Source organism: Streptomyces sp. NPDC102441, assembly GCF_044765585.1.
GTDB lineage: Bacteria > Actinomycetota > Actinomycetes > Streptomycetales > Streptomycetaceae > Streptomyces.
Window position 1 is genome coordinate 302,206 of the sequence record NZ_JBIWKH010000007.1, and the last position, 54,592, is coordinate 356,797.

Below are 54,592 nucleotides of genomic sequence, written 5' to 3' on the forward strand. Positions count from 1 at the left end.
GGGGCCGGCGCCGCGGTGCCGCCGGGGGCTGGGGTCGCGTTTTCTCGGGGGGGGGGCGCGGCGCGGGGCGGTGGGTAACCGGGGGGGGGGCGGGGGGGCCCCCCCCCCCCTTCGTTACCGTGGCGCGTCCGTACGCCGGTCCCCCGCGGGTCCGGCACGGTTCGGCGACCGGCCTCAACTCCCCGGGCTCGCGGCGGGGTCCGGCGGCCTGCTGATCGCGGACACGGGGCCTGTGACCGGGCGGGGGCACGGCGCCGGTTGCGGGCCGCATAATGGAGGACATACATCGGATGTCTTGTGTGCGAGGAGGCCCCCTATGGCCGTCACCGATGAAGCGATCGAGAAGATCAAGGGAATGATCGTCTCAGGTGCCCTGGCCCCGGGAGACCGGCTTCCCAAGGAGAGCGAACTCGCGGCCGAGCTGGGCCTGTCACGCAACTCGCTGCGCGAGGCGGTGCGCGCGCTGTCGCTGATCCGGATCCTCGACGTCCGTCAGGGCGACGGCACCTACGTCACCAGCCTGGACCCGCAGCTGCTCCTGGAGGCGCTCAGTTTCGTGGTGGACTTCCACCGCGACGACACGGTGCTGGAGTTCTTCGCGGTACGCCGGATCCTGGAGCCGGCCGCCACGGGGATGGCGGCCCTGCGCATCACGGAGGAGCAGCTGGACGCCCTTGACGCCCAACTGGACGCCCTGGGCCCCGAGCCCTCGGTGGAGGAGCTGGTCGCAGGCGATCTGGAGTTCCACCGGGGCATCGTCCAGACGTGCGGCAATTCCGTGCTGTGCTCCCTGCTGGACGGCCTGTCGGGCCCGACCACCCGGGCCAGGGTGTGGCGCGGGCTGACCCAGGAGGACGCGGTCGGCCGCACCCTGCGTGAGCACCGGGCGATTCTGGCCGCGCTGCGGGACCGGGACGCGGAGGCGGCCCGGTCCTGGGCCACGGTGCATGTGGCTAGCGTGGAACAGTGGCTGCGGTCGACGCTGTAGACGTATCGGCCCGGGGGCCGCACCCCCGGGCCTCGGCGCTCAGTCCTGCTTCTCCCCGCTCGCGAAGCGGGAGATGACCAGGGCGACGATGATGATCGCGCCGTTGAGGAACTGGTTCCAGAGGGCCGGGACGCCGCCCAGGGTCATCACGTTGACCACCAGCTGAAGCGTCAGTACGCCGGTCAGCGCACCGAACAGGGTGCCGCGGCCGCCCTTGAGGCTGATGCCGCCGATGACCGCCGCGGCGAACACCTGGAAGATCCAGCCGTTGCCCTGCGTCGCGGCGACCGCACCGTAGTGGCCGGTGTAGAGGATGCCCGCGAAGGCCGCCAGCAGACTGCCGATGGCGAGCACGGTCCAGGTGACCCGGTCGACCCTGATTCCGGCGGCGCGGGCCGCTTCCGGGTTGCCGCCGATCGCGTACAGCGAGCGTCCGTGCCGCAGCCAGGCCAGGGCCGCGCCGCCGACCGCGAAGAGCACCAGGCAGATCCAGACCGCGGCGGGCGCACCGAGCCACGAGGTCTTGCCGAGGTAGCGGAAGGACTCCGGGACGTCGGTGATGGACTTGCCCTCGGTGATGCCGATGTGAAGTCCGCGCAGCATGGTCAGCATGCCCAGCGTGGCGATGAAGCCGTTGACCCGCAGTCTCAGCATCAGGAAGCCGTTGATCGCCCCGATGGCGAGGCCGACCAGCAGACAGAGCGGGATCGCCGTCCACGTCGGGAGCGCCCCGAGACCGGCGAAGCGGCCGCCCTCGGAGGGCAGGACCAGCCACATGGCGACGACGGGCGCGATGCCGATCGTCGACTCCAGCGACAGGTCCATCCGCCCGCAGATCAGAATCAGCGCCTGGCCCAGGACCAGCAGGCTGAGCTCGGAGGACTGCTGGACGACGCTGATCAGGTTGTCCGAGGTGAGGAAGACCGGCGAGACGATGAAGCCGATCACCATCAGCACCAGGATCACCGGTACCAGCGAGAAGTCGCTCCACCGGATCAGCTTGAGCCGGCTCAGCGGGCTCTCGTCGCCCTTCGCTGTCCCGTTGAGGTCGTCGGCCGTGGACGGCCGTATCGTGCCGGTCATTCCCTCTCCCCCACACCTTCCATGGCGGCGACGAGTTCCCCGTCGGTCCACCCGCTTGCGAACGTGGCGACCACGCGCCCGTGGAACAGGGCGAGCACCCGGTCGCAGACCCGCAGATCGTCCAGCTCGTCCGAGACGACGACTGCGGCACTGCCCTCTTCGGCGACCTTCCTGACGACCCCGAGGAGCGAGTCCTTGGACTTGACGTCCACCCCCGCGGTCGGCCGGACCGCCACCAGCACGCTGGGTCTGCGGGCCAGTGCGCGGGCGACGACCACCTTCTGCTGGTTGCCGCCGGAGAGCCCGGAGACGGGCTGTTCGGGCCCCTGGGTCTTGATGTCCAGCGACTCGATCATGGACCGGGCGAACTCCCGCGTACGGGAGGGCAGTACGGTCCCCCAGGGGCCGAGCTGATCGGTGACCGTGAGGGTCGCGTTCTCGGCGACGCTGCGTTGCACGACCAGGCCCTGATCGTGCCGGTCCTCGGGGATGTAGCCGATCCCGGCGGCCAGGGCGTGCGGCACGCTTCCCGAACGCACGGCCTCGCCGTGCACCCGGACCGTGCCGCCGTCTGCCTTGCGCATGCCGGCCAGGACCTCGCCCAGTGCGGTGTTGCCACTGGCCGCGGAGCCGGCCAGGCCGAGCACCTCGCCGGGGCGCACCTGGAGATCCAGCGGTTCGAACCGGCCCTCCAGGGTGAGCCCCTCGGTGCGCAGGACAGGCTCCACCGATGCGTCGGGTGACGTGGCGGTGCCGGCGGCGTGCCAGGCGACGGCGCCTGCGGACTTCTCGCCCGTCATCGCCGCCACCAGCTCCGTCTTCGCCACATCGGCCACCGGGGCGGTGAGGACGTGGCAGGCGTCGCGGTAGACGGTGACCGCGGTGCAGAGCTCGTACACCTCCTGCAGATGGTGGGAGATGAAGAGGAAAGCCACTCCCTGGCTCCGCAGTTCCCGGAGCTTGTCGAAGAGCCGTCCGATGCCCCGGGCGTCGAGCTGGGCGGTCGGCTCGTCGAGGATGATCAGCCGTGCACCGAAGGACAGCGCGCGGGCGATCTCGACGAACTGCCGCTGCTCGACGGCGAGGTCGCGCGCCCGGGTGTTCGGGTCGACCTGAACGCCGTAGTCGGCGAGTAGCTGCTCAGCGCGCCTGCGCAGCCGCCCCCAGCTGATCCAGCGGGCTTTGTCGTCGAACCGGTTGAGGAAGAGGTTCTCCGCGACGGTCAGATCGGGGACGATCATGGACTTCTGGTAGACGCAGGCGACCTTCGACTGCCAGGCCGTGGTGTCCCCGAAGGCGGGCGCGGGCTCCCCGCCGAACGTGACCGTGCCCGCGTCCGCCCTGTGGAGTCCGGTGAGGACACTGACCAGGGTCGACTTGCCCGCGCCGTTGCGGCCGACGAGGGCATGCGACTCACCCGGCTGCACGGTGAGCTTCACCCCGTCCAGAGCGACGGTCGGTCCGAAGCGTTTGACAACGCCTTCCGCCTGTACGGCAGGTGGAGGTGCCTGGTCCATGGCTACTTCTTCTTCTCCAGCTGATTGGCCCACAGTTTCGGGTCGTCGACGTTGTCCTTGGTCACCAGCGGCGCGGGGAGCTGGTCCTCCAGGCCGTTCGGAATCTTGATGACGGTGGAGTCGTGGTCGGTCGGACCCTCCTCGAAGGTCTTCCCGTCCAGCGCCGCCCGGGCGTAGTACAGCGCGTACTTCGCGTACAGGTCGGCGGGCTGGGAGATCGTCGCGTCGATCTTCCCGGCCTTGATGGCGTCGAACTCCTCCGGGATGCCGTCGTTGGAGATGATGGTGATGTGGCCCGGCGAACCGGCGGGCTTCAGCAGCTTCTTCTGCTCCAGGAGCGCGAGGGTCGGCTGCAGGAAGACGCCGCCCGCCTGCATGTAGATGCCGTTGATGTCGGGGTGCGCGGCCAGTGTCGACTGGAGCTTCGCGGAGGCGACGTCGCCCTTCCAGTCGGTGGCGAGCTCGAACACCTCGATGTCCGGGAAGTCCTTGTCCATGCAGGCCTTGAAGGCCTCGGACCGGTCACGGCCGTTGATCGAGGAGAGGTCGCCCTGGAACTCGACGACCTTGCCCTTGCCCTTCAGCTGCTCGCCGAGGTACTTGCAGGCGTTGGTCCCGTACGCCTTGTTGTCGGCCCGCACCACCATGTAGACGTCGCCCTTGTCGGGGCGGGTGTCGACGCTGACGACCGGGATCTTCTTCTCGTTCAGACTGCTGAGCGACTCGGCTATCGCACCGGTGTCCTGCGGGGCCATCACCACGGCCTCGGCACCCTGGTCGCTGAAGGTCTGGACGTTGGCGACCAGCTTGCCGATGTCGTTCTGCGAGTTGGTCAGGGGCAGCGCCTCCACCTCGCCGCCCTTGACCCCCTTCTCGACGTAGTTCTGGTAGGAGTTCCAGAAGTCGCTGTCGCTGCGCGGCAGGTCGATGCCGACCTTCCCGCCGCCCGCGCCGTCGTCCGCACCCTCGCGGTTGCAGCCCGCGAGGGCGGTGACGGCCAGCAGTACGGTGCAGGCCGCCGCACTCGTCGTACGCACTCTCATTGGTGTCCCGTTCCTTTGTGGAGTACCGGCTCGGAGATCCGTTGGCATGTGCTGGGTTGCGGGTGGTACGACGGGCAGGGCCCACAGGCCCCAGGGCCGTCCCCTTGCGGTCAGCTGTCGGCGGGGCGCAGGCGCAGGCCCTGCATTCCGCCGTCGACGGCCAGTGCGGTGCCCGTCACGGAGGCTGCGGCGGGACTGGCGAGATAGCCGATCGCGGCCGCCACCTCGTCGGCGGAGACCAGCCTGCCCAGCGGCTGGCGGGCGTCGAGGGCGGCGCGTTCGGCGGTCGGGTCCTCGGCCTGGCCGAGCAGCCGGCCGATCCAGGGGGTGTCGGCGGTGCCGGGATTGACGCAGTTGACCCTGATCCCCTCGCGGACGTGGTCGGCGGCCATAGCGAGGGTGAGGGAGAGCACGGCGCCCTTGCTCGCGCTGTAGAGCGCGCGCTGCGGCAGCCCGGCGGTCGCGGCGATGGAGCAGGTCTGGGTGATCGACACGGCGCCCGGCCGCACGGCGGCGGCGCGGCGCAGATGCGGCAGCGCGTGGCGGGCGGTGCGGACCATGCCCAGCACGTTGATGTCCAGTACGCGGGTCCATTCCGCGTCGGCGTTGTCCTCGACGGTGCCGATCGAGCCGATCCCCGCGTTGGACACCAGGGTGTGCAGGCCGCCCAGCTCCGCGGCGGCGCGTTCGACGGCGTTCCGCACGGCGTCGTCGTCGGTGACATCGGCCTCGAGAGCGAGTGCCCCCTCAGGGGCGCCCTTGGGATCGAGGTCGAGTACGGCGACGCGCGCCCCCCGGGCGAGCAGCAGGGTCGCCACGGCGGCCCCGATACCGGATGCGCCGCCCGTCACCAGGGCGGACAGTCCCTCGAAATCCTGCGTACCGGTCATCGGTCGGTCTCCTCGGGTGTGCGGGGGGCCTGCCAGACGAGGCCCTGGGGGTAGCGGTGTGCGGCGATCGAGGCGGGGAGCATCCGGGCCGAGAAGCCCGGTCCCCGGGGGGTGACATAGCGGCCGTTCTCCACGACGGCCGGGTCGGCGAAGTGCTCGTGGAGATGGTCGACGTATTCGATGACACGGTCCTCCCAGCTGCCGGAGACCGCGACGTAGTCGAACATGGAGAGGTGCTGGACCAGTTCGCACAGCCCGACGCCGCCGGCGTGCGGGCAGACCGGGACGCCGAACTTGGCGGCGAGCAGCAGGACCGCGAGGTTCTCGTTGACCCCGGCGACGCGTGCGGCGTCGATCTGGACGAAGTCGACCGCGCCGGCCTGGAGCAGCTGCTTGAACACGACCCGGTTGGCGATGTGTTCGCCGGTGGCGACCTTGACGGGCTGCCCGGCACGGATGGCGGCGTGACCGAGCACGTCGTCGGGGCTGGTCGGCTCCTCGATCCAGTACGGGTCGTACGGGGCGAGCGCGTTCATCCACTCCACGGCGTCGGCGACGTCCCAGCGCTGGTTGGCGTCGACGGCGATCCGGATGCCGGGGCCCACGGCCTGGCGGGCGAGCGTGAGTCTGCGGATGTCGTCGTCCATATCACCGCCGACCTTCAGCTTGATCTGGGTGAACCCGTCCGCGACGGCCTCCTTGGCCAGGCGCACGAGCTTCTCGTCGTCGTATCCCAGCCAGCCCGGCGACGTGGTGTACGCCGGATAGCCCTCGGCCAGCAGCCTCCCGGCGCGCTCGGCGCGGCCCGGCTCGGCGGCGCGGAGGATGCCGAGCGCCTCCTGCGGGGTGAGGGCGTCGCTGAGGTAGCGGAAGTCGACGAGGGAGACGAGCTCCTCCGGGGTCATCCCCGCGAGGAACTGCCAGACGGGCTTCCCCGCCAGTTTCGCCGCGAGGTCCCAGGCCGCGTTGACGACGGCTCCGGCCGCCATGTGCATCACGCCCTTCTCCGGGCCGAGCCAGCGCAGCTGGGAGTCGTGCGTGAGCCCGTGGTACAGGGCGGCGAGGTCCGCGGCGGTGCGCGGGGCGGGGCGTCCCACGACGTAGGACCGGAGCGCCTCGATGGCCGCGGCCATGACATCGTTGCCCCGGCCGATGGTGAAGCAGAAGCCGTGCCCCTCCACGCCCGCCCCGTCCGTACGCAGGACGACATAGGCGGCGGAGTAGTCGGGGTCGGGGTTCATGGCGTCCGAGCCGTCCAGCTGTTCCGAGGTGGGAAACCGGATGTCGTCGACCTCGAAATCCATGACGGTCAGACTCATGTGCGCCCCCAGGGGAATAACATCGGATCTTTGCATGGTCATCCGATGTATAACCTCCCGAAGGCCCCGCGGTCCAGGGTCCGTACCAAGTTTGATCAATTTTCATTGGCACAGCTCGGATGAATCAAGAGTTTGCACGCTTCAGCTCCGCGTGCAAACGGCTGCGGCAGAACAGGGCGGAAGCCGTAAGGTTGGTCCGTACACAAGGGAACTTCGGAAGGAGGCCTGGGTGATCGAGCTCGAGGGGGTACCCGAGCTGATCGACCCGGTCATGGTGGCCGCGTTCGAGGGCTGGAACGACGCCGGTGACGCCGCCTCCACAGCGGTCGAGCATCTGGACCGGGAGTGGAAGGGCGAGGTCTTCGCGGCGCTCGACGCCGAGGACTACTACGACTTCCAGGTCAACCGGCCCACGGTGTGGCTGGACGGTGGGACACGCAAGATCACCTGGCCCACCACACGGCTCTCCGTGGTCCGGGTCGGCGGCGAGAAGCCCCGTGATCTGGTGCTGGTCCGTGGCATCGAACCCTCCATGCGCTGGCGTTCGTACTGCAACGAGATCCTGGGCTTCGCCCATGAGCTGGGCGTCGAGATGGTGGTCATCCTGGGGGCGCTGCTCGGCGACACCCCGCACACCAGGCCGGTGCCCGTCAGCGGGGTCACCTCGGATCCGGACCTGGCGAGGACCATGGATCTGGAGGAGACACGGTACGAGGGGCCGACCGGCATCGTGGGCATCCTCCAGGAGGCCTGCACGCATGCGGGAGTGCCCGCGGTGAGCCTGTGGGCGGCGGTTCCGCACTATGTGTCGCAGCCGCCGAACCCGAAAGCGACCCTGGCTCTCCTGAACCGTCTCGAGGATCTGCTCGGGATGCGGATCCCGTTGGGCGAACTGCCCGAGGACGCCCGTGCCTGGCAGCTCGGGGTCGATCAGCTGGCCGCCGAGGACAGCGAGGTCGCGGAGTACGTGCAGACGCTGGAGGAGGCGCGGGACACCGCCGAGCTCCCCGAGGCGTCCGGCGAGGCCATCGCCCGCGAGTTCGAGCGGTATCTGCGTCGCAGGGACATCGGCGGTCCCGGCCAGGCACCGGGCGGCCGTGCCACCGAGAGCGGGGACGCCTCCTACCTGCGGGACACCTCCAGCGGTCGTACGCGGCCGCCGAAGCCGCAGCGCCCGGAGCTCCCGGAGAAGGGCAAGGGCGGGCCGAAGGACGCCGACGGGGGCGACGCACCGGAGGACCCGCCGCCGGCCGGGCCGGACGAGGACTCCTCGGACGGCTGACCACGCCTCCCGAAAGGGAACGGCCCCGGACCTCGTCGATCTCTCGCGAAGTCCGGGGCCGTTCGGCGGTCAGTGGGCAGAGGTCAGAGCGCGACACCCAGCAGGGCGTCGACCGTGCGCGAGACGAGCCCGGGCGCGCCCTCGTCCGTGCCGCCGTCCGAGCTCTGTGCGGCGGCCCAGCGGTCCACGGCGGCGAGTGCGGCCGGGGCGTCCAGGTCGTCGGCCAGGGCCTCCCGCACCTCCTCGACCAGGGCGTCGCCGGAGAGTCCGTCGGGCCGGGAGACGGCCGCACGCCACCGGGCGAGACGCTCGACGGCATCGGCGAGCACCTGGTCGGTCCACTCCCAGTCGGAGCGGTAGTGGTGCGCGAGGAGGGCGAGCCTGATCGCCGCGGGGTCCACGTCGTCCCGGCGCAGTGCCGACACGAAGACGAGGTTGCCCTTGGACTTGGACATCTTCTCGCCGTTCAGGGCGACCATGCCGGCGTGTACGTAGGCGCGGGCGAAGGGGTGTTCACCGGTCAGCGCCTGGGCGTGCGAGGCGCCCATCTCGTGGTGCGGGAAGGCGAGATCCGAGCCGCCTCCCTGCACGTCGAAGCTCATCCCGAGGTGGTCGAGCGCGATGGCGACACACTCGATGTGCCAGCCGGGCCTGCCACGCCCGAGGGAGGCGCCGTCCCAGCTCGGCTCGCCCTCGCGGGCGGCCATCCAGAGCATCGGGTCGAGGGGGTTCTTCTTGCCGGGGCGCTCCGGGTCACCGCCGCGCTCGGCGGAGAGCAGCCGCATGGTCTCGGCGTCCAGGCCCGAGACCTCGCCGAAGTGCGGGTCGCACTCGACGGAGAAGTACACGTCGCCGTCGAGTTCGTAGGCTGCGCCCGCGTCACGGAGGCGTTCCACGAGCGGGACGATGCCGGGTATCGCCTCGACCGCCCCGATGTAGTGCTTCGGGGGGAGCATGCGAAGGGCGGTCATGTCCTCCCGGAAGAGGGCCGTCTCGCGTTCCGCGAGCTCGGTCCAGTCCTCGCCGTCGCGTACGGCCCGCTCCAGCAGCGGATCATCCACGTCGGTCACGTTCTGGACGTAGTGAACCTGCCGCTTGGTGTCGAGCCACACGCGTTGAACGAGGTCGAACGCGTTGTAGGTCGCCGCATGACCCATGTGGGTCGCGTCGTACGGCGTGATGCCGCAGACGTATATGCGGGCGACGGGACCGGGGTCAAGGGTGATCCGTCCGCCGGTCGCGGTGTCGTGGATCCGAAGGTCGCGGCCCTTGCCAGGCAGGGCGGGGACCTCAGAAGCGGGCCAGGCATGCATGTCATGAGCGTAACCGGATGATGCTTCCGGATACGAACCGGATGGCAGATCGTGGCCGAAGAGGCGGTCTTGCGCGGCGGGCGGAATTCCTCTACCCGCCCCTTCCCGAACCGGCACGCCGCCCCGGGCCCGCATGGCGCGGCGGGCGGGTCGCGGGCCCGGGCCGGCCCAGCGGTGGGGGCGTCATAGGGGCGGCCACGGGATCGCCGGCCAGTCACCGCTCGGCTGTGGGTGGCGGCCGGACTTGCGGAGGCTCTCCACCCGGCCGCGCAGGGCCTCGATCTCCGCCGCGGTGATCAGTTCCCCCAACCGGGTGGCCAGCACCGCGCCCGGTTCCAGGACGGCGGACAGCCGGTCGAGCACCTCGGCTGCTTCCGCCGTCAGCGGTTCGCCCGCCCAGCCCCAGAACAGGGTGCGCAGCTTGTCGTCCGCGTTGAAGGTCACGCCGTGGTCGATGCCGTACAGCCGGCCGCCGGGTGCGGGCAGCAGGTGCCCGCCCTTGCGGTCACCGTTGTTGATCACCGCGTCCAGGACCGCGAGCCTGCGCAGCCGGGGATCGTCGGCGTGCACCAGCAGTGCCGTCCTCCCCTCCCCCACCTGGGCGAGACCGACGGCCTTCCAGCCGTCCCCCGGCTCCTCCTCCTCGACGAGCGCGAGCAGGGGCGGCAGGCCGTGGGCGGGCGCCTCGGCGCCCCCGTCGTCGGGCTCCGCCTCGATCCACAGCTGGCACATCCCCTCGCCGTACGGGCCCTCCCGCAGCACCGTCGGCGGCACGAGCCCCCAGCCGGTGGCCTCGGAGATCTCGTACGCGGCGACCTCGCGCTGGGCGAGCGTGCCGTCAGGGAAGTCCCAAAGCGGCTGCTCGCCGGCGACCGGCTTGTAGACGCAGGGGCGTTCCTCGCCCTCGTACGCGACCGTGCACCGGAGCACCGCGTTGGACGCGCCCCTGACCTGGCCGAGGACCGTGAGCTCCCCCTCGGCGAGGAGGGTGCGCAGTCCCTCCTCCGTCAGGCCCCGCGACGGTATCCGTTCTGGCGCGGGCATACGTGTCCTTCCGGATCGAGAGGGAGGCTGCACAGCGGGCAGGGCGGGCGGCCCGCGTTCACGACGTCCAGCGCGCGCTTGGCGAACGCCCGTGCCTGAGCGCCGCTCAGCCGGACGCGCAGCATCGGCGGGCCGTTCTCCTCGTCCTGCAGGAGCTTTTCCTCGGCCTCGGCGAGGTCGTCCTCGGAGTCGGCGTCCAGTTCGACGAGCGCCTGTGCCTCGACGATCATGCGCTGCTCCTCGCCGTCCCAGGCGAGTGCCATCGTGCCGACCCTGAACTCCTCCTCGACGGGGGCGTCGAGGGGCGCGCTGTCCGCGACGTCCGTGGGGGCCACGGCGGGCACCGGTGAATTGCCGCCGGTCCGCCGGACGACCTCGTCGAGGAGCTCGTCGATCCGTTCGGCCAGCGCGGCTACCTGTGTCTTCTCCAGGGCCACGCTCGTGACCCGTCCCCGCGAGGATGCCTGCAGGAAAAACGTACGGCGGCCAGGCAGCCCGACCGTACCGGCCACGAAACGGTCCGGAGGGTCGTAGAGGAACACCTGACGGGACACGTCCTGTCTCCCTTGAGAATGTGATGGCGGATGGGGGCGGCACCGGGGGCCCCGCGGGATGTCCCACAAGGCCTCTACGGCGCGTCCACCCTACTGCGCGGAGCGATCACGGTGCCCCAGCGCCGCCCCCGACGGCCGCATCCGTTGCCTTCTCCCCTGCCGCGTCGGCCCCGATGGCCTGTTCACGTGGTGCCAGGGACGCGAAGTCGCCGGTGTCGCCGAGGCGGAGGAGGAAGGGACGCAGCCCCGTGTAGCGGATCGCGGTGACGGAGCACGGGTCGGCGTGGATGCGCTGGAAGAGGTCGAGATGCATGCCGAGCGCGTCGGCGACGAGGGCCTTGATGATGTCGCCGTGCGAGCACATCACATACGTGGCGTCCTCGCCGTGTTCCGCCTCCGTACGGGCGTTCCAGTCCCGGACGGCGTCGACGGCCCGGGCCTGCATCGCCCGCATGGACTCACCGCCGGGGAAGGCGGCGCCCGAGGGGTGCTGCTGGACGACCCTCATCAGCGGTTCGTCGGAGAGTTCGGCGAGCTTGCGCCCCGACCAGTCCCCGTAGTCGCATTCACTGATCCGGTCCTCGGTGTGCAGCGGGAGGTCCGGGCGGGCGTCGAGCAGCGGCTGGAGGGTCTCGCGGCAGCGCTGCAGCGGGCTGCTGACAGCGGCCACGAGCGTGAGGGCGGACAGCCGTCCGGGGAGCGCGGCGGCCTGTTCGGCACCGCGTTCGTCGAGGGAGACCCCGGGGGTCCGGCCCGCGAGCACTCCGGAGGTGTTGGCGGTCGAGCGTCCGTGACGGACGAGGATGAGCGTGGGCATACCCGCCAGGGTAGAGGTGCGTGAACCCTGCGCGGCAGGGAAGAATGCGCGGGTGATCGTCGACTGCGGAATCTACCGGGACGGGCGCCGGACCGAGGGCCCCGCCGACTTCTCCGATGCCCTCGACGAGGCACGCGCGACCGGGGACGCCTTCGTCTGGATCGGGCTGCACGAGCCGACGGAGAAGGAGTTCGACCTCGTCAGCAGCGAGTTCGGGCTGCATCCGCTGGCGGTGGAGGACGCCCTTCGCGCCCATCAGCGGCCGAAGCTGGAGATCTACGACGACTCGCTGTTCGTCGTCATCAAGCCGGTGGTCTACGAGCAGGAGAGCGACACCGTGAGCGCCGGTGAGCTGATGCTGTTCATCGGGGATTCCTTCGTGGTGACGGTGCGGCACGGCGAGGGCGCGCCCCTCTCGGCGGTGCGGCGCCGGCTGGAGGCCGAGCCGGAGGTCCTCAGGCACGGGCCCACGTCGGTGCTCTACGCGGTCAGCGACGAGGTGGTGGACCACTACATCGAGGTCGCCGCGGAGCTCCAGGTCGACCTGGAGGAGCTGGAGGCCCAGGTCTTCGCCCCGACCGGGTCCGCGGACTCCAAGAACACGGCGGCGAGCATCTACACGTTCAAGCGGCAGGTACTCGAGTTCCGCCGGGCGACCAACCCGCTGAGCGCACCGATGGCGCGGCTGTCGAGCGCGGGCGTGCCGTTCGTCGACACCGGTTCCCAGCCGTTCTTCCGGGACGTGAACGACCATCTGACGCGGGCCGTCGAGCATGTGGAGGGGCTCGACCGGCTGCTTTCGGACATTCTGTCGGCGCATCTGGCTCAGGTCGGCGTCCGGCAGAACGACGACATGCGAAAGATCTCGGCGTGGGCCGCCATGGCCGCTGTGCCTACCATGGTGGCCGGAATCTACGGGATGAACTTCCGCCACATGCCGGAACTCGACTGGCCGTGGACGTACCCGGCGGTGATCGTGCTGATGGGCCTCGCGGTCGTCGGGCTGTACCGGCTGTTCAAGCGCCGGGGCTGGATGTAGCGCCGGGGCTCACGCGTACTCGGTCTCGGGTACGGCAGGTCCGCCCAGCGCGTCGCGCACCGCCGGCTGTTCGAGGCTCACCATGCGCCGCCAGCCCACCAGCCGCTCGTAGGCGTGCATCGCGTGGATGCCCGCGACGAGTACGGCGGACTTGGCGCGGGGCCAGCCCAGCACGGCGCCCATGTGGCCCATCACCGCCAGGCTGACATCGCGGTACACCCGGATCTCCGCCTGGGCGCACTCCCGCAGGACGGACTGGATGGTCCGGCCGTGGCCGGCCCGGGCGAAGCGGAGGAGTTCCTCGTGGCAGTACGCGAGATGGCTGTCCTCGTCCCGCGAGATCATCCTCACCGCGCGGCCCAGGACGGGGTGCCCGGCGAAGTGCTTGAGCAGGAGGCGCATCTGCTCGGAGGCCCGCTGTTCGGTGACCCTGCTGTGGGCCAGGTAGACGATGACGTCCCGTTCGGTGAGCGGTTCCTCACGGCTGAGCCGGTCGTGGGCGAGACCGATTCCCCGGCGTTCCAGCAGGAGGGTGTAGTCGGTCTCGGAGGGCACCGTCACGGGCTGGAGTCCGCGCTGCTTCAGCAGGGCGTTGAAGATCCGGCCGTGCTTGTCCTCGTCGGCACCGTGCCGGGTGACCTTGGGTGCCATCTCACGCAGTCCCGGGGGGACGAGCGCGGCGATGCGTCCGTTCTCCCAGCCCCCCTGCGTCTCCCCGCCGGCGGCGATCGAGCAGAACAGCCGGAACGACTCGTCGTTGTCGAGGATCTCCTGGAACAGGCTCTTTGCCGAGAGCATCACTGCCACCTTTCGCACCGGTGTACGCAGAGGCACAGTCAAATTCGGTACGCGTCGGTAGGCAACACGAGCGGGGCCGGGCGGGGCCGAACGGGCGCCCCGCGGCGGCCGGACCTGCCCGGGCGTCCCGGGAGGAGTACGGGGCGTAACCCGGCAGCCCCGCGGCGCGTTGTCCGTGTGACGGCCGTGGCGGGGAGGACCCCCCGAGCCCCCACCACGGCCGTAGTGCTGCGCCCGGTCTTACGCGGCGAGGCCGGAGCGCTCCAGGGCGTCGGTCCCGGCGCGCAGGGCCGCGAGCCGCTCGTCGAGCGTGAAGCCTGCCGGCGCGAGGGTCAGCGTCGTGACGCCGGCCGCCGCGTACGCCTGCATCCGGTCGGCGATCCGGTCCACCGAACCGAGCAGCGTGGTCTGGTCGATCAGCTGGTGCGGTACGGCGGCCGCCGCGCCGGACTTGTCGCCGGACAGGTACTTGTCCTGGATCTCGGCGGCTTCCTTCTCGTAGCCCATGCGCTGGGCGAGCTGGTTGTAGAAGTTCTGCTTGCGGCTGCCCATGCCGCCGACGTACAGCGCGGTGTAGGGCCGGAACATGTCGGCGAGGCCGTTGATGTCGTCGCCGACGGCGAGCGGCAGCGTGGGACAGACGTCGAAGCCGTCCATGGTCTTCCCGGCCTTCTCGCGCCCGGCCCGCAGGTGCTTCACCGCGGTCTCCTCCAGGTGGTCGGCCGAGGGGAAGATCAGCAGGGCTCCGTCGGCGATCTCGCCGGTCTGCTCCAGGTTCTTCGGGCCGATCGCGGCGATGTAGAGCGGGATGTGCTCGCGCTGCGGGTGGACGGTCAGCTTGATGGGCTTGCCCGGGCCGTCGGGCAGCGGCAGCGTCCAGTGCTCGCCCTCGTAGGACAGCCGCTCCCGGGTCATCGCCTTGCGGACGATCTCGACGTACTCGCGGGTGCGTGCCAGCGGCTTGTCGAACTTGACGCCGTACCAGCCCTCGGAGACCTGTGGCCCCGAGACGCCGAGGCCGAGGCGGAAACGGCCCCCGGAGAGCGAGTCGAGGGTGGCGGCCGTCATCGCCGTCATGGCGGGCTGCCGGGCCGGGATCTGCATGATCGCGGAGCCCACGTCGATGGACTCCGTCCGGGCCGCGACCCAGGCGAGCACGGTCGGCACATCGGAACCGTACGCCTCGGCCGCCCAGCAGACGTCGTAGCCGAGCCGGTCGGCCTCCTGGGCGACGGCGAGGTTGTCCCCGTCCATCCCCGCACCCCAGTAACCGAGATTGATGCCGAGCCGCATAGCCACACTCCCTCTACTGATCAGTAACGTTCCTCTGCCCGGGACTCTAGCGCGGAGCGCCGGAAACCGGCAGGCTCGCCCCCGGGAGCCCGGTTGTCCACAGGGCTCCACCCCGTGGGGCCTTGGCCAGTAATCTCAGCGCCCATGGAGCAGAGGCATCTCGGCCGTACCGGCCTTCGCGTGTCCAGGATCGGGCTGGGCACCCTCACATGGGGCCGGGACACCGACGAACACGACGCCGCGGACCAGCTCAAGACCTTCTGGGACGCGGGCGGCACCCTCGTCGACACCGCCGATGTCTACGGCGGCGGGGAGGCCGAATACCTGCTGGGGCGCCTTCTGGACAATCTGGTGCCTCGGCAGGACCTGGTCGTCGCGACCAAGGCGGGCAGCGTGCCCGATCCCTACCGCCGCTTCGACGGATCGCGCGGGCATCTGCTCGCCGCGCTCGACGCGTCCCTGCGGCGGCTCGGGACGGACTACGTCGATCTGTGGCAGATCCACGCCTTCGATCCCGTGACACCGCTGGACGAGACGCTGCAGGCGCTGGACCTGGCGGTGTCCTCGGGGCGAGCCCGGTATGCCGGAGTGTCCAACTTCAGCGGCTGGCAGCTGGCCAAGGCGGCCACCTGGCAGCTCGCCGCGCCCGGGCTGCGCACCCGGCTGGCGTGCACGCAGATGGAGTACTCCCTGCTCCAGCGGGGCGTCGAGCGGGAGGTGCTGCCCGCGGCGCTGGACCTCGGGGTGGGGCTGCTGCCGTCGTCCCCGCTGGGCCGGGGCGTGCTGACCGGCAAGTACCGCACGGGCACCCCGTCCGACTCACGGGGGGCCTCCGAGCAGCTGGCCCCGTTCGTCGAGCCGTATCTCGACGAGGCGGCGGGCAGGATCGTGGACGCGGTGGCCACGGCGGCCGACGGCCTCGCCACGACGCCTCTCCAGGTCGCGCTCGCCTGGGTGCGGGACCGGCCGGGGGTGGTGGCTCCCGTCGTCGGCGCGCGCAACGCGCGGCAGCTGACCGAGGCGTTGTCAGTGGAGGCGCTTAGTCTTCCTGACGAGATCTGCCAGGCGCTCGACGATGTGTCGGCGCCCGTGCACCGCTATCCCGACCAGGACTGGAGCACGCTGTGACTGCGCATCCCCGGGGAGAGACCCCGGACCCCGCGGCCGACGACCACGAGGCCGTCGAGGACTCCGTTCCCCAGGCCGCCGACACGCCCGGCACGCCCGACGAGGGCGGCGCGGAGGGGTCGGACGACAGCGCGGAGAGCACGGAGGGCACACAGGACCTGGAGCAGGCTCCCGGGGCACCAGCGGCACCCGCCCTGTCGGAGGCCGAGGCGGAGCTCGCCGCACAGCGCGAGCTGCGCGGGCGGATCGAAGAGCGCAAGGCCGGGAAGGAGGGCCCCATCCCAGCGGGTACGAAGCTGAGCGGCCCGGCCGCCGACCTGCTCGCGGCGGTGCGCGCGGTGGAGAGCGGCGAGAAGCCGGGCACCGCCTTCTTCGACTCGCCCGCGTCGGCTCCCGCGCCCCGCCGGGCGGCCCCCGCCGCCCCGGCGCCCGCCCGCCACTCACCCGCCCCGGAGCAGCCGGCCCCGCGGGCCGCGTCGCCCGAGGCCGCCGCCTCGGTCGCGGAGGTGCTCGCCGAGGGCGGAGCCCCCGAGGGCCTGGCACGCCCGGCCGCCGCGACGCTCGGCGAAGGGGCGGCGGATGCCCTCCGGGAGGACCCCTGGCAGCTGCTGTCCCTGCCCGGCGTGCGGCCCGAGCAGGCCGACGGCTTCGCGCGGGCGCTGCTGGGCACCGGAAGCGGCCCCGACGACGAGCGGCGCACGGCGGCGCTGGTGAGCTGGCTGCTGGAGCGGGCCGCGCTGCGGGGGCACACCGCGATGGACGCCGACGAGGTGCGGACGGCGCTGACCGGGTTCGGGGTGACCGATCCCGGGGAGGCGGTCCAGCAGGCCGTCGCCGAGGGCGTCGTGCTGGTCTTCCAGGACGACGACGCCGATGAGGCCGGCACCACGGAGCCGGAGGGGACGGGAGAGGCTCTGGAGGCGTCCGAGGACGCCACGGAGAGCAGGGAGCCGGTGCGGGTGCTGCTCGGCCTCGACCGGTACGCCCTGGCCGAGGAGAGCCTTGCCGACGGGCTGGCACGGCTGGTCAACTCCTGCGAGAAGAGCGCCGACTGGGCGGATGCCGCTGCCGCCGCCCCGTCCCCGTCCGCGGGCGAGCTGATCCGGGCGGCCGCGACCGCGGGGTTGGTCACCCACAGCGGCGGCGAGACCGCCCGGGCCGAGCCCGCCGCCCTGATCGCCGCCGCGCACGGCCTCGGACTGCGTGCCCTGGGCACCACCCACAGCGCGGACGGGCAGCGCAGGCTGGCGTCCGCGGTCGGTGACCCGGGGTCCGCCGTCATGCTCTCCGCGCTGCTCTCCGGCGAGGAGGGGCCGGGACGGGACGCGGACGGCGCGTTCGCCCTCGACGTGCTGGTGGTGCTGGACGCCCCGCAGATCGATGTGGAGACGGCCGCGATGCTGGTGGAGTCCCTCGCGGACGGGACGCGGCTGATCCTCAGCGGCGACCCGGGAGTGCTCGGATCGGCCGGTGCGGGCCGGGTGTTCGCCGATGTGATCGCGGCGGGCGCCTGCCCTCACGTGGTCTCGCGCACCCCCGACCCCGGACCGATCGGCGAGCTGGTCTCAGGCATCGGCGTCGGCGAGCTCGCCCAGGTCGAGGCGCCCGGCAAGGAAGTGGTGATCGTGCCCGTCCGGGACGCGGGTGAGGCCGTCCACCGCACGGTGCAGCTGGTCGCCGACTCGGTGCCGCGCGCCATCGGCGTACCCTCCTCCGACACCCAGGTGATCACGGTCGGGCACGGCGGCTCGGCGGGCACGACCGCGCTGAACGCGGCGCTCAAGCAGCGGCTCAATCCCGGGCCGGGCCGCTTCGGCGGCTTCGACCCCGGCGACCGCGTGGTCCATGTCCCGGCGCCGGGCAAGGCCCTGCCCGGCTCGGTCGTCTCGGCCGATGCCGAGGGCCTGCACCTGGACTGCGCGGGCACACCCGTCGTCGTACCGCAGGACCGGGTGGAGACCTCCGTACGCCACGGTTGGGCCCTCAGCGCCCACCAGGCGGCCGGGATGCGCTGGCCCGCGGCGGTCGTCGTCCTGCCCGGTGACGCCACGCAGGGACTCAGCCGGCCCTGGGTGTACACGGCCTTCAGCCGTGGGGAGCGGCACCTCTCCGTGGTGCACGGCGTGGACCAGGCCCTGCCGCGCGCGGTGGCCGAGGTCCCCGCCCAGGAGCGGACGACCCGCCTGCGCCCCCTGCTGGAGGCTCTGCCCACCCCGGACGCCTCTTAGAGGGTCCGCCTCTCGTCCGGATCATGCCGGCCCCGTGCGGGGCCGGCATGCGGTGCGATCAGGAGCGGCCCTGGACGACGTCGTCCAGGTCCGCGTCCAGCTCGTCCTCCTCGTCGAAGACCGAGCTGACGTCGAAGCGGCAGACCACCATCGAGGGATCCGCCTCGTCGAAGGGCGCCCCTAGCCACTCCCCCGGCTCGGGCAGCTCGTCCACGGCGGAGACCCAGAGGGTTGAGTCCCCCTCCTCCAGGCCGAACTCCTTGTGCCGGGAAGCGATTTCGTCCGCCTCGTACTCGCCGAAGACCACTCCCAGCGCGGCGTGCACACCGGCACCGGCCGTCGCCCCGGTACCGGCGTCGACGTCCTGTCCGTCCGGATCGAGGTCGGCGAGCCGCTGGGCCTGGGCGAGCAGCCGCGCGGGTTCCGCCACCGCGTAGTCGCGCCTGATCAGCACGCTGACGGCGTGCGGCTCCTCAGGGCCCGCATAGGGCGGGAGGGAGTCCTCCGCGGCAGGGATCTCGAAGGGGGTGACCTCGTCGTAGCGGTCGTAGAGCAGTTCGTCGTAGACCTCGGCCGCAGCGGCCAGTGCGTTGAACGCGTCGTAGACGGCGGGGTCGTCGTCCCCGGTACGGCGTTCGACTGCCTGGAGGTGGCGGTCGAGCGCGGTTTTGACGGCATCGGCGGCGGCGCGTACCTCGGCAGCGGTGGGCTGCGCAGCATCAGACATAGGACAGACGCTATCCGTACCAGGGGTCTGCCCGCACAATAGATGCGATGCCGGAATACGAATTTGTCGACGTGTACGTGCCGCGCGGGGTGTCCCGCAAGGAGGCGGCCCGCCTGCTGACCGACCATGCCGAGTACGGGCACTGGGAGTTGGACCGGCTGACGCTGCGCCGTGACGGCAGCCGCCGGGTGCGGCTGCGCCGCCGCATCATCCGCCAGCTCCGGCCCACCTGGTAGGACGGAGCGGGTCCCGCCGGTGCGGAACCCGCTCGTCGTGTGTCGCGATACCGCTATGCCGCGCTGCGCGAGCGTCGGTACAGGACCGTGCCCGCACCGGCGAGCAGCAGGCCCGCGCTTGCCGGGATGAGCAGGTCGAGCCCGCCCCCGCCGGTGTGCGCGAGCTGCTCGCCCGCCACCAGCTGCGTCTCGGGAGCCGGAGGGGCGTCCGGCGTGGCCGGCTTCTCCGGGGTGTGCGGCGTCTGCGGCACGACGGGAGGCGGGACCGTCCCCGTGTCGTTCTCGCAGTCGTTGCCGAAGACCGGGTTGAGCAGCCCGCCGACGGTGACGCTGTTGCCGCAGACGTTCAGGGGGATCTCCACCGGCGCCTGCACCTGGTTGCCGGAGAGGATCCCGGGGGAACCCTTCGTCTCCGCCCGGGCCGAGGTACCGGAGGCGCGGTGCCTGCCGGTCCCCGCCCCGCTGTCGCTCACCTCTTCGTGTCCGGACGCCTGGCTCCCGGATCCGTGACCGGATGAGGAACCGCCGTCCGAGGTGTACGCGTGACCGGAATCCGAAGATCCGTTTCCGCAGTCGTTTCCGCTCGTGGGGTTGAGCAGACCGCCGGCGTCCACGGAGTTTCCGCAGACGTTGACGGGTACATCGATCGGGACCTGGATCGAGTTCCCCGAGAGCACTCCCGGTGAACTCGACGCGGCGCCGGCCGCACCCGCGTCGGCGTGGGCGTAACCGCCGCCGAGCGCGAGCACTCCGCCCGCCGCTGCCATGGTGATCAGGCCTTTACGTGTGACCTGTCGCATAGGTTGTCTTCCTGACTTCTGCCTACCGAATGCCCCGGACACAGCCGTGCGGGGGCCGAATGCCCAGCGGCCCCGGGGCGCATGGCGCGCACCCCGAGGCCGACCGGACTCAAACCCTTACGGGTTGACGCGCATCGTCACGCGTTGACGCAGGTGTTGCCGAAGGCGGGGTTCAGCAGCCCGATCACGTTGATCGTGTTGCCGCACACGTTCACCGGAACGTGGACCGGGACCTGAACGACGTTGCCCGAGAGCACGCCGGGGCTGCCGATGGCGGCACCCTGGGCTCCGGCGTCGGCGGAAGCCATACCCGCACCCGCGAGCACGAGACCACCGGTAGCAGCCGCGATTGCGACGACCTTCTTGATCATTATTCCTCCTGATTGACAAGTGCGGTCCCAGCCGCGGACCGCATCACTTGTAACGAGGAGGGGGTGAGGGGGCTACGAGCACACGACCCCTTTCACCCTTTCCGGTGAGATACGCACAGGCAGGCGAATTCGGTCGTCCGACGGGCTCAGGAGTGGTCGATGAACCGGTCGAGCACCCTGGCGCCGAACTTCAGGCCGTCCACCGGCACCCGCTCGTCCACTCCATGGAACATGCCCGCGAAGTCCAGCTCCGGCGGCAGCTTCAGCGGGGCGAAGCCGAAGCAGCGGATGCCGAGGTCGTCGAAGGACTTCGCGTCGGTGCCGCCGGACAGCATGTAGGGCACGGCACGGGCGATCGGGTCCTCGGCCTTGAGCGCGAGCTGGATCGCGTCCACCAGGGATCCGTCGAAGCTCGTCTCCAGCGCCTTGTCGCCGTGCACGTCCTCACGCCTGACCCGCGGGCCGAGGATCCGGTCGAGATCGGCCAGGAACTCCTCCTCGTGACCGGGCAGAAAGCGTCCGTCCACGTGCGCGGTGGCCTGTCCGGGGATCACGTTCACCTTGTAGCCGGCGCCGAGCATGGTGGGTGCGGCGGAGTTCCGCAGGGTGGCGCCCACCATCTTGGCGATCCCGCCGAGCTTGGCGAGCGTCGCCTCCATGTCCTCCGGGTCGAGCGGGGTACCCAGAGCGTCGGACAGCTCGTCGAGGAAGGACCGCACGGTCTTGGTCACCCGGACCGGCCACTTGTGCCGGCCCAGCCGGCCGACGGCCTCGCAGAGCTCGGTGATGGCGTTGTCGTTGTTGGTCATCGAGCCGTGCCCGGCGGTGCCGTCCACGGTGAGCCGCATCCAGTGCATGCCCTTCTGCGCGGTCTCCACCAGATAGAGACGCAGGTTCTCGTTGACGGTGAAGGAGAAGCCGCCGACCTCACCGATCGCCTCGGTGACGCCGTCGAAGAACTCCCGGTGGTTGTCGACGAGGTGGCGTGCCCCGTAGGTGCCGCCCGCCTCCTCGTCGGCGAGGAAGGCCAGCACGATGTCGCGCGGGGGCTTGCGGCCGCTGCGCATGCGGTCGCGTACGACCGCGAGGGTCATCGCGTCCATGTCCTTCATGTCGACCGCGCCGCGTCCCCAGACGCAGCCGTCCGCGATCTCGCCGGAGAACGGGTCGTGCGTCCAGTCCGCCGCGTTGGCCGGGACGACGTCGGTGTGCCCGTGGATCAGCAGCGCCGGCCTGGAGGGGTCCTCGCCCTCGATCCGGGCCACGGTGGAGGCGCGGCCCTTGTGTGACTCGATGATCTTCGGCTCGAGCCCGACCTCGGCGAGCTTCTCGGCGACGTACTCGGCGGCGGCCCGTTCTCCGGGGCCGGAGTGGTCGCCGTAATTGCTGGTGTCGATCCGGATCAGGTCACGACAGAGGTCCACGACCTCATTCTCGGCGGTCTCGCCGATGCCGGCCCGGGCCGTGTTGGTCTCGCTCACGCTGCTTCCTTCCACTGTCGCGGTGGTGCTCCCCCTCATCCTCGCGCGCCGGGCCCCGCGCACCCAAGACCGTGCGCCCCTCGTCATGCGCCTTTCACATGACCGGGGCGTGATCGAGCACCCTCGAATGTTTGCTATGGTTTTCCACGTCGGAACGGGCCAGGGCCCGCGAGACAGACACCTTGTCCGGGTGGCGGAATGGCAGACGCGCTAGCTTGAGGTGCTAGTGCCCTTTATCGGGCGTGGGGGTTCAAGTCCCCCCTCGGACACCAGCAGAGAACCCCCAGGTCACCCTGGGGGTTCTCGCTTTTCCCGGCTACTCTTTGATGCGCAGGAAGGTCACGGAGTACGCCCCTCCGGAGACAAGGACCGACGCGATGAGAGGACGGGCGAAGCCTCCCGCCGCCCCGCTCCCCCAGCGTGCGGGCGTGGGTCCGGTGCGGGTGCGGCTCCCGGCGGATCCGGCGGGAGCCTGGCCGACCGTCCGGGACCATCTGCTGGACCGGTTCGCGGGGGCGATCGGCGCCGGGCGGGTGGATTCCATGCTCGCCGAGGGCAGGTTCGTCGGGGCGGACGGCGGTGCGGTGCGGGCGGACGAGCCTTGCACCGCCGGGCGGTATCTCTGGTTCCACCGGGACTTCGCACCCGAGGAGCCGGTGCCCTTCCCCGTCGGTGTCGTGTACCGCGACGACCACGTGGTGATCGCGGACAAGCCGCACTTCCTGGCCACCACCCCACGCGGCCGGCATGTCACCGAGACGCTGGTCGCCCGGCTGCGCGACGGACTGGGGCTGCCGGAGCTGCAGCCCGCGCACCGGCTGGACCGGCTGACGGCGGGCCTGGTGCTCTGTGTCGTACGGGCCGGGGACCGGGGCGCGTACCAGACGCTGTTCCGGGACCGGCTGGTGCGCAAGGAGTACGAGGCGGTGGCTCCGTACGATCCGGAGCTCACGCTCCCCCGCACCGTGCGGAGCCGGATCGTGAAGGAGCGCGGGGTCATCGCCGCGCGCGAGGAGCCGGGGGCCGCGAACAGCGAGAGCCGGATCGAACTGCTGGAGCACCGGGGCGCCCTGGGCCGTTACCGGCTGCTGCCCGCGACCGGCCGCACCCATCAGCTTCGGGTCCATATGAACGCGCTGGACCTGCCGTTGGTGAACGATCCCGTCTATCCGGTGGTGGAGCCCGAGCCGGAGCCCGTGGACTACGGGCATCCGCTGCAACTGCTCGCGAGGACCCTGGAGTTCACCGACCCGGTCACGGGTGAGCCGCACCGCTTCGAGAGCGGGCTACGGCTCTCCGCGTGGCCGGACCGGTGAGACCCGCCTGTTCCGGACGGGAGGCCCAGGTCAGTGGCCGCGTGCGATCCAGTCCTCCAGCTGCGGGGCCTCCGCGCCGATGGTGGTGGAGCCCCCGTGTCCGGTGCGGACGGCGGTCTCCGGCGGCAGGGCGAGCAGCCGGTCCCTGATCGAGTCGATGATCGTGGGGAAGTGGGAGAAGGACCGGCCGGTGGCTCCGGGTCCGCCCTGGAAGAGGGTGTCGCCGGTGAAGACCGTGGCCAGCTCCGGGGCGTGGAGGCAGACCGCGCCGGGCGCGTGGCCCGGGGTGTGCATGACCGTCAGGCGCGTTCCGGCGATCTCCAGCTCCTGGCCGTCGGCCAGTTCGGCGTCGGGGGTGCGGTGGGGGTGGGTCTGCTTCCACAGCTCGAGGTCGTCGGGGTGCAGCAGGATCGGCGCCCCGGTCGCGTCGGCGAGGGCGGGGGCGGCGTCGATGTGGTCGTTGTGCGCGTGGGTGCAGATGATCGCGCGCAGCGTACGTCCGCCGAGCGCGGCCTCGATCGCGGCGGCGTCGTGGGCGGCGTCGATGACGACGGCGTCGGTGTCGTCGCCGAGGATCCAGACGTTGTTGTCGACGTCCCACTCACCGCCGTCGAGGGCGAAGGTGCCGGAGGTGACCAGGTGGTCGATGCGGGCGGCCATCAGAGGACCACCACCGAGCGCAGGACGTCACCGTCGTGCATCCGGGCGAAGGCCTGCTCGATCTCACCGAGCTGGATGGTCTCGGTGACGAACGCGCCCAGGTCGAGGCGTCCCTGCTGGTGCAGGTCGATGAGCATCGGGAAGTCACGCGAGGGCAGACAGTCGCCGTACCAGGAGGACTTGAGCGAACCGCCGCGTCCGAAGACGTCGAGGAGCGGGAGTTCGAGCTGCATCTCGGGCGTGGGCACACCGACGAGGACGACGGTGCCGGCGAGGTCACGGGCGTAGAAGGCCTGCTTGTACGTCTCCGGGCGGCCCACCGCCTCGATCACCACGTCGGCACCGTTGCCGCCGGTGAGTGCGCGGATGGCCTCGACGGGGTCGCCGGAGCGGGAGTTGACGGTGTGGGTGGCGCCCATCTTCTTCGCCGTCTCCAGCTTGCGGTCGTCGATGTCGACCGCGATGATCCTCGCCGCTCCCGCGAGCCGGGCTCCGGCGATCGCCGCGTCGCCGACGCCGCCGCAGCCGATGACGGCGACGGAGTCGCCGCGGCCGACCTGGCCGGTGTTGATGGCGGCGCCGATGCCCGCCATGACTCCGCAGCCGAGCAGTCCGGCGACGGCCGGGGAGACCTCGGGGTCGACCTTGGTGCACTGGCCGGCGGCCACGAGGGTCTTCTCCGCGAACGCGCCGATCCCGAGTGCCGGGGAGAGCTCGGTGCCGTCCAGGAGGGTCATCTTCTGCTTCGCGTTGTGGGTGTCGAAGCAGTACCAGGGGCGGCCGCGCAGACAGGCGCGGCACTGGCCGCACACCGCACGCCAGTTGAGGACGACGAAGTCGCCCGGCGCGACGTCGGTGACACCGTCGCCGACGGATTCCACGACGCCCGCGGCCTCGTGGCCGAGCAGGAAGGGGAAGTCGTCGTTGATGCCGCCCTGCTTGTAGTGCAGGTCCGTGTGGCAGACCCCGCACGCCTGGATCCTGACCACGGCCTCGCCGGGGCCGGGGTCCGGCACCAGGATCGTCTCGACGCGAACGGGCTCGTTCTTCCCCGGTGCGATGACCCCTTGTACCTGCTGCGCCATGCGGTGGTCTCCCATCCCGACTGCCCCGTGATTTCCGAAGATCGAACCAGCCCACCGTACCCGGGCGGGGGGCGGCTCACGGTGCGAGTACGTCCAGTTCGTGCAGCGCGCCGACCGCGATCTCCTTGGTCAGCCGTTCGGCCTCCTCCGCGTCACCCTCGCGTACGGCTTCGGCGAGCCGGACGTGGAGCGTGACGGCGGCGGGGTCCGGGTCCTCGAACATGACCTGGTGGTGCGTACGGCCGGCCAGGACCTCGGCGACGACGTCGCCGAGCCGGGCGAACATCTCGTTGCCGGAGGCGTTGAGCACGATCCGGTGGAAGGCGGTGTCGTGCCGGAGGTAGCCCTCCAGCTGCTGGCCGCGTGAGGTCGCGACCATGCCGAGGGCGCACTCCGTGAGCGCCGCGCACTGCTCGGCGGTGGCGTTACGGGCCGCCAGGCCGGCGGCGACGGGTTCGACGGCGGACCGGAGCACGGTGAGGGAGCGCAGCTGCCGTGGCCGGTCGGAGCCGGCGAGCCGCCAGCGGATGACCTGGGGGTCGTAGACGTTCCACTCCTCGGTGGGCCGCACGGTCACCCCGACCCGGCGCCTGGACTCGACCAGGTGCATGGATTCCAGGACCCTGACCACTTCGCGCACGACGGTGCGTGACACGTCGAAGCGCTGGGCGAGCTCGTCGGTGCGCAGGACCAGACCGGGCGGACAGTCCCCAGCGGCGATCTCCAGACCCAGGGCGTCCAGCACATGCGTATGGAGGCCCTGGGCAGGTGTGGTCATACCCACAAGCCTACGGGGCGGCATGCGGGAACAAAAAGTACGACGTTTATGTCACAGCCACTTGAATAAGTCGTATGTAATGGGTTTCAGTAGCGCGACGGACCGACGTCGACGGACCGAATGTCGATGAAGACAGCGAGGCATCCAATGAGCACCCCCCATGTCGTCGTGGTGATGGGCGTAGCAGGCACCGGAAAGACCACGATCGGTCCTCTGCTCGCCGACGCACTCGGCGTCCCCTATGCCGAGGGCGACGACTTCCACCCGCAGGCCAACATCGACAAGATGTCCGCCGGAACTCCGCTGGACGACGACGACCGCCGGCCGTGGCTGGACGCGATCGGGCAGTGGGCGCACCGCCGGGCGGGGCTCGGCGGTGTCGTCAGCAGCTCGGCGCTCAAGCGCGCCTACCGCGACCGGCTGCGGGCCGAGGCTCCGGGCGCCGTCTTCCTGCATCTGTCCGGCAGCCGCGCCCTCATCGAACGCCGCATGGCGGACCGCAAGGGCCACTTCATGCCGACCGCGCTGCTCGACTCCCAGTTCGCCACCCTGCAGCCGCTGCAGGAGGACGAGGCGGGCGTCGCCGTGGACGTGTCCGGCACCCCTGAGGAAATCACCGACCGAGCCGTCGCCGCACTTCGCCGGCTCGCGAACTAAGGATCACCACCGTGACCAGTCTCAGCGTCGAGATGCTGGCAGCGGACGCCGTCGAACCGATCACTTCGGCCGGCAACGCGCAGCTGGGCATCGCAGTTCTGGCGGGTATCGCCGTCATCGTCCTGCTCATCACCAAGTTCAAGATGCACGCGTTCCTCGCGTTGACCATCGGTTCGCTGGCGCTCGGTTCCTTCGCCGGGGCCAACCCGGCGAAGACCATCGCCAGCTTCACCGCGGGCCTCGGCTCGACCGTCGCGGGTGTCGGTGTCCTCATCGCCCTGGGCGCCATCCTGGGCAAGCTGCTCGCCGACTCCGGCGGCGCCGACCAGATCGTCGACACGATCCTCGCCAGGGCGAGCGGGCGTGCGATGCCGTGGGCGATGGTTCTGATCGCCTCGATCATCGGGCTTCCGCTGTTCTTCGAGGTCGGAATCGTGCTGATGATTCCGGTAGTGCTGCTGGTCGCCAAGCGCGGCAACTACTCGCTGATGCGGATCGGGATCCCCGCGCTCGCCGGTCTCTCCGTGATGCACGGGCTGATCCCCCCGCACCCCGGCCCGCTGGTCGCGATCGACGCGCTGGGTGCCAACCTGGGTGTCACGCTGGCCCTCGGTGTGCTGGTGGCCATCCCGACCGTGATCATCGCGGGTCCGGTCTTCTCCCGCTACGCCGCCCGCTGGGTGGACATCGAGGCGCCGGAGAAGATGGTCCCGCAGCGCCCGTCCGAGGACCTGGACCGGCGCCCCAGCTTCGGCGCGACCCTGGCGACGATCCTGCTGCCCGTCGTGCTGATGCTGATCAAGGCACTGGTCGACATCGTGGTGGACGACCCGGAGAGCGGCATCCAGCGGGTCACGGACGTGATCGGTTCGCCGCTGATCGCGCTGCTCGCCGCCGTGATCGTCGGCATGTTCACCCTGGGCCGCGCGGCCGGCTTCACCAAGGGCCGCCTCTCCAGCACCGTCGAGAAGTCGCTCGCCCCGATCGCGGGCATCCTCCTGATCGTGGGTGCCGGTGGCGGGTTCAAGCAGACCCTGATCGACGCCGGTGTGGGCCAGATGATCCTCGAGTTCTCCGAGAACTGGTCGATCCCCGCCCTGCTGCTCGGCTGGCTGATCGCCGTCGCGATCCGGCTGGCGACGGGCTCGGCAACGGTGGCCACCATCTCCGCGGCCGGTCTGGTCGCCCCGCTCGCCGCCGACCTGTCGACGTCGCACGTGGCGCTGCTCGTCCTCGCCGTCGGTGCGGGTTCGCTCTTCTTCAGCCACGTCAACGACGCGGGGTTCTGGCTGGTGAAGGAGTACTTCGGGATGGACGTCCCGCAGACGATCAAGACCTGGTCGGTGATGGAGACGATCATCTCCGTCGTCTCGCTGGGCTTCATCCTGCTGCTGTCGCTGGTGTTGTAGCCGGCGTCGGAGGGGGCCTACTCCTCCGGATCCCGCCACAGCGGGTGCTCGGAACGGGCCCATCGGCGCTCGACCGACCCGGTGCGCATGCCACGGCGTGCCTCCGGGTCGGCGAGCGCCTTCGCCATGTGTCCGGCGAGGACGACGCCGATCGTGAGCGCCAGCCAGTCGTGGACGAAGGTGGCGCCCGTGCGCCACACCAGCGGGGCGAGGCCGGTGAACCACATCAGCAGCCCGGTGCCGAGCATCACGAGCACACCGCCCGCGATCCAGGCGGCGTAGAGCTTCTGGCCCGCGTTGAACTTCCCGGCCGGCCGGGAGCCCGGTGTGCGGTCGCGGCGCAGCGCGGCCCGCAGCCACTGCCGGTCGTGCGGCCCGAACCGGTTGAGCCGGGAGAGGTCGGCGCGCAGGGCGCGGGAGACCAGTCCGGCCAGCAGCGGTACGGGGATGAGCAGCCCGGACCATTCGTGCACGGTGACCACGAGGTGCCGGCGGCCGACGAGCTCCGCGAGCTGGGGAACGTACAGACACGCCGCCGTGGCGACGCAGAGCAGTGTCAGCCAGGCCGTGGTGCGGTGCACCCAGCGCTCCGCCCTGGTGAAGCGCCGGACCCTCGGGCCCTGTTCAGGCAGTAGGGGCGTCGTCCCGTCCGTTGGAACGGCCCACCCAGGCGTCGACGTCATAACCGAGCTCCTCCCAGTATCCGGGGCGCACGGAGTCGGTGACGGTGATCCCGGAGAGCCATTTCGCCGACTTGTAGAAGTACATCGGGGCCACGTAGAGCCGGACCGGGCCGCCGTGGGAGTGGGACACCGGCTTGTCCTGCATGCGCAGGGCGACCATGACGTCAGGGCGGCGGGCCTGTTCCAGCGTGAGGCTCTCGCTGTAGGCGCCGTCGAAACAGGTGAAGCGGATCGCCTTCGCACCGGGCCGTACCCCTGCCTCGTCCAGCAGCGCCGACAGCCTGACCCCCTCGAACGGGGTCTCGGGCACCCGCCAGCCGGTGACGCACTGGACGTCGCGCACCGTACGGGTCTGCGGCAGCGCCTTCAGGGAGTCGAGCGTGTACGTCGCCGGGCGGTCGACCATGCCGTCGACGGTGAGGCGGTAGTCGGCGGCGGTCTTCTCGGGCACGGACGTGGTGACCGAGTAGTAGCGGAAGCCGCCGCCGTTGGGCAGCAGGCCGGTGAGACCGGTGGGGTCCTTGTCGGCGACGGCGCCCAGTCCGTTCTCCAGCGTGCGCTGGAGGACGGGGGCGGCCACCACGCCGGCGGCGCCGAGTCCGAGCATGGCCAGGACCAGACGGCGGCCGACGGGCGCGCCGCCGGTGTCGGGAGGGGGACTGTTCACCCGCTCATTCGAACATCCGCGGCCGCCTGTCACCAGGGGCCGCGGGTGTGCGTCACTCTTCCGTAAGAAGCGCGGGATCAGCGCGGGTCCGTGCCCTCCGCCGCCTTCTCCAGCTGGAACGCCTCGTTGCCGAGGCCGATCCTGGCGTGGACGTCGGGCCTGGTGCGGCGCAGCACCGCCCCGTAGACCAGGCCTCCGGCGAGGGCCAGGACGATGACGCCGGGGAGCAGCCAGTTCAGCGCCGAGCCGGGGCCCGAGCCGACCAGGACGTCGAAGTCCCGGACGGTGAAGACGGCGATGGCCAGCAGGGCGAGGCCCGCGAGCCCGGAGGCGACGAGCCGGGGCGCCTGTGCCCGGCCGGCGCCGCGCCGTACGAAGAACGCGATGACGGCGAAGGAGGCCGCGGCCATCAGCACGATGACGCCGAGGGCTCCGACGTTGCCCATCCAGGTGAACAGGTGCAGGACGGGCGCGGTGGGGTCGCCGACCGGGTTGTCGTCGGTCACGGCGAAGGCGAGCACGATCACGACGGAGAGCGCGGACTGGAGCATGGAGCCGGTGGCGGGGGCTCCGCTCGCCTTGTTGGTACGGCCGAAGCGTGCCGGCAGCAGTCCCTCACGGCCCATGGCGAAGGCGTAGCGGGCGACCACGTTGTGGAAGCTGAGCAGCGCGGCGAACATGCCGGTGACGAACAGGACGTGCAGGACATCGGTGAACGTGGCGCCGAGCCGCTCCTCGGTGAGGCCGAAGAGCATCCCGGGGCCCTCCTTGAGGGAGGTGTCCGCGATGGACGAGGGGCCGGCGGCGACGGTCAGGGCCCAGGAGCTGACGGCGAGGAACAGGGCGGCGTAGCCCACGGCCAGGAACATCACGCGGGACACGACGATCTGCGGGCGGCTGGTCTCCTCGGCGTACACCGGGGCCTGCTCGAAGCCGACGAACGCGGCGATGCAGAAGCAGAGGGCGGTGCCCAGGCCGGCTCCGGTGAGCGTCTCCGGGTTGAACGCGTGCAGGGACAGGCCCTCGGGTCCCGGCTTGCCGACGGCGGCGATGTCGAAGATCACGACGAGGGCGCACTCGATGACGAGCAGCACCCCGAGCACCTTGGCGTTGAGGTCGATCTTCAGCCAGCCCAGTACGCCGACGACGGCCACGGCGACCAGGGCGGGGATCCACCACTGGAGGTCGATGTCGAGGTAGGTGGCGAAGAGGCCGGAGACCTCGAAGCCGAGGATGCCGTAGATACCGACCTGCATGGCGCTGTAGGCGACGAGCGCGACGAGCGACGCGCCCGCCCCGGCCGTGGGGCCGAGGCCCCGGGCGATGTAGGCGTAGAAGGCGCCGGCGTTGTGGACGTGCCGGCTCATCTCCGCGTAGCCGACGCCGAACAGCATCAGGACGATGCCGAGGATGACGTAGAGCAGGGGCTGTCCGACGATGCCCATCACCCCGAAGACGGTGGGCATCACCCCCGCGACGACCATCAGGGGGGCGCTGGCGGCGAGGACGGACAGGAGCAGCCCGGGGGTACCGAGCCGGTCGGCGCGCAGTGCGCGTTCCTCACCCTTGTAGGTGTTGATCCCGCCGGTGCCGGACGTCCCGGTGGTGCCGGTCTCGCTCGTATCTGTTCTGCCCGTCGACATGGCGGGGGTGGTCCCTTCGTCGATAACTACGTGCGTCAGGGGGCACCGAGCGCGAGGGTGCGCGCGGCGACGAATTCGGGGTACGGGTCGCGTCCGGCGTACGACCACGGGGCGTCGGTCGCATGGGGGCCGATGCGGTGGAAGATCGCGGCGGCCTCGGCGGGGCGGCCCTCGCAGATCTTCGCGTGGGCGAGGAAGTTGAGGTCGGCGCCGTGGCGGGGGTGGTCCTCGCGTTCCCATTCGAGCCACCAGTCGAAGGCGGCCTTCATCACCTGTCTGGCCCGGCGCCCCGACCAGTGGCCGGAGGCCGCGGGGTCGTCGGACACGACGCCGGCCGCGGCCAGCACGCGGTAGCGCTCGGCGTGCGCGACGACGGGGAGCACGGCGAGCGGAGAGTCGGCCGGAGCCTGTTCGGCGGCCCATGCGGCGAAGTCGTACACCTCGTGGAGCGGGTCGCTCCCGGGGTGCGCCTCGGCGAGCGCTGCCGTCATGAGGTGGTGGGCGTGGTGGTGGTCGGGATGGCGGGCGCGGATCTCCTCGAACTGCCTGGCGACTCCCTCGTGGGTGCCGTGCGTGCGCTCCAGGGTCATCAGGCCGAGCCAGGGGGTGGGGTCGGCGGGGTCGAGGGCCGCCGCGGCCAGACACGCCTCGCGCGCCCGGGTGCGGTCGCCGGTGCCGGCCTTGGGGCGCTGGGCACGGACGACGGTGGCGCAGGCGAGCAGCGTCGCGGCGTCGCGGCTATCCGGTTCGGCGAGCAGCCAGTCGCCCGCCCATCCTGCGGCGGAGGGGACGACGGCCAGGGCGAGGAGGCGATGGCCGCGGCGGTCCCAGTCGGTGCCCGTCGCGACGAGCAGGGAACGGGCCCGGGTCCAGCGGCCTTGGGTGAACTGTCCCCTTACGTCGATGAGTTCGCTGTCGTCGAGCGCCAGGTCGAAGGCGTGGTCCGAGCGTCCGCCCTTGCGGCGGGAACGACCCAGGGGCGGCGGAGGCGGAGACATCCGCAGGCTTCCTTTTCCACTTCGACATGACACGAGCACATTTCGATGCTGTGTGCGAGCAAACGAACGCGCACAGCAAAGCCGTAGGCAATGCTCCGAGTCAAGGCCGGCCCTGCCCCAACTACGTTCATTTAACACGCAGTTGACCCCGTGGAGAGCTTGGCCTGAACCATTCACGCAGTTCGCGAGCCATGTACGGAAGTGACGGGTGGGGCTGGGGTGACGCGTGCCACACTGCCGCCATGGAGAACCGAGAACCGCTCAAGCCCCTCCTTCTCGCATTCCCCGGGCCGCTGCGCGACCAGTTGGTCGCGGCCGTGCTCTCAGGCGAGAAGGTCTCCACCTCCGGTCTGCTCGCGGAGTACGAGGCGGAGCGCGAGGAACTCCCGCCGGTGGGCGAGCGGTCGGCGCTCATCGACTCCGACGGGCGGGAGGTCGCCGTGGTCGAGCTGACGGAGGTACGGGTCCTGCCGCTCGGGTCGGTCGGGCTGCGGCACGCACTGGACGAGGGCGAGGGGCACACCTCGGTCGCCGGGTGGCGGGCGGCGCACGAGGCGTTCTGGCACAGCGAGGAGATGCGGGAGGCGCTCGGGGACCCGTCGTTCACCGTGGACGACGGCACGATGATCGTGGCGGAGCGCTTCCGGGTGGTGGAACGGCTCGAGTGACCCCCGCCCCTCGGATCAGCCGACCGCCTTCGCCGCCGCCCGGCCCGCCGTCCGGCCCGAGAAGATGCAGCCGCCGAGGAACGTGCCCTCCAGGGAGCGGTAGCCGTGGACCCCGCCGCCGCCGAAGCCCGCCGCCTCCCCCGCCGCGTACACCCCGGGGAGCGGGGTGCCGTCCTCCGTCAGGACACGGGAGGACAGGTCCGTCTCCAGCCCTCCGAGGGACTTGCGGGTGAGGATGTTCAGCCGTACGGCGATGAGCGGGCCCGCGGCGGGGTCGAGGATGCGGTGCGGCTTCGCCGTGCGGATCAGCTTGTCGCCCAGGTAGGAACGGGCACCGTTGATCGCCGTGATCTGGAGGTCCTTGGTGAAGGGGTTGGCGATCTCACGGTCCCGGGCCGTGATCTCGCGGCGCAGGGCGTCCTCGTCGATGAGGGATTCGCCGGTGAGCGCGTTCATTCCTCGTACGAGCGCGCCGAGATCCTTCTCGACGACGAAGTCCACGCCCTTGTCCATGAACGCCTTCACAGGCCCGGGGACGTCCGCGCGCGCCCTGTCGATCACCTGGCGCACCGACTTCCCGGTCAGGTCCGGGTTCTGCTCGGATCCCGAGAGCGCGAACTCCTTGCCGATGATCTTCTGGTCGAGGACGAACCAGGTGTAGCCGTAGCCGGACCGCATGATGTGTTCGAGGGTGCCCAGTGTGTCGAAGCCCGGGAAGAGCGGGACCGGCAGCCGCTTGCCGCGGGCGTCCAGCCAGAGGGAGGACGGGCCGGGCAGGATCCGGATGCCGTGCTTGTCCCAGATCGGGTTCCAGTTCTCGATGCCTTCGGTGTAGTGCCACATCCGGTCGCGGTTGATGTGGTGGGCGCCCGCCTTCTCGGCGATGCCCAGCATCAGTCCGTCGACATGGGCGGGGACGCCGGAGAGCATCTTCCCGGGCGGGGTTCCGAGCCGCTCGGGCCACTGGGCGCGTACGAGATCATGGTTGCCGCCGATGCCGCCCGACGTGACGATCACGGCCTGGGCCCTGAGCTCGAAGGCACCCGTGGCCTCGCGGCTGGTCGCGGTCCCCCGCTCGGCGCCGCTCTCCTCGAGGATCTCGCCGGTGACCGTGTCGAGCGCTCCGGCCGAGCGGCCCAGGCCGGTCACCCGGTGACGGAAGCGCGCCTGGACGAGCCCCTTCGCCATGCCTTCGCGGACCCGCCGCTCGAAGGGGGCGACCACACCGGGGCCGGTGCCCCAGGTGATGTGGAAGCGGGGGACGGAGTTGCCGTGGCCGTTCGCGTCGTAGCCGCCGCGTTCGGCCCAGCCGACGACGGGGAAGAACCGCACCCCCTGGGCGTGCAGCCAGGACCGCTTCTCGCCCGCCGCGAAGTCGACGTACGCCTCGGCCCACTTCCGTGGCCAGTGGTCCTCTTCGCGGTCGAAGCCGGCGGTGCCGTACCAGTCCTGGAGGGCCAGGTCGTGGCTGTCCTTGATCCGCATCCGGCGCTGCTCGGGCGAGTCGACGAGGAAGAGCCCGCCGAAGGACCAGTGCGCCTGGCCGCCGATGGACTGCTCCGGTTCCTGGTCGAGCAGGATCACCGTGCGGCCCGCGTCGACGAGCTCGGCGGTGGCCGCCAGTCCCGCGAGTCCCGCCCCGATCACGATCACATCAGCGTCGTACGCCATGGGTTCCATCCTTCGGGGCGGTGCGGGGCAGCCGCGGGCGGGGCGGGCAAAGTTACTTGTGGGTCAGATCTTCGGTACGGGCCGCCCCCACGTCAACCGTCCGGTCGGCGGCGCCCTCACCGATCCCGTAGGTCCGCCGGGCTATCGTCGGACCGTGTCGGTGCTGGTACTCCTGCTGTCCGTGGGCGCCGCCTGCTGCCTGGGCTTCGGATTCGTCCTCCAGCAGGACGCCGCCCGCCGCGCGCCCCTGAGCGATTTCCTCTCGCCCCGGCTGCTGCTCGATCTGATGCGGGTACCGAGCTGGCTGGCCGGGCTCGGCCTGATGATCTGCGGAATGGTCCTCGGGGCCCTGGCGCTCGGCCAGGGCGAGGTGTCGGTCGTGGAGCCGCTCCTGGCGACCAACCTGCTCTTCGCGATGGCCCTGTCGCGTCACCGTACGGGCCAGTCGCTGGGCCGGCAGGGCTGGGGAGGCCTCTGCCTGCTTGCGGGCGGCGTCACCGCGTTCCTGCTGGCCGGCGAGCCCCGCGGCGGCGAGGCGGTGACAGCGCCTCTGCGGCACTGGCTGGTGATCGGCGTGGTGGCGGGGATCGCCCTGGTCCTGACGGCGTGCGCCAGGCACCCGCGCACCCGTGGGACCCCGGTCCTGCTGGGCCTGGCGGCCGGGCTGCTCTACGGGCTGCAGGACGCCCTGACCAGGCTCAGCGGGGAGCGGCTGGCCGACGACGGCTGGACGGCACTGCTGACGGGCTGGCAGCCGTACGCAGTGCTCGTCCTGGGTGTGACCGGACTGATCCTGGTCCAGAGCGCGTTCGAGGCGGGCCCGCTGCGGATGTCCCTGCCGGCGCTGACCGCCGCGCAGCCGCTGTCGGGGATCGCCTGCGGGATCGGCTTCCTCGGCGACCAGGTCCACACCGACGCGGGCGCCCTCGCCTGGCAGGCCGTGGGGCTGGCGGCGATCGTCGCCGGGATCGTGCTGCTCGGCCTGCACCCGGCGATGCCGGAGGGGAAGGACCGGCACGGTTCCACGGCTGCCGACCGGTTGATGTTGGATGGGCCCCATGAATCCGGCTGACGAGATCCTGGACATTGTCGACGAGAACGACGAGGTCGTGGGGCAGACGCCCCGCGGCGAGGCCACCGCGCGCGGCCTGCGCCACCGCTGCGTCTTCATCGAGGCCCGGGACACGGCCGGCCGGCTGTTCGTGCACCGCAGGACAGCCACCAAGCTGGTCTTTCCCTCGCACTACGACATGTTCGTCGGCGGGGTCGTGGGCGCGGGCGAGTCGTACGACGAGGCGGCGCTGCGGGAGGCCGAGGAGGAGCTGGGCGTCTCCGGTCTCCCCCGCCCCACCCCGCTCTTCAAGTACCTCTACGAGAGCCCTCGGCACAGCTGGTGGTCGTACGTCTACGAGGTGCGCTGCGAGCTGCCCGTACGGCCGCAGGCCGAGGAGGTCGACTGGCACACCTTCCTGACCGACGCCGGCCTGGAGGAGCGCCTGGGCGACTGGACATGGGTCCCGGACGGGCTGGAGACGTACCACCGGCTGCGGGACTTCCGGGCGGGGACGTCCGCATGAGCGATTTCGTGCGCGGCCTGCGGCTCTGGTTCGCCCCGGAGCGGATCCGCTCGGAGGGTGACACCCCGGACTACCGCTTCTCCCTCGCCAACGAGCGCACCTTCCTGGCCTGGATCCGGACGGCACTCGCGCTGATCGGGGGCGGTTTCGCCGTCGACCAGTTCCTCCCGGAACTGGTCTGGGGCGTCCGCGCCGGCCTGGCCCTCGGGCTCCTGGCGGCCGGGGTGCTCTGTGCGCTGCGGGCCGTCAACCACTGGGTGCGGTGCGAGCGGGCGATGCGGCGCGGGGAGGATCTGCCGGTGTCGCGCTTTCCCACCGTGCTCAGCCTCGTGGTCGCCGTCGTGGCGCTCGCGATGGTGTTGGTGGTCCTGTTCGGCTGGGAGGGCCGGTGACGACGACGGAGCGCGATCCCGGCCTCCAGCCCGAGCGGACACGGCTGGCCTGGCGCCGCACCACCCTGTCGTGCGCGGTGGTGGCCCTCCTCGCGTTCCGGCAGGCGCTGCATCACGGGGCGACCACGGCCGGGGTGATCGCGGTGGCCCTGAGCCTGCTGGCCTTACTGGGATTCCTCGCGGTGGCGCACCGCCGGGTGGCGGGCATGAGCACGGCGGAGCCGGCCCCGCTGTCGCCGCGTCACGCGCTGACTGCGGCCGCGTGCACGGTCGCGCTCGCCGTGTTCGCCGCCGCGACGCTGTTCTGACCGGCCGTACGTCCCGGTCCTCCGGTGCCGCGGTCAGTCCCCCCAGGGCACGGAGACGACGATCTTGCCCCGGGTGCGCCCCTCCTGGTTGAGCCGGTAGGCCTCGGCGGCCCGTTCCAGGGGAAGGACCCGGTCCACATGGACGGAGACGATGCCCTGCTCGGCGAGTCCGGCGAGGTGGGCGAGGTCAGCGGCGTCGGGCCGTACGAAGGCGTAGCGCCCGCCGTAGGAGAAGACCTCGGCGTCGGCGATGGACGCGAGCCGGCCGTCGGGCGCGAGGGTCTCGGCGGAGACCCGGAGCGTTTCCCCGCCGACCGTGTCGAACGCCGCGTCGAAACCGCCGGGAACCAGGTCGCGGAGCCGGGCGGCCAGTCCGTCGCCGTACTCCACGGGTTCGCCGCCCAGTTGGGTCACGTACTCGTGGTTGTGGGGCCCGGCGGTGCCGATGACCCGGCAGCCCGCGTGCCGGGCGAGCTGTACGGCGAGCGAGCCGACCCCTCCGGCGGCCGCGTGGACGAGGACGGTGTCGCCCTCCTTGATCTTCAGGGTGTGGTGCAGCACCTGGTGCGCGGTGAGGCCGCACAGCGGAAGGCCCGCCGCCTCCTCGAAGCCGATGCCCATGGGCTTGCGGGCGAGGGTGCGCACGGGCGCGGCGACGTACTCGGCGAAGGTGCCGCGCGAGAGGAAGTCCTCGCGCACGTAGCCGATGACCTCGTCCCCCACCGCGAACTCGTCCACGGCGGCCCCGGGCTGGACCACGACCCCGGAGACGTCCCAGCCCGGGATGACGGGGAACACGGCTTCCAGCCCCGACTGGAGGTAGCCCTCCCGGGCCTTCCGGTCGACGGGGTTCACGGCCGCGGCCCGCACCTTCACCAGGACCGAGTCCGGACCGACCTTGGGGTCCGGCCGCTCTCCGTACTCCAGGACGTCGGCCGAGCCGTACCTGCTGTAGCTGATCGCCTTCATCCTCCGACGATCGGGGCGGGCCGGGGTCTTTGCAACTCAGCGCTCAGGACACGCGGGGAGCCGGAGATCACTTCTCGGATTCCGGGCGGACACTGGACGACATACCGACTGGTCGGCATCATGGTCCCGACCGTTCAACCGCCCCGGAGGTGCGCCCCATGAGCCCAGTCCACCCGCCAGGTCTCGATCTCGACCTGCTGCGCGGCCATCTCGACCGTGAGCGGCCGGGGCTGGTGAAAGGACCGCTCGACGCCCGGGTCATCGAGGGCGGCCGCTCGAACCTCACCTACATCGTCACCGACGGCTCCGGACAGTGGGTCGTGCGCCGGCCTCCCCTGGGGCATGTGCTCGCCACCGCGCACGACATGAAGCGCGAGCACCGGGTGATCAGCGCCCTGCACCCGACGGCGGTCCCGGTGCCGGAGACGCTCCTGCTCTGCGAGGACGACTCCGTCATCGGCTCGCCCTTCTACGTCATGGAGTACGTCGAGGGGACCCCCTACCGCACCGCCGAACAGCTCGCCCCGCTGGGCGCCGAGCGCACCAGGGCCGTCGTACTGGGGCTGGTGGACACCCTGGTGGATCTGCACGCCGTGGATCCCGCGGCAGTCGGCCTCGGCGACTTCGGGCGCCCGGAGGGCTTCCTGGACCGGCAGCTGCGGCGCTGGGGCAAGCAGCTGGACGCGTCCCGCAACCGTGAGCTGGCCGGCATCGACGCGCTGCACGCCGCGCTCGGCCGGGACCTGCCCGTCTCCCCCGCGCCCACCGTCGTGCACGGCGACTACCGCCTGGACAACGTGCTGATCGGCCGGGACGACCGGATCAAGGCGGTCCTGGACTGGGAGATGTCCACGCTCGGCGATCCGCTCACGGACCTCGGGCTGCTGGTGATGTACAGCTCCGACCTGAACCTGCCCGAGTCGCCCGTCTCCACCACCAGCGGCGCGGCGGGCCACCCCAGCCCCGCCGAGCTCATCGAGCGCTACGCCGCCCGGTCCGGCCGCGACACCTCCGCCATCTCCTGGTACACGGCCTTCGCGTGGTTCAAGCTCGCCGTGATCCTCGAGGGCATCCACTACCGCTACACCCTGGGCCAGACCGTCGGTGCCGGCTTCGACCGCATCGGCGACCTGGTCCCGGTCTTCATCGCGCACGGCCTCACCACCCTCCAGGAAGGCTGATCACCCCGTGGACTTCGCATTCGACGCCCGTACCGAAGAGCTGCGCACCAGGCTGCTCACGTTCATGGACGAGCACGTCCACCCCGCCGAGGAGGTCGCCGAGGAGCAGCGCGCACGGCTGGCGTCTCCCTGGGACACCCCGCAGATCGTGGAGGACCTGAAGGCGGAGGCACGCAGGCAGGGCCTGTGGAACGTCTTCCTGCCCGACGCGGAGTACGGCGCCGGGCTGACGAACCTCCAGTACGCCCCGCTGGCCGAGATCACGGGCCGCAGCCCGCATCTGGCACCGACCGCGCTGAACTGCGCGGCGCCGGACACCGGGAACATGGAGGTGCTCTTCCAGTTCGGCTCGGACGAGCAGAAGAAGCAGTGGCTGGAGCCGTTGCTGGCCGGGGAGATCCGCTCGGCGTTCGCGATGACGGAGCCCGAGGTGGCCTCGTCGGACGCGACGAACATCGAGACGCGGATCACGCGTGAAGGTGACGAGTACGTCATCAACGGGCGCAAGTGGTACATCTCGGGAGCTATGAACCCGGACTGTGCGGTCTTCATCGTGATGGGGAAGACGGACCCGGACAACGAGGACATCCGCCGCCAGCAGTCGATGATCCTGGTCCCGCGCGACACCCCGGGCCTGGAGGTGCGCCGCGCGATGCAGGTGTACGGCTACGAGGACCACTCGCACGGCGGCCACGCCGAGGTCGTCTTCACCGGCGTACGCGTGCCCGCCGCCAACCTGATCGGCGAGGAGGGCGGGGGCTTCGCCATCGCCCAGGCGCGTCTGGGCCCGGGCCGGATCCACCACTGCATGCGGCTGATCGGGATGGCCGAGCGTGCGATCGAGCTGATGTGCAGGCGGGCCGTGACCCGTACGGCCTTCGGTAAGCCGCTGGCCCAGCAGGGTGTCGTACAGAACTGGATCGCGGACGCCCGGGTGACGGTGGAGCAGCTGCGGCTGCTGGTGCTGAAGACCGCCTGGCTGATGGACACCGCGGGCAACCGGGGCGCCCACACCGAGATCCAGGCGATCAAGATCGCCACACCGCGCGCGGTCTGCGACATCCTCGACCGGGCGGTGCAGCTGTACGGCGCCGGCGGGGTCAGCCAGGACTTCCCGCTGGCCGAACTCTGGTCGTCGGCGCGGACGCTGCGGCTGGCGGACGGACCGGACGAGGTGCACCAGCGGTCGCTGGCGCGACGGGAGATCAAGAAGTACCTCTGAGCCCCTGGTACGGGGAGGCGCCCGGGTGGCCGCCTCCCCGGCGGGTCAGTAGGTGAGCTGCCAGCTGTCGATGTAGCCGGTGTCCTGAGCGGCGACGTCCCGGACCTGGAGCTTCCAGGTGCCGTTCGCGGTCTCGCTCGACGCGTTGACCGTGTACGTCGCGGTCACGTTGTCGACGGAATCGCTGCTGCTGGAGTTCTTGAGGCGGTAGGCGGTGCCGTCGGGCGCGAGCAGGTCGACCACGAGGTCGCCGCGGTAGGTGTGCTTGATGTCGACACCCACTTCGAGCGCGGACGGCGCATTGCCCGTGCGGCCGGTGACCGGGACCGAGGAGGTCACCGCCGCACCGTTGTCGGGCACGGAGACGTTGGCGACGTTGCTGAAGACGGTCCCGGCCGGCGGGGTGACCGTGCCCGCCGACAGGGTCCAGACGGCGTGGGCGACCGCGTCGCTGTTGCGGTCCAGGGCCGTGTCGTTGATGTTGGCCGTCGTGTCGCACGAGGAGTGGTAGCAGCGGTCGAAGGACTGGCCCGCCGTGCCGCCCCACTTCTGGGCCTGGGCGCTGGTCTTCGTGTAGTCCGCGCCGGAGAAGAGCCCGCCCACGGGGACGCCCGCGCTCTTGAACGGGGCGTGGTCGGAACGGCCGTCTCCCTCGGTCTCTATCTCGGTGGGTATCGACAGACCCGCGTAGTAGTCCTTGAAGGTCTGCTCGATGACCGGGTCGTCGTCGTAGACGAAGTAGCCGGGGTTGGGCGAGCCGATCATGTCGAAGTTGAGGTACCCGGAGAGCTTGGAACGCTCGGCCGTGGCGAGGTTGTTGACGTAGTACTTCGAGCCGACGAGACCCAGCTCCTCGGCGCCCCACCAGGCGAAGCGCAGGTGCTTGTCCGGCGCGAGCTGTGCCCGCGAGACCGCGAGGGCCGTCTCCAGGACGGCGGCGGAGCCCGACCCGTTGTCGTTGATGCCGGCGCCGGAGGTCACCGAGTCGAGGTGGGAGCCGGCCATGAGGACCTGGTTCGGGTCGCCGCCCGGCCAGTCGGCGATCAGGTTGTACCCGGTGGCGCCGCCCGAGGTAAACTGCTGGAGCGCCGTGGTGTATCCGGCGGCGTCCAGCTCGGCCTTCACATAGTCGACGGACGCCTTGTAACCGGCCCTCCCGTGGGCCCGGTTGCCGCCGTTGGCGTTGGCGATCGACTGGAGCCGGGTGAGGTGCGCCTTGACGTTGGCGAGCGGGATGTCGGGGGCCACGGCGACTGCTCGGGGCGCGGCCTGGGCGGCCGGGGCGGCGGTCGCCAGCAGGGCGGCGACCGCGAGCGCGGCGGCGGCGGAGAGGGATCTGCGACGGGCAGGTCTCATCGGGGGGCTCCGGATTCCGTTCGGGGACTGACGGAACGTGCGGGGGTCCCCGGGCGTGCACGACCGGGGCCTGGAGCGGTGGGGCTTGAAGCGCGCCCCCGATGCTCGGGTAGATGACCGAGCACCGTCAAGAGTGGATTCCGGACAGGCGTGTTCGCTGACCGGACAACGCTCTCCTGGATCCGGCTTACGTGTGTGCCGGAGCGTCTGGCGGCGGGCCACGCGCCGGGGGCGCTCGTCTGTGGTGTTCTGCCTGTTCAGCACGCTTCACGCGCCGTGGCCCGGGCTCTTGGCGGGGTGCGCCGGTGGCCGCACACTCCGAATGGGCTCCCGGTCGGGAGCCCCGCCCATGGTGTCGCGTGAAACGAGAGGCCCTCCATGCTCCCGCTCCGTCTGTCCGCCGCAGCCCTGTCCGCCGCGGCCCTCCTGCTGGCCGCCGCCTCCACCACCGCGTCGGCTCACACGCACGACACGAACACGCACGACACGAAGACGCACACCCCCGTGGCAGGCTTCGACGGAGGATTCGAGACGCCGGTCGTTCCGGCTCCCTCCCTCTTCAGCACCTACCTCGGCGGACAAACCGCCGGCCCCTGGGCAGTCGGCGGCAACAGCGTCGACCTGACCTCCGACCGCCTGTGGGACGCCGCCGAGGGAAACCAGTCACTGGACCTCAACGGCAGTACGTCCGGCAGCGTCTCGCAGGAGATATCGACGCATCCGCTGACCTCGTACGTCGTCAGCTTCGAACTGGCCGGCAACCCGGCATGGGCTCCCGCCCTCAAGACGGGTGAACTCAGAGTCGACGGCACCCCCGTGAAGACGTTCAGCTTCGACGTCACGGGCCACGGTTTCCGGAACATGGGCTACACCCGGCAGACCGCCGTCTTCACCAACCTGCTGAAGAGCTCCGTCACCCTCACCTTCGTCAGTACCAGCCCCGGGCTGGGAGGCCCGGTCATCGACGACGTCCGGGTCCGGAGCTGCCTGCTGGTGCTCTGTCCACCCACCTCCTGACACCGCGTGCGCCGCGGAGGTCCCGCCGGGTGCCGGCGGGCCTCCGCGCGGGCGGCGACGCCGTCAGGGGCGCAGCGCCCTCAGCAGCAGATCGGCCAGATGGTCCGCGACTTCCTGCTGGGTGAGCGGGCCGTCCGGGCTGTACCAGGTGGACAGGTGGTGGACCGACCCGAAGTGGTAGTCGACGACCAGGTCGGCCGGGGTCGCGACGGAGAAGACTCCGGCCTTCTGGCCCTCCTCGATCAGGGCGCGGAAGCGTTCGTGGTAGCGGCGGCGCTCCATCCGGACCTGCTTGTTCTTCTCCGGGCTCAGATGGTGCATCGAGCGGAAGAAGATCGAGGCGTCGTCGAGGTTGTCGATGGTCGTGACCACCACGTCCGCCGCCGCGTCACGCAGCCGCTGCTCGATCGGTGCCTCGGCGTTCGCGTAGGCGTCGAGCCTCTCCTGCTGGAGCCGCAGCACCCGGGCGTACACCTCCTGGAGGAGGTCCTCCTTGGAGCCGAAGTAGTGGTAGAGCGCCCCCTTGGTGACGCCCGCCGCCTCGACGATCTCCTGTACGGAGGTGCGGTCGTAGCCCTGCTCCGCGAAGAGCCGGGTGGCGGCGGCCAGCAGCCTCTGGGGGACGGGCGTACCGTTCCCGTCCGTCGCCTTGGCCATTGCCGCCACCTGCCCTCTCGTACCGTGCGTGAACCGTTCTAACGGGGGGAACGCAGTTCCCGCCTGAGGATCTTCCCACTCGCCGTCTTCGGGAGTTCGGTCAGGATCTCCACTTCGCGCGGGTACTTGTAGGCGGCCAGCCGTTCCTTGCAGTACGCGCTGAGCTCGCCGGGCTCCGTCTCGGCACCGGGCCGCAGGCTGACGTAGGCCCGGACCGTCTCCCCGCGGTAGGCGTCGGGGACGCCGACGACGGCCGCCTCGCGGACCGCCGGGTGGGTGTAGAGGACGTCCTCGACCTCTCGGGGCCAGACCTTGAAGCCGGAGGCGTTGATCATGTCCTTCTTGCGGTCGACGACATAGAGCCAGCCCTTGGCGTCCATGAAGCCGATGTCCCCGGTGCGCAGCTCCCCGTCAGGGAAGGCGGCTTCGGTGGCCTCGGGCAGATTCCAGTAGCCGGAGACGACCTGCGGTCCGCGCACGGCGATCTCGCCCTGCTCGCCGAAGGGGACGTCGTCGCCCTTCTCGTCGATGATCCTGACCACGGTGTCGGGGCCGGGGACACCGACGGACAGCGTCCCGGAGACGGGGTCGACGGGTGCCTCGTGCTCCGGCGGTACGGAGGCGCAGGGCGCGGTGCACTCGGTGAGTCCGTAGCCGTTGCGGATGTACGGGCCGAAGCCCTCGCGGAACTTCTCGACCAGCGCGGGAGGCAGCGGTGCGCCGCCCGAGGAGATCACCTCGAAGGAGGCGAAGTGCTCCCGGGTGACCTCCGGGTGCGCGGCGAGCGCCATGAAGGCGGTCGACGGGCCGACCGTGTAGGCGGGCCGGTGTTCGGCGAAGGCCTCCAGGACCACGCTCGCCTCGAAGCGGTACGCGAGTACCAGGGTTCCCGCGTTGGCGACACAGGCGGCGAGCTGGCACACCATGCCGGTGATGTGGAAGAGCGGGGCGAGCGCGAAGTAGGACGAGCCCTCGGCGATGGGGTGCCCTGCCCGCTGCCGCTCGGCGTTGACCATGATGTTGCCCTGGGAGTTCATGGCCCCCTTGGGGGTGCCGCTCGTCCCGGAGGTGTAGCTGATCAGGGCGGTGTCCGAGGCGGTGAGTTCCCGGCCCGTGGGGGCGGGGAGACCGCGGCGGGCCACCTCCACCAGATCGGAGGCCCACGCGTCCGCGCCGGGCGCGGGGAGCCGCTCGAAGCCGAGCACCCGCGGGTCGTCGGCCGACTGGAGGTCGAGCTCGCAGGCCGTGAGGGCGATCCGCACGGACGGGGCGGCCTCGGCGGTGGCCCGGAGATAGGACTCCCAGGCCCGGTCGGAGCAGATCAGCGCGGTCACCTCCGCGTCCTTCAGCACATGGCCGACCTCGCCGGACTTGTACATCGGGTTGAGCGGGACGACCGTCGCGCCGGCCTTCCAGGCCCCGAGCAGCGCGAGCACGAAGTGCGGGGTGTTCTGGAGCATGATCGCGACCCGGTCGCCGCGCTCCAGTCCCCCGGCGGCGAGGTGCCCCGCCACGGAGTCGGAGAGTTCATCGGTCTCGCGGTAGCTGAGGCGCCCGTCGAAGTAGGCGAGCGCGGTGTGGTCCGGGGCCCGCCCGACGGCTGCCCGGAAGGCGTGCACCATGGTCTCGGCGGGGTGGACGGGGGCGAGCTGGGCCTTGCTGAGCAGGGCCGTCCAGGGCTTCGCCGCGTAGATCGACTCGGTCATGCGCCGGCCTCCTCCCACTTCTGCTGCAGGTGGTTCATGTTGCCGATCCAGTGGTCGGGGTCCTTGGCGCGTGCGCGGTAGTAGCCGGCCACCTCGGGGTGCGGCAGGACGAGGAAGCGGTCCTGCTCCATGGCGTCGAACAGGGCGTCGGCGACGGCCTCCGGCTCGATCGCGGTGGGCGCCAGCACGAGGTCACCCGCGGAGCCGGCCGCCGTGAGCATGTCCGTACGCACGCCCTGGGGGCAGATCGTGTGGACCTTGATCCCCCGGTGCCGGTAGGTCAGCGAGAGCCACTCGGCAAAGGCGACGGCGCCGTGCTTGGTCACGCTGTACGGGGCGGCGCCGATCATCGTGAGCAGGCCGGCCGCCGACGCGGTGGAGACGAACCGGCCGCTGCCGCGCTCCAGCCAGTCCGGCAGCAGTGCCTTGGCCGCGCGGACGTGTGCCATCACGTTGACGTCCCAGGCGCGCGCCCAGACGTCCTCCTCGGCGAAGGCGTCCCCGCCCGACGCGAGACCGGCGTTGGCGCAGTAGACGTCGACGGTGCCGCCGAGCGCTTCGCGCGCGGCGTCCACGATGCCGGAGGCGTCGCCGGCCACGACCGTGCCGCCGATCTCCTCGGCGAGCGCCTTGACCCGGCCGCCGTCGAGGTCGTTGACGACGACCCGCGCGCCCTCCGCGGCGAATCTGCGGGCAAGAGCGGCCCCGATGCCGCCTCCGGCTCCCGTCACCACTACGCCCGCGCCCTGCACCGTACTCATCGGTCCCGCCTCTCTCAGCCGTCTTACCCGGCAGACTAACCAGTCGGTATGTGATCGGGGAAGGGGTGTGGGGGCAGGACTGGGAATCTGCCCAGTCGTGGCCGTTCCGTGCGGCCGGTACCCGCGCTAGCGTGCGTGACCATGACGGTCGACGCGATCATGGAGGTAGCAGGATGACCCTGTCCAGGCGTGGTTTGCTGGCGGCCGGCGGTGCGATGGGGGCCCTCGCGACGACCGCCGCCGGGCCGGGGACGGCCGTCGCGGCCGGCCGGGAACACGGGTCCGGGCGCCCCGGGGTCCGTACGGGCTTCGAGCGGCTGGCCGCCGACGGCTACCGGCTGCTGGCCGGGCAGAAGGTGGGAATCGTCACCAACCCGACCGGGATCACCGCCGACGTACGGCACATCGTCGACGTGATGCACCCCGACGACCGGGTGGACCTGACCGCTGTCTTCGGTCCCGAGCACGGCTTCCGGGGCACGGCGCAGGCAGGCGGCTCGGAGGGGCGGTACGACGATCCGGCGACCGGGCTGCCGGTCTACGACACGTACCTGAAGAGCGGACAGCCACTGGCCGACGTCTTCACGGCGTCGGGTGTCGACACGGTGGTCTTCGACATCCAGGACGCGGGCGCCCGCTTCTACACGTACATCTGGACCCTGTACGACTGCATGGAGGCGGCGGCGCTCGCGGGCAAGCGGTTCGTCGTCCTGGACCGGCCGAACCCCGTCACCGGCCGGGCGGCCCTGGGGCCCGTGCTCGACCGGGCCTTCGCGTCCTTCGTGGGGCGCCGGGAGATCTCGCAGGCGCACGGGATGACGGTGGCGGAACTCGCGCTGCTCTTCAACGCGGAGTTCCTGGCGGACCGGCCGGTGGAGCTGGACGTCGTCAGGATGTCCGGGTGGCGCCGTGAGGACTTCTTCGACGCGACGGGCCTGCCGTGGGTGCCGCCGAGCCCCAACATGCCGACGCCCGAGACGGCGGTGGTCTACTCCGGGACGTGCCTGTTCGAGGGGACGAACCTCTCCGAGGGCCGGGGGACGACGCGGCCGTTCGAACTGCTCGGCGCGGAGGGCGTCGACCACCGGTGGGCGGCTGCCGCGAACGCCCTGGAACTGCCCGGGGTCGCCTTCCGCGAGGCGTACTTCGCGCCGACGTTCTCCAAGTTCGAGGGGAAGACGGTGGGCGGGGTGCAGGTGCACGTCCAGGACCGGAAGGTCTTCGACCCCGTACGCACCGGAATCGGTCTGCTGGTCACGGCGAAGCGGACGTGGAGCGGGTTCGCGTGGCGCGCGGACAACGCGATCGACCGGCTCTCGGGCAACACCCGGGTCCGCACGATGATCGACGCGGGCGCGGACACCGACGAGGTGGTGGGCGCCTGGGCGGCCGACCTCGCCGCGTTCCGGAAGGTGCGGCGGGAGCATCTGCTGTACCGGTGAGTGCCCGGCCCCCGTCCTGCCGGACGGGGGCCGGCTGCCTCAGCGGTGCGAGGGGAACTCCACGACCTGCTGGTAGGTCGGCCGGTTCTGCCAGTGGATGGACTTCTGCGAGATCCCGCCCAGCGGGCGGTGGATGATCGCGTCGGTGCACCACTGCTCGCCTGCCTCGCAGCTGTCGTCACCCGGGTAGACGTCGGTGGCGGGCACGGCCGCCGCCTCCTTCAGGGTGCTGAGCAGTGCGGAGCGGCAGGAGCTCAGGTCGCCGCCGCCGCAGTACGTCTTCGCCAGTGGCCCCTTGACGGGCTGTCCGAGGACCTGACGCAGGTCCTTGTCGGCGAAGCCCCACCAGCCGTACTGGAAGGCGGAGCCGCTGTGCGCCCCGCTCGGCCCGTGGCTCGCGGCCGGTGACTCGTCCGTGGCGAGGCTCGCTGTCAGCGCCGTGTAGAGGCCGTCGCCCAGTCCGGGACGGAACTCCGCCTCGACCAGTTTCGGCCACCACGCGTCCATGATCCTTACCGCGTCCGCGTGCGTATACGTGTGCGACCCCTCGCCGGTCTCCTTGCGCTGCGCTCCGGCGGCACGCCAGGAGTCGAGCTGCTGGACCACGGCGTTCAGCTCCGGGTCGGTGACCGGCTGGGAGCGCAGCACCTTCAGTAGCTCGGGCAGCAGCTGCTCGCCGCGCAGGTCGGTGAGGGCCGCCTCCTCCATGGCGCGGGTGAGGGACGCACGGGTCACCCCGCCCTGCTCGACCAGTGCGGACACCCGGTCGTCGAGCAGATCACCCCGGTGCACGGCGCCGAAGCCGAACGCCGCGGTGGAGTAGTCCTCGGCCTGACGGTTGTTCCAGGAGATGTAGTAGTCCTGGCCGCTGGAGTGCGGGTGTTCGGCGAACGGGGTGTAGTCCGTGGTGTTGGCCGCCGGGTCGTAGCCCTGCCACTGGTACGCCTTCTCGGCCTTGACCGGCAGCGCGGCGTCCACCCCGTCGGCGCGCACGGGGTTCATGCCGCTGTTGTAGAAGGCCGTGGTGCGCGAGTCCGCGTAGAACCAGTTGAAGGCGTAGTCGATATGGCTCGCCGCCTGCTGGAACGAGGCCGCGTCCGTCACGTACGCCGGGTCGTTGAGCAGCTGGAAGCCGATGATCGAGTCGGCCTCGTGGCGGTAGGTGGTGCGCAGGGAGGTGTACGCGACCGGCTTGCCGTCCACCGTGGCGCGGTGGGTGACGATTCCGTGGTCCGTGCGCCACACCTGCATCCGGTAGGAGCCCTTGGCGGTGGAGTCGGCGACGGTGGGCTTCCAGGAGTTGGTGCGTTCCAGCTTCTCCATGGCCGTGCAGGCGCCGTCGTTCCGGTAGTGCGTGGAGTCCTTGGTGGGTGCGGAGCCGTCGGGTTCGCAGAGCTCGACCGCGTACGTGTCGGTGATGTCCTGGGCCGCCGACGTGGCGCTCCACGCGTAGTCCTGGCCACGGCCCATCTGGATGTACATGCCGACCCCGGCGAAGGAGACGCCCCGGGCGCTGATGCCGGGCCCCTGGAGTTCCTGGAGCATCATCAGCTGGGGGGCGAAGTAGCCGGTCTGGGGGCCCATGACGGCGACCGGGTTACCGCTCGCGGTGTGCTCGCCGGACACCAGGAGGGCGTTCGACATGCCCCGTTTCTGGGCGCCGTCGCCGGATCCGGGCAGCGAACCCTCCGGGATGACACCGTCGTCGTACATGCCCTGGAGCGGCTTGAGCGCGTCCGGCGCGTCGACGGGGGCTTTCTTGTCCGTGCCCGCCGAGCCGGTGCGGTCGTGGATCAGGGGTTCGGGTGTGACGGAACCCGCGTCGGGAAGAGCCATGCCCCGTGCCTTGTCGGGCTTCTCGGCGTACGGGAACGAGGTGCCGTCGTGGACGGTGAGGACGGCCTCGGGGTCGTTGCGCTGACGGAAGGACTCCCAGACGCGGGTGCCCTCCTCGACGCCGTACTTCTGCTGGGCGGCGAGCAGCGAGAGCGCGGCCTGGACCTCACCACCGCCTCCTCCGCCGAACTGTCCGCCGACGACCGAGGCGATCGAGATCAGGTCGGTCAGCCCGAACGGCTGGATCTCGCCGATGTTCGTGATGGAGTCGATCTTCCCGGTGAGGACGTACTCGCCCGGGAAGTAGCGGCCCTTCTTGGACTTCTCGCGATAGGCGTTGATCCCGTCGACGTAGGCCTGCGCGTCGGCCATGGCCTGCTCACCGCGCGCGCCTTCGGTCGTCCTGATCCGTTCGACCTGGGCCTGGAGGTCCGCCTCGGTGTACGGGGCCTGCGGCCAGAACTGCTGCTCCAGGCCCTGGTTGGCCGGCGCACCGCCGGCGAACGACGTCAGCTGGCCACGCCCGATGTGCCGGAAGAGGTCCATCAGCCACAACCGGTCCTGCCCGGCGGCGAAACCGGCGCCGAACTCGGTGCCGTAGCGGGTGGTGCCCTTGATGTGCGGCACCCCGCTGGCCTTGTCCCTGGTGATCGTGACGTCCTCGCGCGGCTGTGTCACGGACTCGACCTGGTCGGCGGCGACACCGAAGGAGGCGTCGTTGAAGAAGTCGGTCAGCTTCTGGTCGGTGAGGCCCGAGTGCCCCGCGACCATGCCGTTGTAGCGGTCGAGCTGGTCGTCGCTGTGTGCGGGGTGCGTGCCGACGCCTTGTTGCCGAGGATCTCGACGAGCGTGGCGTTGCCGTTCTCGCCGGGCGGCAGGATGTCCGCGCACTGGTTGCCGCAGTGATCGGTGACGGCGGGGGGCTCCGGCTCCGCCGCTCCGGCGATGGGCGCCGAGGCGAGCAGGGACGTACCGAGAGCGAGGACGGCCGCCACTGTGGCGGCTCTGAGCGTGCGGGTGCGTGGGGGCATGCGTGCTCCTCCGGGTGGCCGATGCGCCGGAGGTTACTGTCGGTACGCCCTCGCCGGTAAGATGAACATCAGTCACTTTTTCCGAATCGCCACATGCCGGTGCGCGGCCCCTGCATGGCCCGTCTCATTCCGTGGACGCATTTCACCCTTGGATGGAGCCGAATCGGGCAGTCGTACGTCCATCCCTTGACGCCGAAGTACGAGCGACGGAGGTGGCAGTGCCATGGCCGGTTTCCGGAGTCTTGCGAGACAGGTCCGCGATCCGCGGGGCGATCTGGCTTTGCGGCGGTACTCGCTGCGCAAATGCCTGGAGCGGTTCGCCCCGTACGGTCACCGGGCGACCTGGGATCATCTGTGCGCCCGGCACGGGATCGAGCCCGAGGACCGGGCCCCCGAACCGGTGCGCCTGATCCGCGCACTGGAGGAACTGGAGGAGGCGCGGGCCGTCTGGCTCGCGTACGAGGCGGGCTTCGCCGAGCGGCGACGCCGTGAGAAGCACGACGGGCTGCGGCGGCCCGGCACATTCGACGACTGGCACCGGCGGACCTGGGGCGGCAACGGGATCGCCCACTGCGAGGACCCGGGGGTCCATCCCGGCGCACCCCTGGCCGAGGTCCTGGGACGCCTGATCGCGGCTCTGGGCGCGAAGCCGGGCGCCGCCTGCCCGGTCTGCACGGGAACCGCCATCGTCTGGCGGCAGGATCTGGACCGCGAACCATGGTCCGGTCCGGTCTGCACGGGCTGCGGCATCGTGGTCCCACGGCCCGTCCTGACGGCAAAGACGCTGGCCGAGGCAGGAAGAGCACGGACGAGGGCCCTGGCGTCGGCGGCCTGAGGAACTCGGGCCCACCGGAGGGCCCGGCGGAACCGGGGCGCGCTCAGGAGCGGTCGGCCGCGCCCCGCTCGGGCATCAGCCGCGACCCGGTCATCCGGTCACCGAAGACGTCGTCCGGGTTGGACAGCACACAGGTCTCCAGCGACAGGCACCCGCAGCCGATGCAGTCGGTGAGGTGGTCGCGCAGCCGGCCCAGCTGCTTGATGCGCTCGTCCAGCTCCGAACGCCATGCCCTGGAGAGCCGGGCCCAGTCCTCATGGTTGGGCGTGCGCTCCTCCGGCAGTTCGGCCAGCGCCGTCCTGACGGTGGCGAGCGGGATACCCACCCGCTGCGCGGCCCGGACGAACGCCACCCGGCGCAGCGCGTCCCTGGTGTAGCGGCGCTGGTTGCCGCTGGTGCGGCTGCTGTTGATCAGACCCTTGGACTCGTAGAAGTGCAGGGCGGACACCGCGGCGCCGCTACGGGCGGAGAGCTGGCCGACGGTGAGTTCTTGGTATGTCTGCGGGATCTGTGGCACTCCTCCAACCCTAGTGGCCGCACCTCGGCCGTTGCCCCGTCTTCGAAAACCCGGCCGGTCCGTCGTTGACAGGGACGCACGGCCCAACCATGCTGAGCAAGCGCTTAGACATCGCCCGAGGAGGGCGACCGACAGCCGGAAGGCAGGGACCAGGAACATGGCAGAGCCGAAGATCTTCACGTCCGCACAGGAGCTCCGGGACGGGGTGGGCCAGGAGCTCGGTCACAGCGATTGGCTGGAGATCGGGCAGAAGAGGATCGACCAGTTCGCCGAGGCCACGGGCGACCACCAGTGGATCCACGTGGACCCGGAGGCCGCCGCGGCCGGCCCCTTCGGCACGACGGTCGCGCACGGCTATCTGACGCTGTCGCTGCTGCCTGTGCTCGTCCCGCAGATCCTGCGGGTCGAGGGCGCGAAGATGGGCATCAACTACGGGACCAACAAGGTCCGCTTCCCCTCGACCGTCCCGGTGGGCTCGCGGCTGCGCGCCACTGCCGTGCTCAAGAACGTCGAGGAGGCGGGCGGCGGCGTACAGGTGACCGCCCTCGTCACCATCGAGCGCGAGGGCGGCGACAAGCCGGCCTGCGTCGCGGAGTCCGTGTCGCGCTACTACTTCTGAGCCGCCACCGCTTCCGGCGGTACGGAGTGCGCCGGGCCCCCAGGGGCGCCCGGCGTCACTTCTGGGTGCCCACCATGCGCAGGACGAGGTCCGCGTAGAGGGTGCCGACCTCCTCGGGCGTCCGGCTGCCCTGGGCGTTGAACCAGCGCGCCACGTCGATGCAGAGGGACAGCACGGCGAGGGTGGTGCCGGGGACGTCCGGCACGTCGAACTCGCCCGCCCGCACACCGTCGCCGATGATCCGGCGCACCACGGCGTCGCTGCGCCTGCGCAGGGCGACGATCTCGGCGCGGTGCTCGTCGCCGAGGGCCTCCAGCTCGTACTGCACGACGCGGGCCGTGGTGTGGCGCTCGGCGTGCCAGCTGACGAAGGACCGGACCGCGCCGGCGAGCCGTTCGGCGGCCGTGCCGTCCTCGTCGGCCGCCGTCTCCAGGAGGAGCAGGGCGCGGTCGTGGCCGATCCTGCTGATCCGGTGGAGCAGCTCTTCCTTGGTCTTGTAGTGGATGTAGAGCGCGGCCGGGCTCATCCCGGCCCGGCCCGCGATGTCACGGGTGGTGGTCGCGTGGTAGCCACGCTCGGCGAAGGCCTCCACGGCCGCGACGAGCAGCCGCCGCGCCGCCTCGGGCGTGACCTCGCTCCACGGCGCGCTGTCGCCTTCGGTCTCCTCCGCCGTGCTCATCGCCACGTGCCCCTTTCCGCTGGCAGGACGAACACCATACCGCGAACCTGAGCAAGCGCTTAGAGCAATCATGGGGTGGACCGTCAGAGCTTCTGGAAGGGATCGTGCTCGGCGAGGATCTTCTCCAGCCTGGCCTGGTCGACCCGGCTGGTGATCTGCCCCGCCTCCTGCCGGTCCCTGATGACCTTGGCGAGGGTGAAGCACGAGGTGACGAGATAGAGGACGCCGATGGCGAGGAAGGCCCGCACCCAGGAGTCGGCGTCAAGGAAGAAGATGCCGAGGCTGACCGCACCCAGGGCCAGCCCGAAGGAGAGGACGGCCTGCCCGTAGAAGGCGGCGGTGCTCTGCTGCTTGACCGATGTTGTCTCACTCATGTCGCACAGCATCCGGCGCCGCGGCGTACGCCGGTATCCGTCGGCGTACTCAGACGGTACTCATGGCGGCGGCCCGGACTCGGGCGCCGGGGCGGTGCGGTCAGACCGCGGGACACCCGTGGCGGGCCCCGGAAGCGGTGGCGAAGGCCGTCAGCAGCAGAACTCCGCGAACTCGAAGTACGCGGCCCCCAGGCCCCCTCGCAGTCATGGGACCGCATGACGGCACCCTAGGCGTGTTGTCCGGCGCGGTCGGACTCGCTGCGCAGTACGCAGAACTCGTTGCCCTCAGGGTCCGCGAGCACGGCCCAGCCCGCGCCGCCGGGTTCCCGGCGGTCGGCGACCAGGGTGGCGCCCAGGCCCAGCAGGCGCTCGACCTCCTCCTCGCGGGAGGTCTCCGGGCGCAGGCACAGATGGATCCGGTTCTTGACCGTCTTCGGTTCCGGCACCCGGTTGAAGTACAGCACCGTGCCCTCCTCCATCATCACCTGGGTCTCCGGAGCACCGGGGCCGTCCTCGGGATCCAGCGGGCACCCGGTCACCTCGCTCCAGAACCGGGCCAGTTCATAGGCATCCGCACAGTCGATCGCCACGTTCCGCAGTACTGAGACCATGCGGGGAAGCCTGCCCGAGCTCCACCCGGTCCGCCAGTCACCTGCGCCCCGGCATCGGAGCACGTGCTAGAAGGCGGACACCCCCGTCAGCGCCCGGCCGATGATCAGCTTCTGGATCTGGCTGGTGCCCTCGTAGAGGGTCATCACACGGGCGTCCCTGACCAGCTTGCCCACGGGGTACTCGTCGATGTAGCCGTAACCGCCGAACACCTGCAGGGCGTTGTTCGCGGCACGGACCGCCGCCTCGGACGCGAAGAGCTTCGCCGTGGACGCCGCGGTGGCGAAGTCCTGGCCGCGGTCGATGAGGTCGGCGACGCGCCAGGTCAGCATGCGTGCGGCGTCGACGTCCACGGAGATGTCACTGATCAGCTCCTGGACGAGCTGGTAGCTCGCGATGGACTTGCCGAACTGCTCACGCTCCCCCGCGTAGCGCACGGCGGCGTCCAGGGCGGCCTGCGCGATGCCGACGCAGCCGGCCGCGACCGACATCCGGCCCTTGGCCAGGGCGGACATGGCGATGGAGAAGCCCTTGCCCTCGGGACCCATGAGGGTGGAGGCGGGCACGCGGACGTCCTCCAGCACCAGTTCGGCCGTGGCCTGGCCGCGCAGCCCGAGCTTGCCGTGGACGGTGCGCCGGGTCAGTCCGGGGGTGTCGGCCGGCACCAGGAAGGCGGAGATACCACGGTGTCCCGGTGTGTCGTTCGTGCGGGCGAACAGCAGGACGACATCGGCCCAGGTGCCGTTGGTGATGAACATCTTGGAGCCGTTGATGACGTAGTCTCCCCCACTCTCGCGCACAGCCCTGGTGGTCAGGTTGCCCGCGTCGGAGCCGGTGCCCGGCTCGGTGAGACCGAAGCAGCCGATCGCCTCGCCCGCGGTCAGCTTCGGCAGCCACTGCTGCCTCTGCTCCTCGCTGCCCCAGGACGCGATCGTCTTGGCGACCAGGCCGAGCGAGACGGAGACGATGCCGCGTACCGAGGAGTCACCGCGGCCGAGCTCCTCGGTCACCAGGCAGTACGCGAGGTGGTCACCTCCCGAGCCGCCGTACTCCTCGGGGATCGTCAGCCCGAGGAAGCCGAGGGCACCCAGCTTCTTCACGATCGACTTGTCGACACTCTCGGCGCGGTCCCACTCGACGACATGCGGGGTGATCTCCCGCGCGACGAAGTCCTCGGCGAGCTGCCGGACGGCGCCCTGCTCCTCACTCAGCTCCAGGTTCATCCTGTGACACCCCACTTTAAATTAGCACTGCTAGTTTAACGTTCGCAGGCCCTACTATGTGCCGCATGGCCCGACCGCGCAAGCCCCTCCTCAGC

Annotated in this window: 54 protein-coding genes, 1 tRNA gene and 1 pseudogene (1 of these 56 cut by a window edge); 22 read left to right on the top strand and 34 right to left on the bottom strand. The window is 71.0% G+C overall.

All coding sequences use genetic code 11. The annotated features are described in order from the left end of the window. The first annotated feature begins 316 nt into the window (after nt 1-316). Nucleotides 317-988: a FadR/GntR family transcriptional regulator gene (locus tag ACIREO_RS17870; RefSeq protein WP_404110643.1), complete on the top strand. Its 672-nt coding sequence runs from the start codon at nt 317-319 to the stop codon at nt 986-988. Between the two features lie 39 nt (nt 989-1,027). Here the strand turns inward: ACIREO_RS17870 and ACIREO_RS17875 are convergent, their stop codons facing one another. The 5 genes from ACIREO_RS17875 to ACIREO_RS17895 form a co-directional block, all read right to left on the bottom strand. Then, nucleotides 1,028-2,071 carry an ABC transporter permease gene (locus ACIREO_RS17875; RefSeq protein WP_404110646.1) on the bottom strand — a complete coding sequence of 348 codons (1,044 nt, stop codon included), beginning with the start codon at nt 2,069-2,071 and terminating at the stop codon, nt 1,028-1,030. Continuing rightward, nucleotides 2,068-3,588: a sugar ABC transporter ATP-binding protein gene (locus ACIREO_RS17880; RefSeq protein ID WP_404110648.1), complete on the bottom strand. Its 1,521-nt coding sequence runs from the start codon at nt 3,586-3,588 to the stop codon at nt 2,068-2,070. The genes ACIREO_RS17875 and ACIREO_RS17880 overlap by 4 nt, the downstream gene beginning before the upstream one ends. A gap of 2 nt (nt 3,589-3,590) precedes the next feature. Then, nucleotides 3,591-4,631 (bottom strand): sugar ABC transporter substrate-binding protein, encoded by a 1,041-nt coding sequence (locus ACIREO_RS17885; RefSeq protein ID WP_404110651.1) that lies wholly within the window; start codon nt 4,629-4,631, stop codon nt 3,591-3,593. A gap of 110 nt (nt 4,632-4,741) precedes the next feature. Continuing rightward, a complete protein-coding gene (locus ACIREO_RS17890; protein WP_404110653.1) occupies nt 4,742-5,521 on the bottom strand; it encodes an SDR family NAD(P)-dependent oxidoreductase in 780 nt (259 codons plus the stop codon). Continuing rightward, nucleotides 5,518-6,840, bottom strand: coding sequence for an L-fuconate dehydratase (locus ACIREO_RS17895; protein WP_404110656.1), 1,323 nt, complete (start codon nt 6,838-6,840; stop codon nt 5,518-5,520). Before ACIREO_RS17895 ends, ACIREO_RS17890 begins: the two co-directional genes overlap by 4 nt. A gap of 229 nt (nt 6,841-7,069) precedes the next feature. On the opposite strand from ACIREO_RS17895, the gene ACIREO_RS17900 reads away from it, so the two are divergent. Continuing rightward, the gene (locus ACIREO_RS17900) at nt 7,070-8,122 is read left to right on the top strand and encodes a PAC2 family protein (RefSeq protein ID WP_404110659.1); all 1,053 of its coding nucleotides are present in this window, start codon (nt 7,070-7,072) and stop codon (nt 8,120-8,122) included. Nucleotides 8,123-8,205: 83 nt separating this feature from the next. Here ACIREO_RS17900 and mshC read toward each other — a convergent pair whose 3' ends face one another. The 4 genes from mshC to ACIREO_RS17920 all read right to left on the bottom strand — a co-directional run bounded on the left by mshC (nt 8,206) and on the right by ACIREO_RS17920 (nt 11,850). Further along, nucleotides 8,206-9,435, bottom strand: a complete 1,230-nt coding sequence (gene mshC / locus ACIREO_RS17905; RefSeq protein WP_404110661.1) for a cysteine--1-D-myo-inosityl 2-amino-2-deoxy-alpha-D-glucopyranoside ligase — start codon at nt 9,433-9,435, stop codon at nt 8,206-8,208. A gap of 183 nt (nt 9,436-9,618) precedes the next feature. Beyond that, a complete protein-coding gene (locus ACIREO_RS17910; RefSeq protein WP_404110663.1) occupies nt 9,619-10,479 on the bottom strand; it encodes an SCO1664 family protein in 861 nt (286 codons plus the stop codon). Next, nucleotides 10,443-11,033: a DUF3090 domain-containing protein gene (locus ACIREO_RS17915; RefSeq protein WP_404110666.1), complete on the bottom strand. Its 591-nt coding sequence runs from the start codon at nt 11,031-11,033 to the stop codon at nt 10,443-10,445. The genes ACIREO_RS17910 and ACIREO_RS17915 overlap by 37 nt, the downstream gene beginning before the upstream one ends. Before the next feature lie 106 nt (nt 11,034-11,139). Continuing rightward, nucleotides 11,140-11,850, bottom strand: coding sequence for a histidine phosphatase family protein (locus tag ACIREO_RS17920; RefSeq protein WP_404110668.1), 711 nt, complete (start codon nt 11,848-11,850; stop codon nt 11,140-11,142). Nucleotides 11,851-11,902: 52 nt separating this feature from the next. Here ACIREO_RS17920 and corA point away from each other — a divergent pair, with 52 nt between their 5' ends. Beyond that, the gene (gene corA, locus ACIREO_RS17925) at nt 11,903-12,889 is read left to right on the top strand and encodes a magnesium/cobalt transporter CorA (protein ID WP_404110671.1); all 987 of its coding nucleotides are present in this window, start codon (nt 11,903-11,905) and stop codon (nt 12,887-12,889) included. A 9-nt stretch (nt 12,890-12,898) separates the two neighbouring features. Here corA and ACIREO_RS17930 read toward each other — a convergent pair whose 3' ends face one another. Together ACIREO_RS17930 and ACIREO_RS17935 are read right to left on the bottom strand one after the other, a co-directional pair. Beyond that, nucleotides 12,899-13,687 carry a ferritin-like domain-containing protein gene (locus ACIREO_RS17930; protein WP_404110673.1) on the bottom strand — a complete coding sequence of 263 codons (789 nt, stop codon included), beginning with the start codon at nt 13,685-13,687 and terminating at the stop codon, nt 12,899-12,901. Between the two features lie 240 nt (nt 13,688-13,927). Then, entirely contained in the window at nt 13,928-14,980 is a 1,053-nt protein-coding gene (locus ACIREO_RS17935) for an LLM class F420-dependent oxidoreductase (RefSeq protein WP_404110676.1), read from the bottom strand. Nucleotides 14,981-15,124: 144 nt separating this feature from the next. Here ACIREO_RS17935 and ACIREO_RS17940 point away from each other — a divergent pair, with 144 nt between their 5' ends. Together ACIREO_RS17940 and ACIREO_RS17945 are read left to right on the top strand one after the other, a co-directional pair. Beyond that, a complete protein-coding gene (locus ACIREO_RS17940; protein WP_404110679.1) occupies nt 15,125-16,108 on the top strand; it encodes an aldo/keto reductase in 984 nt (327 codons plus the stop codon). Next, nucleotides 16,105-18,336 carry a helix-hairpin-helix domain-containing protein gene (locus ACIREO_RS17945; protein WP_404110682.1) on the top strand — a complete coding sequence of 744 codons (2,232 nt, stop codon included), beginning with the start codon at nt 16,105-16,107 and terminating at the stop codon, nt 18,334-18,336. Before ACIREO_RS17940 ends, ACIREO_RS17945 begins: the two co-directional genes overlap by 4 nt. Nucleotides 18,337-18,394: 58 nt before the next feature. On the opposite strand, the gene ACIREO_RS17950 is transcribed toward ACIREO_RS17945, so the two are convergent. Continuing rightward, complete coding sequence (locus ACIREO_RS17950) at nt 18,395-19,063, bottom strand: hypothetical protein (RefSeq protein ID WP_404110685.1); 669 nt, start codon at nt 19,061-19,063, stop codon at nt 18,395-18,397. A gap of 47 nt (nt 19,064-19,110) precedes the next feature. On the opposite strand from ACIREO_RS17950, the gene ACIREO_RS17955 reads away from it, so the two are divergent. Continuing rightward, nucleotides 19,111-19,299 carry a DUF5703 family protein gene (locus ACIREO_RS17955; protein WP_362889366.1) on the top strand — a complete coding sequence of 63 codons (189 nt, stop codon included), beginning with the start codon at nt 19,111-19,113 and terminating at the stop codon, nt 19,297-19,299. A 53-nt stretch (nt 19,300-19,352) separates the two neighbouring features. On the opposite strand, the gene ACIREO_RS17960 is transcribed toward ACIREO_RS17955, so the two are convergent. The 3 genes from ACIREO_RS17960 to ACIREO_RS17970 all read right to left on the bottom strand — a co-directional run bounded on the left by ACIREO_RS17960 (nt 19,353) and on the right by ACIREO_RS17970 (nt 21,951). Next, nucleotides 19,353-20,099: a chaplin gene (locus ACIREO_RS17960; protein WP_404110689.1), complete on the bottom strand. Its 747-nt coding sequence runs from the start codon at nt 20,097-20,099 to the stop codon at nt 19,353-19,355. A gap of 137 nt (nt 20,100-20,236) precedes the next feature. Further along, nucleotides 20,237-20,470: a chaplin ChpH gene (chpH, locus tag ACIREO_RS17965; RefSeq protein WP_351283273.1), complete on the bottom strand. Its 234-nt coding sequence runs from the start codon at nt 20,468-20,470 to the stop codon at nt 20,237-20,239. Between the two features lie 146 nt (nt 20,471-20,616). Beyond that, the gene (locus ACIREO_RS17970) at nt 20,617-21,951 is read right to left on the bottom strand and encodes a M20/M25/M40 family metallo-hydrolase (protein WP_404110692.1); all 1,335 of its coding nucleotides are present in this window, start codon (nt 21,949-21,951) and stop codon (nt 20,617-20,619) included. Nucleotides 21,952-22,135: 184 nt separating this feature from the next. Here ACIREO_RS17970 and ACIREO_RS17975 point away from each other — a divergent pair. Both ACIREO_RS17975 and ACIREO_RS17980 read left to right on the top strand, forming a co-directional pair. Continuing rightward, a tRNA-Leu gene (locus ACIREO_RS17975) sits at nt 22,136-22,223 on the top strand. A 105-nt stretch (nt 22,224-22,328) separates the two neighbouring features. Beyond that, the gene (locus tag ACIREO_RS17980; protein WP_404110694.1) at nt 22,329-23,267 is read left to right on the top strand and encodes a pseudouridine synthase; all 939 of its coding nucleotides are present in this window, start codon (nt 22,329-22,331) and stop codon (nt 23,265-23,267) included. Nucleotides 23,268-23,297: 30 nt separating this feature from the next. Here ACIREO_RS17980 and ACIREO_RS17985 read toward each other — a convergent pair whose 3' ends face one another. From ACIREO_RS17985 to ACIREO_RS17995, 3 genes are all read right to left on the bottom strand, one after another. After that, nucleotides 23,298-23,927 (bottom strand): MBL fold metallo-hydrolase, encoded by a 630-nt coding sequence (locus ACIREO_RS17985; RefSeq protein WP_404110697.1) that lies wholly within the window; start codon nt 23,925-23,927, stop codon nt 23,298-23,300. Beyond that, nucleotides 23,927-25,012, bottom strand: a complete 1,086-nt coding sequence (locus tag ACIREO_RS17990; RefSeq protein WP_404110699.1) for an S-(hydroxymethyl)mycothiol dehydrogenase — start codon at nt 25,010-25,012, stop codon at nt 23,927-23,929. Before ACIREO_RS17990 ends, ACIREO_RS17985 begins: the two co-directional genes overlap by 1 nt. A 76-nt stretch (nt 25,013-25,088) precedes the next feature. After that, nucleotides 25,089-25,790 (bottom strand): FadR/GntR family transcriptional regulator, encoded by a 702-nt coding sequence (locus ACIREO_RS17995; protein WP_404110702.1) that lies wholly within the window; start codon nt 25,788-25,790, stop codon nt 25,089-25,091. A 147-nt stretch (nt 25,791-25,937) separates the two neighbouring features. On the opposite strand from ACIREO_RS17995, the gene ACIREO_RS18000 reads away from it, so the two are divergent. Continuing rightward, complete coding sequence (locus tag ACIREO_RS18000) at nt 25,938-26,447, top strand: gluconokinase (protein WP_404110704.1); 510 nt, start codon at nt 25,938-25,940, stop codon at nt 26,445-26,447. A gap of 11 nt (nt 26,448-26,458) precedes the next feature. After that, nucleotides 26,459-27,856, top strand: a complete 1,398-nt coding sequence (locus ACIREO_RS18005; protein WP_404110707.1) for a GntP family permease — start codon at nt 26,459-26,461, stop codon at nt 27,854-27,856. A 17-nt stretch (nt 27,857-27,873) separates the two neighbouring features. Here ACIREO_RS18005 and ACIREO_RS18010 read toward each other — a convergent pair whose 3' ends face one another. The 4 genes from ACIREO_RS18010 to ACIREO_RS18025 form a co-directional block, all read right to left on the bottom strand. After that, nucleotides 27,874-28,539 (bottom strand): cytochrome b/b6 domain-containing protein, encoded by a 666-nt coding sequence (locus tag ACIREO_RS18010; RefSeq protein WP_404110710.1) that lies wholly within the window; start codon nt 28,537-28,539, stop codon nt 27,874-27,876. Then, on the bottom strand, nt 28,481-29,146 hold the full coding sequence (locus ACIREO_RS18015; RefSeq protein ID WP_404111082.1) for a molybdopterin-dependent oxidoreductase: 666 nt from the start codon (nt 29,144-29,146) through the stop codon (nt 28,481-28,483). The genes ACIREO_RS18010 and ACIREO_RS18015 overlap by 59 nt, the downstream gene beginning before the upstream one ends. 137 nt (nt 29,147-29,283) lie before the next feature. Beyond that, on the bottom strand, nt 29,284-30,849 hold the full coding sequence (locus ACIREO_RS18020; protein ID WP_404110713.1) for an APC family permease: 1,566 nt from the start codon (nt 30,847-30,849) through the stop codon (nt 29,284-29,286). Between the two features lie 35 nt (nt 30,850-30,884). Continuing rightward, on the bottom strand, nt 30,885-31,847 hold the full coding sequence (locus tag ACIREO_RS18025; protein WP_404110715.1) for a hypothetical protein: 963 nt from the start codon (nt 31,845-31,847) through the stop codon (nt 30,885-30,887). A gap of 242 nt (nt 31,848-32,089) precedes the next feature. Here ACIREO_RS18025 and ACIREO_RS18030 point away from each other — a divergent pair, with 242 nt between their 5' ends. Next, nucleotides 32,090-32,515 (top strand): ASCH domain-containing protein, encoded by a 426-nt coding sequence (locus ACIREO_RS18030; RefSeq protein ID WP_404110717.1) that lies wholly within the window; start codon nt 32,090-32,092, stop codon nt 32,513-32,515. Nucleotides 32,516-32,530: 15 nt separating this feature from the next. Here the strand turns inward: ACIREO_RS18030 and ACIREO_RS18035 are convergent, their stop codons facing one another. Next, on the bottom strand, nt 32,531-34,186 hold the full coding sequence (locus ACIREO_RS18035) for an FAD-binding dehydrogenase (protein ID WP_404110720.1): 1,656 nt from the start codon (nt 34,184-34,186) through the stop codon (nt 32,531-32,533). A 154-nt stretch (nt 34,187-34,340) separates the two neighbouring features. Between ACIREO_RS18035 and ACIREO_RS18040 the strand changes: the two genes are divergently transcribed. From ACIREO_RS18040 to ACIREO_RS18055, 4 genes are read left to right on the top strand one after another with little or no spacing between them, the layout of a single operon-like run. Further along, entirely contained in the window at nt 34,341-35,258 is a 918-nt protein-coding gene (locus tag ACIREO_RS18040; protein ID WP_404110723.1) for a DMT family transporter, read from the top strand. Continuing rightward, a complete protein-coding gene (locus ACIREO_RS18045) occupies nt 35,245-35,763 on the top strand; it encodes an NUDIX domain-containing protein (protein WP_404110726.1) in 519 nt (172 codons plus the stop codon). The genes ACIREO_RS18040 and ACIREO_RS18045 overlap by 14 nt, the downstream gene beginning before the upstream one ends. Then, the gene (locus ACIREO_RS18050; RefSeq protein WP_404110729.1) at nt 35,760-36,155 is read left to right on the top strand and encodes a YidH family protein; all 396 of its coding nucleotides are present in this window, start codon (nt 35,760-35,762) and stop codon (nt 36,153-36,155) included. The genes ACIREO_RS18045 and ACIREO_RS18050 overlap by 4 nt, the downstream gene beginning before the upstream one ends. After that, nucleotides 36,152-36,463 (top strand): DUF202 domain-containing protein, encoded by a 312-nt coding sequence (locus ACIREO_RS18055; protein WP_404110732.1) that lies wholly within the window; start codon nt 36,152-36,154, stop codon nt 36,461-36,463. Before ACIREO_RS18050 ends, ACIREO_RS18055 begins: the two co-directional genes overlap by 4 nt. Before the next feature lie 33 nt (nt 36,464-36,496). Here the strand turns inward: ACIREO_RS18055 and ACIREO_RS18060 are convergent, their stop codons facing one another. Further along, nucleotides 36,497-37,432: an NADP-dependent oxidoreductase gene (locus tag ACIREO_RS18060; protein ID WP_404110735.1), complete on the bottom strand. Its 936-nt coding sequence runs from the start codon at nt 37,430-37,432 to the stop codon at nt 36,497-36,499. Nucleotides 37,433-37,590: 158 nt separating this feature from the next. On the opposite strand from ACIREO_RS18060, the gene ACIREO_RS18065 reads away from it, so the two are divergent. Then, entirely contained in the window at nt 37,591-38,613 is a 1,023-nt protein-coding gene (locus ACIREO_RS18065) for a phosphotransferase family protein (protein WP_404110738.1), read from the top strand. A 7-nt stretch (nt 38,614-38,620) separates the two neighbouring features. Continuing rightward, entirely contained in the window at nt 38,621-39,835 is a 1,215-nt protein-coding gene (locus ACIREO_RS18070) for an acyl-CoA dehydrogenase family protein (protein ID WP_404110740.1), read from the top strand. Nucleotides 39,836-39,880: 45 nt separating this feature from the next. Here ACIREO_RS18070 and ACIREO_RS18075 read toward each other — a convergent pair whose 3' ends face one another. Further along, on the bottom strand, nt 39,881-41,191 hold the full coding sequence (locus tag ACIREO_RS18075; RefSeq protein ID WP_404110743.1) for a M28 family peptidase: 1,311 nt from the start codon (nt 41,189-41,191) through the stop codon (nt 39,881-39,883). Between the two features lie 378 nt (nt 41,192-41,569). Here ACIREO_RS18075 and ACIREO_RS18080 point away from each other — a divergent pair, with 378 nt between their 5' ends. Then, nucleotides 41,570-42,208, top strand: a complete 639-nt coding sequence (locus ACIREO_RS18080) for a DUF642 domain-containing protein (RefSeq protein ID WP_404110746.1) — start codon at nt 41,570-41,572, stop codon at nt 42,206-42,208. A 63-nt stretch (nt 42,209-42,271) separates the two neighbouring features. Here ACIREO_RS18080 and ACIREO_RS18085 read toward each other — a convergent pair whose 3' ends face one another. The 3 genes from ACIREO_RS18085 to ACIREO_RS18095 are packed head-to-tail and all read right to left on the bottom strand — an operon-like array spanning nt 42,272 to nt 45,332. Beyond that, entirely contained in the window at nt 42,272-42,865 is a 594-nt protein-coding gene (locus ACIREO_RS18085) for a TetR/AcrR family transcriptional regulator (RefSeq protein ID WP_404110749.1), read from the bottom strand. Between the two features lie 38 nt (nt 42,866-42,903). Next, nucleotides 42,904-44,571: an AMP-binding protein gene (locus tag ACIREO_RS18090; protein WP_404110752.1), complete on the bottom strand. Its 1,668-nt coding sequence runs from the start codon at nt 44,569-44,571 to the stop codon at nt 42,904-42,906. Continuing rightward, nucleotides 44,568-45,332, bottom strand: a complete 765-nt coding sequence (locus ACIREO_RS18095; protein WP_404110754.1) for an SDR family oxidoreductase — start codon at nt 45,330-45,332, stop codon at nt 44,568-44,570. Before ACIREO_RS18095 ends, ACIREO_RS18090 begins: the two co-directional genes overlap by 4 nt. Before the next feature lie 173 nt (nt 45,333-45,505). Between ACIREO_RS18095 and ACIREO_RS18100 the strand changes: the two genes are divergently transcribed. Continuing rightward, complete coding sequence (locus ACIREO_RS18100; RefSeq protein WP_404110757.1) at nt 45,506-46,774, top strand: exo-beta-N-acetylmuramidase NamZ domain-containing protein; 1,269 nt, start codon at nt 45,506-45,508, stop codon at nt 46,772-46,774. Between the two features lie 39 nt (nt 46,775-46,813). Here ACIREO_RS18100 and ACIREO_RS18105 read toward each other — a convergent pair. Next, a pseudogene (locus ACIREO_RS18105) lies at nt 46,814-49,641 on the bottom strand (penicillin acylase family protein). Between the two features lie 223 nt (nt 49,642-49,864). On the opposite strand from ACIREO_RS18105, the gene ACIREO_RS18110 reads away from it, so the two are divergent. Beyond that, nucleotides 49,865-50,476 carry a hypothetical protein gene (locus ACIREO_RS18110; protein ID WP_404110760.1) on the top strand — a complete coding sequence of 204 codons (612 nt, stop codon included), beginning with the start codon at nt 49,865-49,867 and terminating at the stop codon, nt 50,474-50,476. Between the two features lie 43 nt (nt 50,477-50,519). Here the strand turns inward: ACIREO_RS18110 and soxR are convergent, their stop codons facing one another. Further along, nucleotides 50,520-50,993 (bottom strand): redox-sensitive transcriptional activator SoxR, encoded by a 474-nt coding sequence (soxR, locus tag ACIREO_RS18115; protein ID WP_404110762.1) that lies wholly within the window; start codon nt 50,991-50,993, stop codon nt 50,520-50,522. Between the two features lie 157 nt (nt 50,994-51,150). On the opposite strand from soxR, the gene ACIREO_RS18120 reads away from it, so the two are divergent. Continuing rightward, complete coding sequence (locus ACIREO_RS18120) at nt 51,151-51,612, top strand: MaoC family dehydratase (protein WP_404110765.1); 462 nt, start codon at nt 51,151-51,153, stop codon at nt 51,610-51,612. Between the two features lie 55 nt (nt 51,613-51,667). Here ACIREO_RS18120 and ACIREO_RS18125 read toward each other — a convergent pair whose 3' ends face one another. From ACIREO_RS18125 to ACIREO_RS18140, 4 genes are all read right to left on the bottom strand, one after another. Further along, nucleotides 51,668-52,291 (bottom strand): TetR/AcrR family transcriptional regulator, encoded by a 624-nt coding sequence (locus ACIREO_RS18125; protein WP_404110768.1) that lies wholly within the window; start codon nt 52,289-52,291, stop codon nt 51,668-51,670. Between the two features lie 83 nt (nt 52,292-52,374). Further along, complete coding sequence (locus tag ACIREO_RS18130; RefSeq protein ID WP_404110770.1) at nt 52,375-52,665, bottom strand: YiaA/YiaB family inner membrane protein; 291 nt, start codon at nt 52,663-52,665, stop codon at nt 52,375-52,377. Between the two features lie 227 nt (nt 52,666-52,892). Beyond that, nucleotides 52,893-53,276: a VOC family protein gene (locus tag ACIREO_RS18135; RefSeq protein WP_404110773.1), complete on the bottom strand. Its 384-nt coding sequence runs from the start codon at nt 53,274-53,276 to the stop codon at nt 52,893-52,895. 66 nt (nt 53,277-53,342) lie between these two features. Further along, a complete protein-coding gene (locus tag ACIREO_RS18140) occupies nt 53,343-54,497 on the bottom strand; it encodes an acyl-CoA dehydrogenase family protein (protein ID WP_404110775.1) in 1,155 nt (384 codons plus the stop codon). A 65-nt stretch (nt 54,498-54,562) separates the two neighbouring features. Here ACIREO_RS18140 and ACIREO_RS18145 point away from each other — a divergent pair, with 65 nt between their 5' ends. Then, nucleotides 54,563-54,592, top strand: the 5' portion of a protein-coding gene (locus ACIREO_RS18145) for a TetR/AcrR family transcriptional regulator (protein ID WP_404110778.1). The gene runs 645 nt beyond the window's last position; the window shows 30 of its 675 coding nt (coding positions 1-30); the start codon lies at nt 54,563-54,565; the stop codon falls past the right edge of the window.

Bases quoted from the DNA above. Each gene is read 5' to 3' on its own strand.
- ACIREO_RS17940 (WP_404110679.1), top strand. From the start codon at position 15,125: ATGGAGCAGAGGCATCTCGGCCGTACCGGCCTTCGCGTGTCCAGGATC.
- ACIREO_RS18100 (WP_404110757.1), top strand. From the start codon at position 45,506: ATGACCCTGTCCAGGCGTGGTTTGCTGGCGGCCGGCGGTGCGATGGGG.
- ACIREO_RS17910 (WP_404110663.1), bottom strand. From the start codon at position 10,479: ATGCCCGCGCCAGAACGGATACCGTCGCGGGGCCTGACGGAGGAGGGA.
- ACIREO_RS17960 (WP_404110689.1), bottom strand. From the start codon at position 20,099: ATGCGACAGGTCACACGTAAAGGCCTGATCACCATGGCAGCGGCGGGC.
- ACIREO_RS17980 (WP_404110694.1), top strand. From the start codon at position 22,329: ATGAGAGGACGGGCGAAGCCTCCCGCCGCCCCGCTCCCCCAGCGTGCG.
- ACIREO_RS17890 (WP_404110653.1), bottom strand. From the start codon at position 5,521: ATGACCGGTACGCAGGATTTCGAGGGACTGTCCGCCCTGGTGACGGGC.
- ACIREO_RS18015 (WP_404111082.1), bottom strand. From the start codon at position 29,146: ATGCTCGGACTCGGCGCCGCCGGCGTGGTGGCCGCCCCCGTCCTCCAG.
- ACIREO_RS18080 (WP_404110746.1), top strand. From the start codon at position 41,570: ATGCTCCCGCTCCGTCTGTCCGCCGCAGCCCTGTCCGCCGCGGCCCTC.
- ACIREO_RS17985 (WP_404110697.1), bottom strand. From the start codon at position 23,927: ATGGCCGCCCGCATCGACCACCTGGTCACCTCCGGCACCTTCGCCCTC.
- ACIREO_RS17920 (WP_404110668.1), bottom strand. From the start codon at position 11,850: ATGCCCACGCTCATCCTCGTCCGTCACGGACGCTCGACCGCCAACACC.
- ACIREO_RS18120 (WP_404110765.1), top strand. From the start codon at position 51,151: ATGGCAGAGCCGAAGATCTTCACGTCCGCACAGGAGCTCCGGGACGGG.
- ACIREO_RS18090 (WP_404110752.1), bottom strand. From the start codon at position 44,571: ATGACCGAGTCGATCTACGCGGCGAAGCCCTGGACGGCCCTGCTCAGC.
- ACIREO_RS18035 (WP_404110720.1), bottom strand. From the start codon at position 34,186: ATGGCGTACGACGCTGATGTGATCGTGATCGGGGCGGGACTCGCGGGA.
- ACIREO_RS17870 (WP_404110643.1), top strand. From the start codon at position 317: ATGGCCGTCACCGATGAAGCGATCGAGAAGATCAAGGGAATGATCGTC.
- ACIREO_RS18075 (WP_404110743.1), bottom strand. From the start codon at position 41,191: ATGAGACCTGCCCGTCGCAGATCCCTCTCCGCCGCCGCCGCGCTCGCG.
- ACIREO_RS18045 (WP_404110726.1), top strand. From the start codon at position 35,245: ATGAATCCGGCTGACGAGATCCTGGACATTGTCGACGAGAACGACGAG.
- ACIREO_RS18140 (WP_404110775.1), bottom strand. From the start codon at position 54,497: ATGAACCTGGAGCTGAGTGAGGAGCAGGGCGCCGTCCGGCAGCTCGCC.
- ACIREO_RS18060 (WP_404110735.1), bottom strand. From the start codon at position 37,432: ATGAAGGCGATCAGCTACAGCAGGTACGGCTCGGCCGACGTCCTGGAG.
- ACIREO_RS17990 (WP_404110699.1), bottom strand. From the start codon at position 25,012: ATGGCGCAGCAGGTACAAGGGGTCATCGCACCGGGGAAGAACGAGCCC.
- ACIREO_RS18095 (WP_404110754.1), bottom strand. From the start codon at position 45,332: ATGAGTACGGTGCAGGGCGCGGGCGTAGTGGTGACGGGAGCCGGAGGC.
- ACIREO_RS18135 (WP_404110773.1), bottom strand. From the start codon at position 53,276: ATGGTCTCAGTACTGCGGAACGTGGCGATCGACTGTGCGGATGCCTAT.
- ACIREO_RS18065 (WP_404110738.1), top strand. From the start codon at position 37,591: ATGAGCCCAGTCCACCCGCCAGGTCTCGATCTCGACCTGCTGCGCGGC.
- ACIREO_RS18020 (WP_404110713.1), bottom strand. From the start codon at position 30,849: ATGTCGACGGGCAGAACAGATACGAGCGAGACCGGCACCACCGGGACG.
- ACIREO_RS17950 (WP_404110685.1), bottom strand. From the start codon at position 19,063: ATGTCTGATGCTGCGCAGCCCACCGCTGCCGAGGTACGCGCCGCCGCC.
- ACIREO_RS18130 (WP_404110770.1), bottom strand. From the start codon at position 52,665: ATGAGTGAGACAACATCGGTCAAGCAGCAGAGCACCGCCGCCTTCTAC.
- ACIREO_RS17955 (WP_362889366.1), top strand. From the start codon at position 19,111: ATGCCGGAATACGAATTTGTCGACGTGTACGTGCCGCGCGGGGTGTCC.
- ACIREO_RS17895 (WP_404110656.1), bottom strand. From the start codon at position 6,840: ATGAGTCTGACCGTCATGGATTTCGAGGTCGACGACATCCGGTTTCCC.
- chpH (WP_351283273.1), bottom strand. From the start codon at position 20,470: ATGATCAAGAAGGTCGTCGCAATCGCGGCTGCTACCGGTGGTCTCGTG.
- ACIREO_RS17995 (WP_404110702.1), bottom strand. From the start codon at position 25,790: ATGACCACACCTGCCCAGGGCCTCCATACGCATGTGCTGGACGCCCTG.
- ACIREO_RS18000 (WP_404110704.1), top strand. From the start codon at position 25,938: ATGAGCACCCCCCATGTCGTCGTGGTGATGGGCGTAGCAGGCACCGGA.
- ACIREO_RS17935 (WP_404110676.1), bottom strand. From the start codon at position 14,980: ATGCGGCTCGGCATCAATCTCGGTTACTGGGGTGCGGGGATGGACGGG.
- ACIREO_RS18025 (WP_404110715.1), bottom strand. From the start codon at position 31,847: ATGTCTCCGCCTCCGCCGCCCCTGGGTCGTTCCCGCCGCAAGGGCGGA.
- ACIREO_RS18030 (WP_404110717.1), top strand. From the start codon at position 32,090: ATGGAGAACCGAGAACCGCTCAAGCCCCTCCTTCTCGCATTCCCCGGG.
- ACIREO_RS18085 (WP_404110749.1), bottom strand. From the start codon at position 42,865: ATGGCCAAGGCGACGGACGGGAACGGTACGCCCGTCCCCCAGAGGCTG.
- ACIREO_RS17875 (WP_404110646.1), bottom strand. From the start codon at position 2,071: ATGACCGGCACGATACGGCCGTCCACGGCCGACGACCTCAACGGGACA.
- ACIREO_RS18010 (WP_404110710.1), bottom strand. From the start codon at position 28,539: ATGACGTCGACGCCTGGGTGGGCCGTTCCAACGGACGGGACGACGCCC.
- ACIREO_RS18050 (WP_404110729.1), top strand. From the start codon at position 35,760: ATGAGCGATTTCGTGCGCGGCCTGCGGCTCTGGTTCGCCCCGGAGCGG.
- ACIREO_RS18110 (WP_404110760.1), top strand. From the start codon at position 49,865: ATGGCCGGTTTCCGGAGTCTTGCGAGACAGGTCCGCGATCCGCGGGGC.
- ACIREO_RS17930 (WP_404110673.1), bottom strand. From the start codon at position 13,687: ATGCTCTCGGCAAAGAGCCTGTTCCAGGAGATCCTCGACAACGACGAG.
- mshC (WP_404110661.1), bottom strand. From the start codon at position 9,435: ATGCATGCCTGGCCCGCTTCTGAGGTCCCCGCCCTGCCTGGCAAGGGC.
- ACIREO_RS17885 (WP_404110651.1), bottom strand. From the start codon at position 4,631: ATGAGAGTGCGTACGACGAGTGCGGCGGCCTGCACCGTACTGCTGGCC.
- ACIREO_RS18125 (WP_404110768.1), bottom strand. From the start codon at position 52,291: ATGAGCACGGCGGAGGAGACCGAAGGCGACAGCGCGCCGTGGAGCGAG.
- ACIREO_RS17880 (WP_404110648.1), bottom strand. From the start codon at position 3,588: ATGGACCAGGCACCTCCACCTGCCGTACAGGCGGAAGGCGTTGTCAAA.